This window comes from Gordonia sp. SL306, assembly GCF_026625785.1.
GTDB lineage: Bacteria > Actinomycetota > Actinomycetes > Mycobacteriales > Mycobacteriaceae > Gordonia.
Genome location: NZ_CP113063.1, coordinates 3,041,361 through 3,097,864 on the forward strand (window position 1 = coordinate 3,041,361; position 56,504 = coordinate 3,097,864).

Annotated in this window: 57 protein-coding genes and 1 pseudogene (2 of these 58 cut by a window edge); 28 read left to right on the forward strand and 30 right to left on the reverse strand. The window is 67.8% G+C overall.

Features of this window, described 5'->3' with window-relative positions; all coding sequences use genetic code 11:
* Window positions 1–111 carry the beginning of a Na(+)/H(+) antiporter subunit C gene (locus OVA31_RS13825; protein ID WP_267627212.1) on the reverse strand. The gene continues 492 nt to the left of window position 1, outside the view, so the window shows 111 of its 603 coding nt (coding positions 1–111); the start codon lies at window positions 109–111; the stop codon falls past the left edge of the window.
* Window positions 108–3,020 carry a Na+/H+ antiporter subunit A gene (locus OVA31_RS13830; protein WP_267627213.1) on the reverse strand — a complete coding sequence of 971 codons (2,913 nt, stop codon included), beginning with the start codon at window positions 3,018–3,020 and terminating at the stop codon, window positions 108–110. Before OVA31_RS13830 ends, OVA31_RS13825 begins: the two co-directional genes overlap by 4 nt.
* A 77-nt stretch (window positions 3,021–3,097) precedes the next feature.
* Here OVA31_RS13830 and OVA31_RS13835 point away from each other — a divergent pair, with 77 nt between their 5' ends.
* The 5 genes and pseudogenes from OVA31_RS13835 to OVA31_RS13855 all read left to right on the forward strand — a co-directional run bounded on the left by OVA31_RS13835 (window position 3,098) and on the right by OVA31_RS13855 (window position 5,559).
* Window positions 3,098–3,517 (forward strand): hypothetical protein, encoded by a 420-nt coding sequence (locus OVA31_RS13835; RefSeq protein ID WP_267627214.1) that lies wholly within the window; start codon window positions 3,098–3,100, stop codon window positions 3,515–3,517.
* Window positions 3,518–3,641: 124 nt separating this feature from the next.
* A complete protein-coding gene (locus tag OVA31_RS13840) occupies window positions 3,642–4,139 on the forward strand; it encodes a hypothetical protein (protein ID WP_267627215.1) in 498 nt (165 codons plus the stop codon).
* A gap of 128 nt (window positions 4,140–4,267) precedes the next feature.
* On the forward strand, window positions 4,268–4,651 hold the full coding sequence (locus OVA31_RS13845) for a DMT family transporter (protein WP_267627216.1): 384 nt from the start codon (window positions 4,268–4,270) through the stop codon (window positions 4,649–4,651).
* Window positions 4,651–4,968 carry a DMT family transporter gene (locus tag OVA31_RS13850; RefSeq protein ID WP_267627217.1) on the forward strand — a complete coding sequence of 106 codons (318 nt, stop codon included), beginning with the start codon at window positions 4,651–4,653 and terminating at the stop codon, window positions 4,966–4,968. Before OVA31_RS13845 ends, OVA31_RS13850 begins: the two co-directional genes overlap by 1 nt.
* A gap of 52 nt (window positions 4,969–5,020) precedes the next feature.
* Window positions 5,021–5,559, forward strand: a pseudogene (locus OVA31_RS13855) (DUF1990 family protein).
* 5 nt (window positions 5,560–5,564) lie between these two features.
* Here the strand turns inward: OVA31_RS13855 and OVA31_RS13860 are convergent.
* The 4 genes from OVA31_RS13860 to glp form a co-directional block, all read right to left on the reverse strand.
* Window positions 5,565–7,943 carry an AAA family ATPase gene (locus tag OVA31_RS13860; protein ID WP_267627218.1) on the reverse strand — a complete coding sequence of 793 codons (2,379 nt, stop codon included), beginning with the start codon at window positions 7,941–7,943 and terminating at the stop codon, window positions 5,565–5,567.
* Window positions 7,943–9,049: a CDP-alcohol phosphatidyltransferase family protein gene (locus tag OVA31_RS13865; protein WP_267627219.1), complete on the reverse strand. Its 1,107-nt coding sequence runs from the start codon at window positions 9,047–9,049 to the stop codon at window positions 7,943–7,945. The genes OVA31_RS13860 and OVA31_RS13865 overlap by 1 nt, the downstream gene beginning before the upstream one ends.
* A 3-nt stretch (window positions 9,050–9,052) precedes the next feature.
* Window positions 9,053–9,772, reverse strand: coding sequence for a phosphatidylserine decarboxylase (locus OVA31_RS13870; protein WP_267631528.1), 720 nt, complete (start codon window positions 9,770–9,772; stop codon window positions 9,053–9,055).
* A 151-nt stretch (window positions 9,773–9,923) separates the two neighbouring features.
* Window positions 9,924–11,138, reverse strand: a complete 1,215-nt coding sequence (gene glp, locus OVA31_RS13875) for a gephyrin-like molybdotransferase Glp (protein WP_267627220.1) — start codon at window positions 11,136–11,138, stop codon at window positions 9,924–9,926.
* Between the two features lie 67 nt (window positions 11,139–11,205).
* Here glp and OVA31_RS13880 point away from each other — a divergent pair, with 67 nt between their 5' ends.
* Window positions 11,206–12,006, forward strand: a complete 801-nt coding sequence (locus tag OVA31_RS13880; RefSeq protein ID WP_267627221.1) for an HAD-IIA family hydrolase — start codon at window positions 11,206–11,208, stop codon at window positions 12,004–12,006.
* Window positions 12,007–12,091: 85 nt separating this feature from the next.
* Here the strand turns inward: OVA31_RS13880 and OVA31_RS13885 are convergent, their stop codons facing one another.
* The 4 genes from OVA31_RS13885 to OVA31_RS13900 form a co-directional block, all read right to left on the reverse strand.
* Complete coding sequence (locus OVA31_RS13885) at window positions 12,092–12,565, reverse strand: SRPBCC family protein (RefSeq protein WP_267627222.1); 474 nt, start codon at window positions 12,563–12,565, stop codon at window positions 12,092–12,094.
* A 266-nt stretch (window positions 12,566–12,831) separates the two neighbouring features.
* Window positions 12,832–13,260: a DUF350 domain-containing protein gene (locus tag OVA31_RS13890; RefSeq protein ID WP_267627223.1), complete on the reverse strand. Its 429-nt coding sequence runs from the start codon at window positions 13,258–13,260 to the stop codon at window positions 12,832–12,834.
* A 62-nt stretch (window positions 13,261–13,322) separates the two neighbouring features.
* Window positions 13,323–14,687: an NtaA/DmoA family FMN-dependent monooxygenase gene (locus OVA31_RS13895; protein WP_267627224.1), complete on the reverse strand. Its 1,365-nt coding sequence runs from the start codon at window positions 14,685–14,687 to the stop codon at window positions 13,323–13,325.
* Entirely contained in the window at window positions 14,684–15,928 is a 1,245-nt protein-coding gene (locus OVA31_RS13900) for an LLM class flavin-dependent oxidoreductase (protein ID WP_267627225.1), read from the reverse strand. Before OVA31_RS13900 ends, OVA31_RS13895 begins: the two co-directional genes overlap by 4 nt.
* 163 nt (window positions 15,929–16,091) lie before the next feature.
* Between OVA31_RS13900 and OVA31_RS13905 the strand changes: the two genes are divergently transcribed.
* Window positions 16,092–16,247: a hypothetical protein gene (locus OVA31_RS13905; RefSeq protein ID WP_267627226.1), complete on the forward strand. Its 156-nt coding sequence runs from the start codon at window positions 16,092–16,094 to the stop codon at window positions 16,245–16,247.
* Window positions 16,244–17,389, forward strand: coding sequence for an LLM class flavin-dependent oxidoreductase (locus OVA31_RS13910; RefSeq protein ID WP_420714038.1), 1,146 nt, complete (start codon window positions 16,244–16,246; stop codon window positions 17,387–17,389). The genes OVA31_RS13905 and OVA31_RS13910 overlap by 4 nt, the downstream gene beginning before the upstream one ends.
* A gap of 90 nt (window positions 17,390–17,479) precedes the next feature.
* On the opposite strand, the gene OVA31_RS13915 is transcribed toward OVA31_RS13910, so the two are convergent.
* A complete protein-coding gene (locus OVA31_RS13915) occupies window positions 17,480–18,592 on the reverse strand; it encodes an acyl-CoA dehydrogenase family protein (RefSeq protein ID WP_267627227.1) in 1,113 nt (370 codons plus the stop codon).
* A 51-nt stretch (window positions 18,593–18,643) separates the two neighbouring features.
* Entirely contained in the window at window positions 18,644–19,840 is a 1,197-nt protein-coding gene (locus OVA31_RS13920; RefSeq protein WP_267627228.1) for an acyl-CoA dehydrogenase family protein, read from the reverse strand.
* 169 nt (window positions 19,841–20,009) lie between these two features.
* Between OVA31_RS13920 and OVA31_RS13925 the strand changes: the two genes are divergently transcribed.
* A complete protein-coding gene (locus OVA31_RS13925) occupies window positions 20,010–20,624 on the forward strand; it encodes a TetR/AcrR family transcriptional regulator (RefSeq protein ID WP_267627229.1) in 615 nt (204 codons plus the stop codon).
* A 31-nt stretch (window positions 20,625–20,655) separates the two neighbouring features.
* On the opposite strand, the gene OVA31_RS13930 is transcribed toward OVA31_RS13925, so the two are convergent.
* The gene (locus OVA31_RS13930) at window positions 20,656–21,927 is read right to left on the reverse strand and encodes an MFS transporter (RefSeq protein ID WP_267627230.1); all 1,272 of its coding nucleotides are present in this window, start codon (window positions 21,925–21,927) and stop codon (window positions 20,656–20,658) included.
* An 89-nt stretch (window positions 21,928–22,016) separates the two neighbouring features.
* Between OVA31_RS13930 and OVA31_RS13935 the strand changes: the two genes are divergently transcribed.
* Window positions 22,017–22,613 carry a TetR-like C-terminal domain-containing protein gene (locus tag OVA31_RS13935; protein ID WP_267627231.1) on the forward strand — a complete coding sequence of 199 codons (597 nt, stop codon included), beginning with the start codon at window positions 22,017–22,019 and terminating at the stop codon, window positions 22,611–22,613.
* Window positions 22,614–22,754: 141 nt separating this feature from the next.
* Window positions 22,755–24,164 carry an amidase gene (locus OVA31_RS13940; protein WP_267627232.1) on the forward strand — a complete coding sequence of 470 codons (1,410 nt, stop codon included), beginning with the start codon at window positions 22,755–22,757 and terminating at the stop codon, window positions 24,162–24,164.
* Window positions 24,165–24,237: 73 nt separating this feature from the next.
* On the opposite strand, the gene OVA31_RS13945 is transcribed toward OVA31_RS13940, so the two are convergent.
* Together OVA31_RS13945 and OVA31_RS13950 are read right to left on the reverse strand one after the other, a co-directional pair.
* Complete coding sequence (locus OVA31_RS13945) at window positions 24,238–25,878, reverse strand: cation acetate symporter (protein ID WP_267627233.1); 1,641 nt, start codon at window positions 25,876–25,878, stop codon at window positions 24,238–24,240.
* Window positions 25,875–26,234, reverse strand: coding sequence for a DUF485 domain-containing protein (locus tag OVA31_RS13950; RefSeq protein WP_267627234.1), 360 nt, complete (start codon window positions 26,232–26,234; stop codon window positions 25,875–25,877). Before OVA31_RS13950 ends, OVA31_RS13945 begins: the two co-directional genes overlap by 4 nt.
* A gap of 355 nt (window positions 26,235–26,589) precedes the next feature.
* Between OVA31_RS13950 and OVA31_RS13955 the strand changes: the two genes are divergently transcribed.
* Window positions 26,590–28,116, forward strand: a complete 1,527-nt coding sequence (locus tag OVA31_RS13955) for an HNH endonuclease signature motif containing protein (RefSeq protein ID WP_267627235.1) — start codon at window positions 26,590–26,592, stop codon at window positions 28,114–28,116.
* Between the two features lie 36 nt (window positions 28,117–28,152).
* Here the strand turns inward: OVA31_RS13955 and OVA31_RS13960 are convergent, their stop codons facing one another.
* The 11 genes from OVA31_RS13960 to OVA31_RS14010 form a co-directional block, all read right to left on the reverse strand.
* On the reverse strand, window positions 28,153–29,895 hold the full coding sequence (locus OVA31_RS13960; protein ID WP_267627236.1) for a cation acetate symporter: 1,743 nt from the start codon (window positions 29,893–29,895) through the stop codon (window positions 28,153–28,155).
* Complete coding sequence (locus OVA31_RS13965) at window positions 29,892–30,272, reverse strand: hypothetical protein (protein WP_267627237.1); 381 nt, start codon at window positions 30,270–30,272, stop codon at window positions 29,892–29,894. Before OVA31_RS13965 ends, OVA31_RS13960 begins: the two co-directional genes overlap by 4 nt.
* Window positions 30,269–31,066, reverse strand: a complete 798-nt coding sequence (locus tag OVA31_RS13970) for a LytR/AlgR family response regulator transcription factor (protein ID WP_267627238.1) — start codon at window positions 31,064–31,066, stop codon at window positions 30,269–30,271. The genes OVA31_RS13965 and OVA31_RS13970 overlap by 4 nt, the downstream gene beginning before the upstream one ends.
* 25 nt (window positions 31,067–31,091) lie before the next feature.
* Window positions 31,092–32,306: a sensor histidine kinase gene (locus OVA31_RS13975; RefSeq protein ID WP_267631530.1), complete on the reverse strand. Its 1,215-nt coding sequence runs from the start codon at window positions 32,304–32,306 to the stop codon at window positions 31,092–31,094.
* A 64-nt stretch (window positions 32,307–32,370) separates the two neighbouring features.
* The gene (locus OVA31_RS13980; protein WP_267627239.1) at window positions 32,371–33,984 is read right to left on the reverse strand and encodes a polyamine aminopropyltransferase; all 1,614 of its coding nucleotides are present in this window, start codon (window positions 33,982–33,984) and stop codon (window positions 32,371–32,373) included.
* Window positions 33,985–34,005: 21 nt separating this feature from the next.
* Window positions 34,006–34,431, reverse strand: a complete 426-nt coding sequence (locus tag OVA31_RS13985) for a DUF350 domain-containing protein (RefSeq protein ID WP_267627240.1) — start codon at window positions 34,429–34,431, stop codon at window positions 34,006–34,008.
* Between the two features lie 93 nt (window positions 34,432–34,524).
* Entirely contained in the window at window positions 34,525–35,115 is a 591-nt protein-coding gene (locus OVA31_RS13990; protein WP_267627241.1) for a DUF4247 domain-containing protein, read from the reverse strand.
* Window positions 35,112–35,636 (reverse strand): DUF2617 family protein, encoded by a 525-nt coding sequence (locus OVA31_RS13995; RefSeq protein ID WP_267627242.1) that lies wholly within the window; start codon window positions 35,634–35,636, stop codon window positions 35,112–35,114. The genes OVA31_RS13990 and OVA31_RS13995 overlap by 4 nt, the downstream gene beginning before the upstream one ends.
* On the reverse strand, window positions 35,633–36,265 hold the full coding sequence (locus OVA31_RS14000) for a DUF4178 domain-containing protein (RefSeq protein WP_267627243.1): 633 nt from the start codon (window positions 36,263–36,265) through the stop codon (window positions 35,633–35,635). Before OVA31_RS14000 ends, OVA31_RS13995 begins: the two co-directional genes overlap by 4 nt.
* 82 nt (window positions 36,266–36,347) lie before the next feature.
* The gene (locus OVA31_RS14005) at window positions 36,348–36,965 is read right to left on the reverse strand and encodes a response regulator (protein WP_267627244.1); all 618 of its coding nucleotides are present in this window, start codon (window positions 36,963–36,965) and stop codon (window positions 36,348–36,350) included.
* Entirely contained in the window at window positions 36,962–38,230 is a 1,269-nt protein-coding gene (locus tag OVA31_RS14010; RefSeq protein WP_267627245.1) for a sensor histidine kinase, read from the reverse strand. Before OVA31_RS14010 ends, OVA31_RS14005 begins: the two co-directional genes overlap by 4 nt.
* Window positions 38,231–38,386: 156 nt before the next feature.
* Here OVA31_RS14010 and OVA31_RS14015 point away from each other — a divergent pair, with 156 nt between their 5' ends.
* Complete coding sequence (locus OVA31_RS14015; RefSeq protein WP_267627246.1) at window positions 38,387–39,427, forward strand: ABC transporter permease; 1,041 nt, start codon at window positions 38,387–38,389, stop codon at window positions 39,425–39,427.
* Between the two features lie 69 nt (window positions 39,428–39,496).
* Window positions 39,497–40,207 (forward strand): ATP-binding cassette domain-containing protein, encoded by a 711-nt coding sequence (locus tag OVA31_RS14020; protein WP_267627247.1) that lies wholly within the window; start codon window positions 39,497–39,499, stop codon window positions 40,205–40,207.
* A 56-nt stretch (window positions 40,208–40,263) separates the two neighbouring features.
* Here the strand turns inward: OVA31_RS14020 and OVA31_RS14025 are convergent, their stop codons facing one another.
* Window positions 40,264–41,442: a nitrate ABC transporter substrate-binding protein gene (locus OVA31_RS14025; protein ID WP_267627248.1), complete on the reverse strand. Its 1,179-nt coding sequence runs from the start codon at window positions 41,440–41,442 to the stop codon at window positions 40,264–40,266.
* 295 nt (window positions 41,443–41,737) lie between these two features.
* Between OVA31_RS14025 and OVA31_RS14030 the strand changes: the two genes are divergently transcribed.
* The 5 genes from OVA31_RS14030 (at window position 41,738) to groL (ending at window position 46,980) form a co-directional block, all read left to right on the forward strand.
* Complete coding sequence (locus OVA31_RS14030; RefSeq protein WP_267627249.1) at window positions 41,738–42,517, forward strand: ABC transporter ATP-binding protein; 780 nt, start codon at window positions 41,738–41,740, stop codon at window positions 42,515–42,517.
* Window positions 42,514–43,380 carry an ABC transporter permease gene (locus OVA31_RS14035; protein WP_267627250.1) on the forward strand — a complete coding sequence of 289 codons (867 nt, stop codon included), beginning with the start codon at window positions 42,514–42,516 and terminating at the stop codon, window positions 43,378–43,380. Before OVA31_RS14030 ends, OVA31_RS14035 begins: the two co-directional genes overlap by 4 nt.
* Window positions 43,381–43,451: 71 nt before the next feature.
* The gene (locus tag OVA31_RS14040) at window positions 43,452–44,483 is read left to right on the forward strand and encodes an isopenicillin N synthase family dioxygenase (protein ID WP_267627251.1); all 1,032 of its coding nucleotides are present in this window, start codon (window positions 43,452–43,454) and stop codon (window positions 44,481–44,483) included.
* 43 nt (window positions 44,484–44,526) lie between these two features.
* On the forward strand, window positions 44,527–45,177 hold the full coding sequence (locus OVA31_RS14045; RefSeq protein WP_267627252.1) for a GntR family transcriptional regulator: 651 nt from the start codon (window positions 44,527–44,529) through the stop codon (window positions 45,175–45,177).
* Between the two features lie 177 nt (window positions 45,178–45,354).
* Entirely contained in the window at window positions 45,355–46,980 is a 1,626-nt protein-coding gene (gene groL, locus OVA31_RS14050) for a chaperonin GroEL (RefSeq protein WP_164307695.1), read from the forward strand.
* A 5-nt stretch (window positions 46,981–46,985) separates the two neighbouring features.
* Here groL and OVA31_RS14055 read toward each other — a convergent pair whose 3' ends face one another.
* Complete coding sequence (locus tag OVA31_RS14055; RefSeq protein WP_267627253.1) at window positions 46,986–47,144, reverse strand: hypothetical protein; 159 nt, start codon at window positions 47,142–47,144, stop codon at window positions 46,986–46,988.
* A gap of 9 nt (window positions 47,145–47,153) precedes the next feature.
* Here OVA31_RS14055 and OVA31_RS14060 point away from each other — a divergent pair, with 9 nt between their 5' ends.
* Entirely contained in the window at window positions 47,154–47,963 is an 810-nt protein-coding gene (locus OVA31_RS14060; RefSeq protein ID WP_267627254.1) for a tyrosine-protein phosphatase, read from the forward strand.
* Window positions 47,964–48,009: 46 nt separating this feature from the next.
* On the opposite strand, the gene OVA31_RS14065 is transcribed toward OVA31_RS14060, so the two are convergent.
* Entirely contained in the window at window positions 48,010–48,486 is a 477-nt protein-coding gene (locus OVA31_RS14065) for a PaaI family thioesterase (RefSeq protein ID WP_267627255.1), read from the reverse strand.
* Between the two features lie 38 nt (window positions 48,487–48,524).
* Here OVA31_RS14065 and OVA31_RS14070 point away from each other — a divergent pair, with 38 nt between their 5' ends.
* The 8 genes from OVA31_RS14070 (at window position 48,525) to OVA31_RS14105 (ending at window position 54,604) form a co-directional block, all read left to right on the forward strand.
* The gene (locus OVA31_RS14070; RefSeq protein WP_420714039.1) at window positions 48,525–49,151 is read left to right on the forward strand and encodes a TetR/AcrR family transcriptional regulator; all 627 of its coding nucleotides are present in this window, start codon (window positions 48,525–48,527) and stop codon (window positions 49,149–49,151) included.
* A 120-nt stretch (window positions 49,152–49,271) separates the two neighbouring features.
* On the forward strand, window positions 49,272–49,949 hold the full coding sequence (locus OVA31_RS14075; RefSeq protein WP_267627256.1) for a DUF4166 domain-containing protein: 678 nt from the start codon (window positions 49,272–49,274) through the stop codon (window positions 49,947–49,949).
* Between the two features lie 51 nt (window positions 49,950–50,000).
* Entirely contained in the window at window positions 50,001–50,441 is a 441-nt protein-coding gene (locus tag OVA31_RS14080) for an SRPBCC family protein (RefSeq protein ID WP_164307681.1), read from the forward strand.
* 140 nt (window positions 50,442–50,581) lie between these two features.
* On the forward strand, window positions 50,582–51,103 hold the full coding sequence (locus tag OVA31_RS14085) for a DUF6764 family protein (RefSeq protein ID WP_267627257.1): 522 nt from the start codon (window positions 50,582–50,584) through the stop codon (window positions 51,101–51,103).
* A 66-nt stretch (window positions 51,104–51,169) separates the two neighbouring features.
* On the forward strand, window positions 51,170–52,132 hold the full coding sequence (gene ppk2 / locus OVA31_RS14090; RefSeq protein ID WP_267627258.1) for a polyphosphate kinase 2: 963 nt from the start codon (window positions 51,170–51,172) through the stop codon (window positions 52,130–52,132).
* A gap of 42 nt (window positions 52,133–52,174) precedes the next feature.
* Window positions 52,175–53,002: a hypothetical protein gene (locus tag OVA31_RS14095; protein ID WP_267627259.1), complete on the forward strand. Its 828-nt coding sequence runs from the start codon at window positions 52,175–52,177 to the stop codon at window positions 53,000–53,002.
* On the forward strand, window positions 52,999–53,886 hold the full coding sequence (locus tag OVA31_RS14100) for an alpha/beta fold hydrolase (RefSeq protein ID WP_267627260.1): 888 nt from the start codon (window positions 52,999–53,001) through the stop codon (window positions 53,884–53,886). Before OVA31_RS14095 ends, OVA31_RS14100 begins: the two co-directional genes overlap by 4 nt.
* 28 nt (window positions 53,887–53,914) lie before the next feature.
* Window positions 53,915–54,604, forward strand: a complete 690-nt coding sequence (locus OVA31_RS14105; RefSeq protein WP_267627261.1) for a rhomboid-like protein — start codon at window positions 53,915–53,917, stop codon at window positions 54,602–54,604.
* On the opposite strand, the gene OVA31_RS14110 is transcribed toward OVA31_RS14105, so the two are convergent.
* Window positions 54,568–56,504: the 3' portion of a prolyl oligopeptidase family serine peptidase gene (locus OVA31_RS14110; RefSeq protein WP_267627262.1), read on the reverse strand. 118 nt of this gene lie beyond the right edge of the window; the window shows 1,937 of its 2,055 coding nt (coding positions 119–2,055); its start codon lies beyond the right edge, outside the window — the gene reads right to left on this strand; its stop codon occupies window positions 54,568–54,570. The genes OVA31_RS14105 and OVA31_RS14110 overlap by 37 nt on opposite strands.

Below are 56,504 nucleotides of genomic sequence, written 5' to 3' on the forward strand. Positions count from 1 at the left end.
GCACAACAGGAGACCGAACAGCATGCGGATCAGGCTGCGTTCCATCAACAGGTACGCGCCGCAGGCCGCCAGCACGCCGATCACGATCAGCAGTCCGAGGTTGATGCTCACTGGGGCACCTCCCCCACGGTCGAGCGCACCGGTGCGGGGGTGTTGTCGACGGCGGTGGACTCGACGTCGAGGCGGGCGCCGAGGCTGCGCAGGACGTCGAGGACGAGACCGACCACGATGAGGTAGATGCCGAGGTCGAAGAAGAGCGCGGTCACGAGCTTCACGTGGCCGAGGACGGGCAGTGTCATCTCGAAGACCGCCGACGACAGGGCGGGCGCGCCGAGCAGCAACGAGGCCACCGCGGTGCCCGCGGAGACCGCCAGCCCGGCGCCGAGGATGCGTCCCGGCTCGATGGGCAGCGCCTCGCCGAGCTCGTATCGTCCGCCGGCGAGATAACGCAGCACGAGCGCCAGGCCCATGGTGAGCCCCCCGGCGAAGCCGCCGCCGGGTGCGTTGTGACCCGCGTAGAAGAAGTAGACCGACAGCACGACCATGGTCGGGAAGATCAGTCGCGTGGTCGCCTCGAGCACCATCGAGCGGTGGCGCGGGTCGCGGAAATCGCTGCCCAGCAGCCATCGGGTCCGGTCCGGCGGGATCGGGTCGTCGACATCCTCACCGTTGATCCCGGCCTGCAGGCGAGCGGCATCGGCGACGCGAGGGGCCGCACCGAACCGTCGGTTGCGGAACACCATCGACGCCACGCCGGTCGCCGCGACGATGAGCACGGAGATCTCGCCGAGGGTGTCCCAGGCCCGGACGTCGACCAGCAGCACGTTGACCGCGTTGGCGCCGTGGCCGAACTCGTAGGCAGCTGCGGGGATGTCGACGTGCAGCGGCTGCTCGGACCGTGCGGCCGCCGCGAACAGGCCGATGATCACCAGCGACGCGCCGAACGCGATGCCGATGAGTGCACGCAGCGGTTTGAATCCGGTGGCGTGACGGGGTTCGGGTTCGGCAGGCAGTTTGCGCAGCACCAGCACGAAGATCACCAGGGTGAGCGTCTCCACCAGGAACTGGGTGAGCGCGAGGTCGGGTGCGCCGTAGAGGGCGAAGAGCATGCCGGAGCCGTAGCCGGTGAGCCCGACTACGAGGGTGGCGGCGAGTCGATTGCGCAGCAGGACCGCGGCCACCGCGGCGACCGCGATGATGGCGCCGATCACGAACTGCACCGCGGTGTCGAACCCGGCGATCTCCAGGCGGGTCCGCGACCCCCAGCCGAGCGCCGCGATGGGCACCACGATCGCCGTCGACAGGATCACGCCCTGCGTGATGGGCAGCGAGCCGCGCTGCGTGTTGCGGGTCAGCAGGAGGGAGAGGGTGTCGGCGGTGCGCAGGGTCGCGTCGTAGATGCGGTCGGCGTTGAGGATCGGACGGTATCGGAAGAGCTGTTCGCGCAGGCGCCGGGTCAGCAGGAAGAGCAACGCGCCGCCGACGATCACGATGATCGAGAACACGACCGGTAGTCCGAAGCCGTGCCACATCGCGAGGTGCTCGAGCTCGTGGCCGTAGCTCGGGAGGGTCTCCGCGTACGGCTCGAACAGGTCACCGACCTGCGGACTGAGGATGCCGGCCACCACGCCGCCGATCGCCAGCAGGATCGGGGCAGCGAGGAACATCGGCGTCGGCGGATGCATCTTGGCGACCGCCGGGCTCGGTGTGGAGCGAACCTTGCGGCCGAATGCACCCCAGAGGAACCGGCACGTGTAGGCGAAGGTGATGACCGAACCGACCAGCAGGACGATGTCGATCGTCTCGGACTGCCACGGCACATAGGCGCCGGAGTCCCATACCGACCCGAAGGCCGTCTCCTTACCGACGAAGCCGATGGTCAGCGGCAACCCGGCCATGCTGGCCCCGGCCACCGCCGCGGTCAGCGCGAGCACCGGCAGCCGGTGGCCGAGCCGGGCCAGCTTGCGGATGTCGCGGGTACCGGTCGAGTGGTCGATGATGCCCACGACCATGAAGAGCGCGGCCTTGAACAACGCGTGCGCGACGAGCATCGTGATGCCGGCCATGGCGACGTTCGCATCGCCGATGCCGACCAGCACCGCCAGGAAACCGAGCTGGGAGACCGTTCCGAACGCGAGCACGAGTTTGAGGTCGAGTTCGCGCAGGGAGCGCCATCCGCCGAGGACCATCGTCACCATGCCCAGCACGACGACGGCAATGTGCCAACTGGGCGTCGTCGAGAAGGCCGGGGCGAGGCGCGCGATCAGATAGATGCCTGCCTTGACCATGGCCGCCGCGTGCAGATAGGCGCTGACCGGGGTCGGCGCGGCCATGGCGCCGGGAAGCCAGAAGTGGAACGGCACGATCGCGGACTTGCTCAGCGCGCCGATGAGCAACAGGACCACCGCACAGTCGATGAAGGCGCTGCTCGCGGGCGGATCTGCCAAGATGTCCGACAGTAGGTAACTGCCGGCGCGTTCGCCCAGCATGATGATGCCGACGAGCATGGCAAGGCCACCTGCGGTGGTGACCAGCAGCGCCTGGGTCGCGGCGCGACGCGCGGTGGCGCGGATGCCGTAGAACCCGACCAGCATGAACGACAACACTGTCGTCAGTTCCCAGAACACATAAAGAACCAGCATGTTGTCGCTGATCACCAGGCCGAACATGGCCGCTGCGAAGGCGATCATCTCGCCGCCGAACACGGCGACACGTGGCCGGGCATCGTCGAAGTAGTGGGCGCAATAGCAGAGCACGAGCGCGCCGACACCGAGAATGAGGACCGACAGGATCGCGCTCAGGGTGTCGAACCTGGTGACGATGTCCATGTGCAGGACCGGCACCCATGTCACCGTCTCGACGACGGGCGGCTGCCCCTGCTGCGGCCAGTTGAGGATCACCCACACCAGTGCGCCCGCCGGAGCGAGTGCGAGCACGTAGAAACCGCGGGTACCCAGCCACTTGATCACCGGCGGCGCGAGCAGCGCGCAGAGCGCGAGCGCAGCCAACACGGAGATCAAGTGGGCACACCGTCTTTCGCAGATTCGGGCGGGGTGTCACGGGCAACGCCCGCCCGCTCTACCTTACCGTTGCTGGCATGATGCGCTTCGACAGGCTGTCAATGCTGCTCGCGGTCGTGTTCGCGGCCGCGTTGCTGATGACCGGTTGCGGGTCCGACAGCGACGACGCACCCGACGGTGCGGCATTGCCGAAAGACTTTCCCACCGAGCAGGTCCCGTTGGTGGACGGCACCGTGCTGACGGCCGACGGAACTCGCGCAGACGGATGGTCGGTGACCGTGCAGGGTGGCCGTGACTCGGGAAATGTCCTGGAGAACGCCGTGACCTCGCTCACCGATGCCGGCTTCACCGAATCCCAGCGCAGCTCCGACGGCGGGCAGAAAGTGGTGATCCTGTCGGCCGAGAAGGCGGGCGCCACCTATTGGGTGCAGGTGGGCACTGCCGCGGGGGCGGCCGGTGGCGGGGCGTCGGTGTTCTATCAGATCAGTGTGGACTGACAGGTTCGCTGTCCGATTGGTCCGATCTCACAGTGAACTGACAGGCGCGAGGCAGGGTGCGGTCAGTCGGCGACCGCAGGGTGGATGTCTCTTTTACATTTCGTAGAAAGTGAGACCAACACCGATGTCCACACCACAGGGGGCGACGATCGCCTCGACCGAGCAGCCGGCCGAGCACGCAACGACACCCGGACCCGACGCCACGCCGACCGACGTGTTCGGCCAGGCCGGACCGCAGGGGGACCGCCCTGCTCCGACCACCGTGGTCACCGACAAGCTGCGCAATGCGGTCGTCGCAGGCGGTATCGGGATCGCCGTCGTGTTCGCGCTGATCGGGTTCGGTGCCGGCTACTTCGCCGGCAACTCGTCGTCGTCGAACCAGGGGCCCGGCATGAACATGCCAGGCGGCAACATGCCGGGCGGCGGCATGGGACCCGGCGGACAGGGCGGCATGAGTCAGATGCCGGGCGGACAGGGCGGCATGGGTCAGATGCCGGGCGGACAGGGCGGCATGGGTGGCCAGGGTGGCATGGGTCAGCTGCCCGGTGGTCAGACCGGCCAGGGCCAGATGCCCGGCCAGACCGGCCAGACCGCGCCCACGCAGGGGTCGACCACGTCCTGACGTGCTCCCCGCTCAGGGCGGGAGCCGCGAGGTAGCGTGAGCCGCATGGCCTCCGACCTCGTGTGCAGCGGTGCCGACCGTCGTGCACCGCTGCACACGACCCGGCTCGTCGACGACGGCGCCGGGCTGTGAGAAACCAGACCGGCGCGGGCTGGCTGTTCCTGGTCGGCGCGATCCTGCTCGAAGTGACCGCGACGTTGTCGATGAAGGGTGCGCTGGAGCATCCGGCGCTGTACGCCGTGATGGTGATCGGCTATCTGGGTTCGTTCGTGTGCCTCACGCTCGTGCTCCGGGCCCGGATGCCGCTCGGCGTCGCCTACGGCATCTGGGGTGCCTCGGGCGTCGCGCTCACCGCGATCATGTCGAAGGTCATCTTCGACGAACCGCTCACCGCCGTGATGAGTGTGGGGATCCTGCTCGTCATCGGCGGGGTCCTGTGCGTGGAGATCGGTGCACAGTCCGCGCAGCAGAAGGACGCTCCGGAGGAGCTCGAGAAACAGGCGATGCGCTGATGGCCTGGCTGTTCCTGATCCGTGCGATCATCTCCGAGGTCGCGGGCACACTCTCGCTCTGGATGGCCTCGACCGGACAGAAGATCTGGTTCGTCGCGGTCGGTGTCGGATACGTGGCGGCCTTCGCGATGCTCGTGGTCAGTCTCGACCACGGCATGCCGGTCGGTGTCGCCTACGGGATCTGGGCGGCCGCAGGCGTCGCCCTCACCGCGACCCTCAGCAGGTTCCTGTTCGACGAACCGCTCACCTGGTTGATGGGATTCGGCATCGTCCTCATCGTCGGCGGTGTCCTCCTCATCGAGGTCGGGGCACACTGACGGGCGGCCGCACGGTGGGACGCGGGTTGAATGGGGTGATGGTGCAGCAATGATGGTGCAGCAATGGCGACCCCTGGACGCGGCGACCGCACGCCGACTCCGAGACGTGCCTTTCACCTATCCCGAGGTCGGGTCCACGGCAGGTGAGTTGCCCGCCGGATACCACCATCTCTCCCAGACCGTTCAGATCGGTTCCGGCTCCGCGACTTTCATGGCGGCCCGGGATGCCGTGCTGGGCTGGCAGGTCCAGCTCCGTTCGGCAGTGGCGATCACGGGTTCGGAGCCGGCAGTGATCGGCGGGGGTGTCGCGGTGCTCTCGCTCGGCATGGGACCCGCGCGGATTCACGCGCCGGTCCGCGTCGTGGACGTCGTCGACGAGGAACAGCGGGCAGGTTCGCGTATGGGACCCTGCCCGGCCACCCCGAATCCGGTGAGGAACTCTTCGTCGTGGAGATCCAGGACGACGGCAGCGTCATGTTCACGGTCACCGCGTTCTCGCGACCTCACAGCCGACTGGCGAGGGTGGGAGGCCCGCTGGGCAGGCTGGCCCAGACCGTCATGACGAAGCGCTATCTCCGCGCACTCGGGTGATCGCGCTACTCCACACGTCGCTCGGCGTACGCGCGTAGGTTCTCCACCTGCGCCGCGTCGAGAGACGGACGGACCCGTGAGCGTGCCTCCGCGACATCCTCCGGGCCAACGGTCGCGGCGTCGATGTCGCGCCGCATCGCCGACAGTGCGGCCTCCCGCAACAACGCCGAACAATCGGCGGCCGAGTAGCCGTCGAGGTCGTCGGCCAGCTCCTCGAGATCCACGCCGTCGGCCAGCGGCACATTGCGGCCCGAGGCGCGCAGGATCTCGGCGCGAGCGGCCGCATCGGGCGGCGGCACGAAGACCAGACGTTCGAGACGGCCCGGGCGCAACAGGGCCGGATCGATCAGGTCCGGCCGGTTGGTGGCCCCGAGTACCACCACATCCTGCAGCGGTTCCACACCGTCGAGCTCGGTCAGCAGGGCGGCTACCACACGATCGCCGACCCCTGAATCGGAGGACTGACCGCGCCGCGGTGCCAGGGCGTCGATCTCGTCGAGGAAGATCAGCGAGGGCGCCGACTCGCGCGCCCGGTCGAACAGGTCACGCACCGCCTTCTCCGACGACCCGACCCACTTGTCCATCAGCTCCGCGCCCTTGACCGTGTGCACCGACAACCGGCCCGATGCCGCGAGCGCCCGCACCACGAATGTCTTGCCGCAGCCCGGTGGACCGAACAGCAGGACACCACGCGGCGGTTCCACGCCGAGCCGGGTGAAGGTGTCCGGATGCTGCAGCGGCCACAGCACGGCCTCGGTCAGCGCCTGCTTGGTCTCCACCATGTCGCCGACCTCGTCCAGGGTGAGCGACCCCAGCGCCACCTCCGGTGAATCCATCCGCGAGACCGGGCGGATCACCTCGAGTGCCCCGACCAGGTCGTCGGTGCGCAACGCGATCCGCGGCTTGTGGTCGGCGGCGGCGGTATCACCCGGCCCGCTCCCGGCGCCGGTCTGATTCGGCCCGCTCGCTGCGCTCCCGGCGCCGGTCACCCGGGCGGCGGCGCGCAGCGCGGCCTCCCGCGCCAGCGCGGCCAGATCGCCGGCGACGAAACCCGGTGTGCGCGAGGCGATCACGTCGAGGTTGAGATGCCCTTCGCTGGGGACGTCGGTGAGGATGACGCCCAGCAGCCGGGCGCGCGTGGCCATGTCGGGCAGACCGATGATCAGCTCCCGATCGCACAACGACGGATCGCGCAGCCGACTGTCGAGGCGCACGGCCTCCGCCGTCGTCGCGATCAAGGCGATCGTGCCCCCGGGATCACCCGGAGCCGTGTCGCCGCGGTCGGCGATCGCGGCACGCAACTCGTCGAGGATCAGTGTGGAGACCGGTTCGGCAGGCGCGGGTTCCCTCGGCGCGGGCAACAGCGCGTCGACGTCGGTGATCAACAGGACACCGCCGCCGTCACGAAGGTCCGCGATCGCCGACCGGACGGCCTCGAGCCGGGCGCCGGCCTCCAGGGCACCCACGGTCGGCCCGTCGATCGTCGTCACCCGGCGATCCGCGCACACCGACCGGGCCATCGTGGCCTTGCCGCCGCCCGCGGGACCGGTGACCAGGACACCCAGACGAGGTGCGGCCCCCAGCGTCCTCAGCACCTCCGGCTCGTCGAGGGTGATCGTCAGCCACTCGGTGAGTCTGGTGACCTGGCCGTCGAGGCCGACCAGCGTGGAGACCGGGCGGACCGCAGTGGTCGACGACGATCCGTGCGAGGTGACACCGGGAGTGGCCGCCCTCCCGGAGGTCCGGCGTGCCGGCGCCGACGGCTGTGACGCCGCGAATCCCAGTGCCGTCGACGGGAGCGCCGACGGCGGCTCGCCGGCATCGTCCCCTGCCCACAGCACGGCGGTGTTGGTCTGCACGCTGACCGGCCCGGGCGGATCGGTGGCCGCGACCGTCAGCAGCTCGTTGGTCCAGGTGATGCCGACCGACACCGCGAGGGCCCGGGTGGCCGCACCGGCGGTGAACTCCGGACCGAGATCCCGCGGCAGCAACGACACGGCGTCGCCGACCGAGACCACCTTGCCGAGGAGCGCGCGTCGCAGCGTCGGTTCGTCGACCGACCGCGTGGCGAGAGCCGAACCGGAGACCGTGATGCGGGTGGCGCCGTGCACCTGCACCGGTGCCACCACCACCGAAGCGTTCTCCCGGACGCCGGCGTTGGAGAACGTGATGTCGTCGAGCAGCGCGGTCCCGGTCGGCGTCCCCGGACCGGCATCCGCGACGACCGCCGCGGTCACCCGGGCCCCGGTGATCGAGACCGCATCCCATTCGCGCAGGCCCAACGCGGTGAGCACCTCGGAGTGCACACGCACGATCCCGCGGCGCGCATCGGCGGCCGACGGATTCACCCGTGCGGTCAGGGTGAGCTGGACGTTGCCCGGCATCAGTGGTTCTCCTGGCTCGATGGGTCGTCCGGGGACTCGGGCGGCGACTCGGGTGGGGGCGCTACGTCGGTGGCGGGGTCGTCGGGCGCCGGGCCGTCGGGCGCCGCGACCACACCGGTCGGACGCCGGAGCCCGAGCCTGGCCTGCGACTTGCCGCCGGTGGTCAGCCGTCGCCTGCGCCCCGGCTGCGCGCGGGCGATGGCCCGACGTTGCGCTCGACGTTCGGCGGGGTGATCCTCCCAGTGCTCGGGACGCTCCGCGACCCAGCGCCGGTTGCGCCACGCGAACGGGATGTGCAGCAGGTAACCGACGATGGCGATGATCATCAGGACGTACGGGAACGTCAGCAACAGCGCCGCGCCGATGGCGACGACGATGAGTAGACCGGCCAGCGCACGCGGCGGCACCGACGCCGCCTTGAGAGATGCCGTCGGCACCCGGCTGACGGCCAGCAGCGCCACGAACACCAGCCATCCGCCCACCACGGGTACCGAGGTCCACCACCCGGAACCGAACTGCTGCGACAACCCGATCGGCAGCAGCGCGATGATCGCGGCCGCGGGTGCCGGCACGCCGATGAAGAAGTCGCGGGTGAAGCCGGGTGCCTCGTCGTCGTCGAGCAGGGTGTTGAACCGCGCCAGACGAAGCACGATCGCGCAGCAGTAGATCAGGGTGAACGCCCAGCCGATGTCCTCGTCGGGCATCAGGTGCAGGTACACGATCAGTGCCGGTACGACGCCGAAGTTGATGGCGTCGGCGAGCGAGTCGATCTCGGCGCCCATCCTGGTGGTCGCGCCCATCATCCGCGCGACCCGGCCGTCGAGGCCGTCGAGCAGGGCCGCGGCCACCACGAGGCCCATCGCCGCATTGATGTCGCCGGTGCCGGTCACCCGGATGGCCGTCAGACCGGCACAGATCGCGAGGATGGTGAGCGCCGACGGTACGAACATGCGGCCGACGGCGGCCTGTTTGGCGAAGCGGGCGCGCTCGGACTGCGCCCGGGCCGGTGGGTGTGGCGAGGTCGCGGTGCTGCGGGCGCGTCGCGTCGCGTGGGTGGTCGGGGTGCGATGCGACGTCGAGCGCTCAGGCCTGCGGGTGTTCGGCATGGCTCAGTCCAGGGCCGCGAAGACGGTTTCGGCACCGACCGCACGTTGTCCGACGCGCACCAGCGGCACCGACCCGACGGGTAGGTAGACGTCGACGCGCGACCCGAACCGGATCAGCCCGTACGTGTCCCCGACGGCGATGCGCTCTCCGACGACGGGATCGCAGACGATGCGTCGGGCGAGCAGCCCGGCGATCTGCACGACGGCGATGTCGCGGGTGGTCTGTGGCCCGACCGGGCAGCTCAGTGTCATCGTCGTGCGCTCGTTGACGCTGCTGGCCTCCGGGAGATCTGCCGACACGAACGATCCGGGCGTGTGCGTCACCGAGGTGACGGTGCCCGTGATCGGCACCCGCTGGACGTGCACGTCGAAGATGGACAGGAACGTCGAGACCCGCGGTAGCGGGTCGTCGCCCAGACCCGCCTCGGGTGGCGGTACGGCCTCGTCCACCAGGGCGATGGTGCCGTCGGCCGGCGCCACGACCGCACCGGTGGCGATCGGTGGCACGCGGGAGGGATGGCGGAAGAATGCGGCGCAGGCGGCGGCGGTGAGCGCGGCCGGCCGGGCGATCCACGGATGGCGGCGTCCGACGATCGCAATCGCGGCGGGTCCCGCGACAAAGGGCAGTCCGGCCCGGTGAACCGGGGGAATGGTCTCGCGCGCCAGGTCGATGAGATGACCTGCTCCGCTGCGCGTTCCGTCCGGACGCGGGCGCCTGGCCACCATCAACCTCCTGTTGCGACAAAACGGGTGTGCGTTCGGCACGTGCGGGCCCGCTCGTCTCAGCTTAGAGCGTGCCCGGCGGCGCTTCCGGTCTCGTCGCGCTTCGGCGACTTCCGTCACTGCACGGCGATGTCTCGGCGCCGACGACGTCTCACAGGACGATGACGTCGACCGCGGATCCAGCGGCCACCGACTCGGTCTCGGCGGGGACGTCGATCAATGCGTCTGCCCTGGCCAGGTAGCGCAGGTGATGCGAAGCCGGTGGGCCGATCGGGTCCACGACGGGAGTGCCGTCGTCGCCGTTGCCGAGGACCCCGCGCAGGAACTGCCGTTTTCCTCCGGGGGAGCGGATGTCGGTGGTGAGGTGCGCGGTGACCCGCGGGCGCTGCGACGGCAATCCCATCGCCGCGCGCAGCGGTGGGCGGATGAACACCTCGAACGACACGAGTGAACTCACCGGATTGCCCGGCAGCGTGACGATCGGAACCCGACGACCGCCGGGAGCGGAGTAATGACCGCATCCCTGTGGCATCCCGGGCTGCATCGCGACCTTGGTGAACTCGACGCCGGTGCCGGTCAGGGCATCTTTCACCACCTCGAAGGCGCCGGCACTCACCCCACCCGAGGTGATGATGACGTCGGCGTCATCGCTGATCTCGTCGAGTCGTGCGCGGAAGGCATCCACGTCGTCGGTGACATAGTGCAGGTGGGTGGCGTCGGCGCCCGCCTCGCGTGCCGACGCCGTCAGCATCGGACCGTTGGACTCGTAGATCTGTCCGTATCGCAGCGGTTCGCCGGGCGTCACCAGTTCGGAGCCGGTCGACAGCACGACGACCCGCAACCGTGGTCGCACCGACACCTCGGTGATGCCGAGCGCGGCGAGCAGGCCGATCTGCGGAGGACCGAGGCGGATGCCCGCGGGTATCGCCGCCTCGCCGGCCTCGATGTCGGAGCCGGCCCGGCGGATGTGTCTTCCCGGCGGCACCGACGCCCGGATCGCGACCCGGTCGACCGCGCCGTCGGTGGCCTCCACCGGGACCACGGCATCGGCACCCACCGGCATCGGCGCGCCGGTCATGATCCGATGAGCGGTCCCCGGGACCAACGTCAGCCGGTCGGTACGTCCCGCCGGGATATCCTGTTCCACCGGCAGTCGGACCGGGGATTCGTCTGTGGCCGAAGAGATCTCATCGGCGATCACGGCATACCCGTCCATCGCCGAGTTGTCGAATCCGGGCAGTCCCATCGGTGCGACGACCTCGGCCGCCGTCACGCACCCGAGGGCATCGACGACACGCGCAGTCGCGGGATCGGGGAGACCGAACAACGCGGCGACAATGGCCTGGTGATCCGACACCGATCGCATCCGCCCAGCATGCCATCCGGGCCCGTCGACCGTGCAGGGTGCCGCTGACGGGTCTAGATTTTTGAGCATGACTCTCGGGTTGCTGCTGGACATCGACGGGGTGTTGGTCACCTCGTGGAAAGCGCTGCCGGGAGCGGTGGAGGCGGCTGCCGAACTGGCTGAGCAGGGCTATCCGCGGATGTTCCTGACCAACACCACCTCGCGCTCCCGCGGCGAGATCGCCCAGGCGCTCAACGACTGCGGTTTCGACGTCGCCGCCGACGAGATCCTCACCGCGGCCAAACTGACCGCTGAATATCTCACCGCGAATCACCCGGGCAAGCGAGCGTGGGTGCTCAACGAGGGCCCCATCGCCGAGGACATGACCGGGGTCGAGCTGATCGACGAACCGGGCCGGGCGCAGGTGGTGGTCCTCGGCGGCGCGGGTCCGGTGTTCGATCACCGCGCCCTGTCGCAGGTCCTCGAGCTGATGGTCGCCGGGGTGCCGGTGGTCGCGATGCACCGGTCGATGACCTGGTCAACCGCGGACGGCCTCAGCATCGACACCGGCGTCTATCTCGAGGGCCTGGAGAAGGCGGCCGGACGGAAGATCAAGGCGATCGGCAAGCCGTCGCCGCTCGGGTTCCGTGCCGCGGTCGAGCTGATGCAACTCGAGCCCACGCAGGTCGTGATGGTGGGCGACGACATGCACAACGATGTGCTCGGTGCCCAGGCCGCCGCTCTCATCGGGGTGCTCGTGCGCACGGGGAAATTCCGCGACGACGCGCTACGGGCTTTGCAACGCGACGAATTCGGCCCGGTTCCGGATCACATCGTGGACTCGATCGCGGATCTGCCCGCCCTGATGCAGAAGCTCTCCGACCGGTAGTTTCCTGCCGGTCGACTAGCCGCGCTAACTCTGTCGGTCGAGTAGCCGCACGAGCGTAGCGAGCCGGCGTATCGAGCCCCCCGCGTCAGGCAGCCCGTGCCGCCGACGACTCCGCGGTCCGCTTGATCTTCTCGAGGGTCTCGGCCATGCCCAGCTTGAGCTCTGCCTCGAAGTTGGTGGTCCCGCCCATCATCTTGTCGACCAGGAACGACGACACCTTGGTGGTGCCGTTGCCGACCTCACGCTTCTCGGTCAGGCGAACGCCCGCACCGGAGGGCTCGATGGTGTAGCTCCACACCGTGCGGTTCTCGGCCACGCGGAACGCCAGTTCCTTGGCGGGGGAGAAGCGGACCACCTTCGCCGTCGTCGGCCACACCAGCGGGCCACGACGATTGATGTTCAGCGACCTCGTGCCCAATCCGATCGTTCCGCCCCGGATGATCATCTTCTTGCACTGCGGGCTCCACTCGCCCATGCGCTTGAGGTCGGAGATCACCGCCCAGACGTCCTCTGCGGAGGCGTTGATGTCGATGGATTCCTCGATCAGCGGCGCGGCCATGGTGTTCCCCTCGTGTCGTCGACCAGTCAGCGATGACCCTAAGAGCTTATTGAGCAACCGTCAATAGCCGGCAACGCTCGTCGATCGGGCACACAACCCCGCCGACTGTGCGCAGTTTCCCGCCGATCGGGCGCTCCAGCGCACGCTCGACGATGATCTGTGCACGCTCGACGAAGATCTGTGCACGCTCGACGAGGATGTGGGCACGATCGGCGGGGTGGGGAAACCGGGGGACGCGCAGTCTCGTCGCGCCCGGCATCAGCCCGTCAGAAACTCAGCGCCGCGCCGATCACTGCGCCGACCCCGACGAACACGGCACCGCAGATCCAGCCGGCCGGATGCTCGTCGTCGTCGAGCAGCAGGGTGCCCAGTTTGCCCGGCGTCAGCCAGTCGATCAGCACGAACGACCACATCATCACCGCGATGGCCAGCACCGTGTACGCGACCGTGTACAGGACGCCGCGCCACAGTTCGAGCGTCACCGAGTCGCGGACCCCCGCGACCATCACTATGGACAACCCGATCACCTGCGCGGTCGCCAGCATCACTGCGTTCCGGTTGTGGTCGAGCCAGATGAGGTTGCGCAATCGGCCGGGTGTGACGAGATCGAGAGCCGCGAACCCGAGGACGAGGACGGCGACTCCGACGATGCTGTATGCGGCGGCAGCTCCGAGGTTGTCGCGCAGTAGGTCCATCGTCGCTCCCGTCCCTGATCACCTGCCGCCAGGTGTCGTGTGCTGTAGGAGAACAGTAGCGATCAGCCGAGTCCGACCGGGGTGTTTGACCGACGGCGCGCGCCGAGCCCCAGATTCTCCCGCAGGGTGCGACCTTCGTACTCGGTGCGGTAGACGCCGAACTCCTGGAGATACGGCACCACCTCGTCGACGAAGCGGTCGAGGCCACCCGGGGTGATGTGCGGCACCAGGATGAAACCGTCACTCGCGTCTGACTGGACCAGATCATCGATCTCGCGCGCGACGGTCTCCGCCGATCCGACGAACGACTGCCTGCCGGTGACCTCGATGATGAGCTCGCGGGTCGTCAGATTCTCGGCGGCGGCGCGTTGTCGCCACTGAGCGGCCACGTCGCGGGGGTCGCGGTGGATGCGGACGCTGGCCCTGCCCTTGGCGACGGTGTTCTCGCCGGGAATCGGGTCGACCTCGGGAAGCGGCCCGTCCGGATCGTGGGCCGACAGGTCGCGGTTCCACAGCTGTTCGAGGAACTTGATCGCGGTCTGCCCGCTCACCTGTGCGAGGCGGACCTCATGGGCGAGGTCCGCAGCCTCGGCGTCGGTGTCGCCGAGGACAAAGGTGGCGGCCGGGAGGATCAGCAACTCGTCCCGACGACGGCCGTGAGATGGGAGGCGTCCTTTGACGTCGGCGTAGAACGCGCGACCGGCATCGCGGGTGGAGTGGCGCGAGAAGATGGCGTCGGCGCGGGCCGCCGCGAACTCGCGGCCCTCCTCGGAGTCGCCTGCCTGGAAGATCACCGGGCGTCCCTGCGGGCTCCGGGGCACCGCGAAGTGCCCGGAGATCGAAAACTGATCGTCGACGTGGTCGAACGCGCCTGCGTCGTCGCGACGCAGGAACCGGCCGGTCGCCTTGTCGGCCGGCACGTCGTCGTCGAGCCACGAGTCCCACAATTCGATGGCGGTCTCGAGGAATTGGCGGGCTCGCCGGTAGCGCTGGTCCTGGGGGAGGAATCCACCCCGACGGAAGTTCTGACCGGTGAACTCGTCCCACGACGTCACCACGTTCCACGCGGCGCGACCGTCCGAGAGGTGATCGAGTGTCGCGAATTGCCGTGCCACCTCCAACGGTTCGTTGAACGTGGAGTTGATGGTGCCTGCCAGACCGAGGTTCTCGGTGACGGCCGCCAGTGCGGCGAGGACGGTGAAGGTGTCCGGCCGCCCGACGACGTCGAGATCGTAGATCTCCCCGTGCTGTTCGCGTAGACGCAACCCTTCGGCGAGGAAGAGGAAATCGAAAAGCCCGCGCTCGGCGGTCTGGGCGAAGCGCGTGAACGAATCGAACTCGATGTGGCTACCGGAGTTCGGATCGCTCCACACCGTGGTGTTGTTGACGCCGGGGAAGTGCGCGGCGAGGTGGACCTGTTTCGTCATCGACGTCCCGCTCCTGTCGTGGTCGCTGTGGCCAGGGTGAACCGGTTGGCCGGGCGCGTGAGACCGAGCCGCTCGCGCAGACTCGGTGCGTCGGCGTCGTGGATCAGTCCGCGTCGCCGGAGTTCCGGCACGAGGTGTGTGGTGATCTGCAGCAGGTCGTGCGGAACCGTCGCCGGCCGGAGGCGGACGCCGGTGATCCCGGAGCCGGTGAGATCGGCGATGTGGTCGGCGAGGTCGGCAGTGGTCCCCGAGAAGACCGGCACCCCACCGGTGTACGGCGTGCCCAGCGCGTCGTCGAGCCGATCGCGGCGAACCTCGGCGGTCCGCTCGCGATCGTCGAGGTGGACGAGCAGGTCGGCGAACACGTGCACCCGCTCGTCCTCGCGCCCGGAGCGCACCTGCGCGTCCCGTACGGCGGCCACGGCACGGGTCGCGGCCGGCCGATCGTGGGCCGCGACGAACCCGATGTCGGCCGACGCGCCCACGAAGTCGACGGCGGCCGCGCCCGATGCGGTCGTTGCGGCGATGACGGGTTGCCCCTGCGGCGGCCGCGGGGTGATCGACGGTCCCCGGACCGAGAAGAAGCGTCCCTCGAAGTCGATGTAATGCAGCTTCGTCCGGTCGATGAACCGTCCGGTGGACATGTCCCGGATCTCGGCGCCATCTTCCCAGGAGTCCCACAGGCGTCGCAGAACCTCGACGTATTCAGTTGACTCGGAGAACAATTCGCGTTGTCGTTCGGCGGTCTCGGCCGGCAGCGTCCGCCTGCCGAACAGCCGCGCGTCCGGGTCGGTGTCGGCCACATCGACGATGACACCCGCACGTGCCCGACCGACGTAGTCGAGGGTGGCGATGGCCTTTGCGGCGTGGAACGGCTCGGTGTGTGTCGCGACCACGGTCGGTACCAGGCCGACGCGCGACGTGGTCGGTGCGACGCGTGCGGCCACCAGCACGGAATCGAGTCGTCCGGCGGCGAGTTCGGAGACCGGCCGGTCGAGGTCGTCGGTCGTCGGCGGTCGCAGGCGAAAGCTGTCGGCGATCGTCACCAGGTCGGCCCCGGCCCGATCCGCTTCGCCGACGAGGTCGGTCCAATAGCCCGCCGTGAGCAGGTCATCAGGGCGTGCGTCCGGTTCTCTCCAGGCGAGCGGATGCCAACCGGCACCGGCGAGGGCGATGGCCAGATGTGTTCCGAGAGTGGTCATGAGGGCACTTCCCGTATCGGTGGTACGTGGCGCGGTCATCGAGGACAACGTCGCGGCGGCGCCCGGACAACCGGATCCGGAGGGTCTCGATCAGTGTGAGTGCAAGTCTCGCCAAGACTCTCGTGGTGCGGCTTACTGGGTGATCGCCATCGATCTCACGCCGACGAACCCATCTCACGCCGACGAACCCAGGAGTGTGGCCATGTCGTGGCTGACCCGGGTGCTGGACACCCAGCACAACTATCTGCTCCGAGCTGTCTCAGGCCTCGCACCCGAGGCCGCGCATGCCACCGCGCTGTGTGCCGGACCGGACTGCTCGTGCGGTGCTGTCATCCCGGCGCACGGGGAGGCCTGGTGACCGGGCGTGCCTCGCGCGTTCCGCTGTCGGTCCTCGACCTCGCGCCGATCACCGAGGGCAGTTGCGCCGCCGACGCGATCCGGCGCAGCATCGAACTCGCCCGTCATGTCGAAGAGCTGGGCTACCGGCGGTACTGGTTGGCCGAACACCATTTCGTCTCCGTGGCCAGCTCATCCACGACGAGCCTCATCGCGCTGGTCGCGGCAGCGACCGATCACATCCGGGTCGGAAGTGCCGCAGTCCAGATCGGTCACCACACCGCGGCGTCGGTGGTGGAGGCGTTCGGCACGATCGATGCACTCCACCCGGGGCGGCTCGACCTCGGTCTGGGGCGATCGGGGCAGCGGCGCACCGAGGCCCTCTCGGCCGTCGCCGCCGGCCGACGCGTCACCGAACCACAGCCGGAACGATGGGTCGACGGACTCCTGATCCCGGAACCGTTTCCGATCGAGCAACTCCTGTCGTCGCCGCGGCTGGCGACGATGAGCAGCGCGCTTGCGTTCGAGGGTGCGCGGCAGCCGGATTTCGCCGACGCCGTCGACGACGTGCTCGCGTTGCTGGGCGGGCGCTTTCGCATCGACGACCTCGAGGTCCGTGCCGTCCCGGGCGAGAATGCCGACCTCCAGGTCTGGATCTTCGGCAGCAGCAAGGGGCAGAGCGCGGCGGTCGCGGGCGCGTCCGGATTGCCGTTCGTGGCCAACTATCACGTCAGTCCGGCCAGTGTGCTGGAGGCCGTGGAGGCCTACCGTGCCGCGTTCCGGCCATCGGCACGGCTCACCGAACCCTATGTCGTCGTGTCGGCGGATGTGGTGGTCGCCGACGACGACGAGACCGCGACGCATCTGGCCTCGACCTACGGTCACTGGGTGTACGACATCCGCAGCGGTCACGGGGCGACGGACTACCCCGATCCCGCGACGGCGCCACCGCTGACCGATCAGCAGCTCCGCGTCGTCGCGGATCGGACCCGTACCCAGTTCGTCGGCGCGCCGGAGACGGTCGTCGGTGGCCTCGAGACCCTGGCGCGAGCGACCGGCGCCGACGAGCTGGTGATCACCAGCGTCACACACGATTTCGAGGACCGTAAACGGTCGCACCAGCTCCTCGCCGAGGCCTGGGGGCAGCGCCGCGGCGAGGAGTGACGAGACTGCCCGGAAACGACAGGGCCCCCGCCCGTTTCGGGATGATTCCCGAAACCTCGGCAGGGGCCTGTGCGGTCAGTTCGAACCGACTCAGCCGATCATCACCATCTCGTGGTCGCCGACCGAGCGTGCCAGCACCGACACGTGATCGGCGGCGTCGCCGAGGGTGTGCGAGATCGCGGTCAGTCGGCTCAGGTAGTGGCCGACCGGGTACTCGGCGGTCATACCGATACCGCCGTGCATCTGCACCGCCTCCTGTCCGATGACCCGGCCCGAGCGGCAGATCTGCAGCTTCGCCCGCGACGCGATGGCGGGGTCGCAGATGCCGTCGGACAATGCGGTCGTCGCATACAGGCTCATGCTGCGTGCCAACTCCAGCTGGGCGTACATGTCCGCGGCGCGCTGGGTCAGTGTCTGGAACTGGGACAGCGTGACACCGAACTGCTTGCGGGTCTTCAGATATTCGACGGTGAGGTCGAGAGCGCGCTCCATGGCGCCAACGGCCTCGGCGCACAACGCAGTCTGGATGCCGACCTCGGCGTCCGCGATGACCTGGGTCGCGTCGCCGCTGCCCAGGCGAACCGCTGCGGCGTCGGTGAACTCGACCTGTGCGCCTCGACGCCGGTCGTGGGTGCGGTAGGGAGTCCGCGAGACGCCCTCGGCGTCCGCGTCGACGAGGAACAGGCCGACACCGTCGTCGGTGCGTGCCGACACGACCAGCTTGTCCGCGCAATCACCATGTCCGACCAGGGTTTTGGTGCCATTGAGTTTGCCGCCGTCGGCGGTGGTGGCGACCTTCGCGCCCGGCCAGCGGTCGCCGGGCTCGAGGTGTGCGAAGGCCATCAGCAGCTCACCCGACGCCAGCCCGCCGAGGATTTCGGCGCGAGTGTCGGCATCGGCGGTCGCGGCGACGAGCGACCCCGGGACGAGTACGGCGTCGAGGTACGGCTCGGGTGCCAGCGCGCGACCGAGCTCCGTCATGACGCTCGTGAACTCCACCGGGCCTGCGCCCATGCCGCCGTCGTCCTCGGGAAAGGTGAGGCCGAGGATGCCGATGTCGGCCAACGACTTCCAGACACCCTTGTCCCAGCCGAGTTCGGTGTCGGTGACCGCGCGGACCGTCTCGATGTCGTACTTGCGGGTCAACACCTCGCGAACGGTGTCGCGCAGCATCGTTTGTTCGTCGGATAGTGCGAAATCCATGAAAGGTTCCCAGGTTCTCGTGTGTAGTGAAAGGTTCTGTGCGGTGGCCTTTTACAGGCCCAGCACGGCCTTGTCGATGATCTGACGCTGAACTTCCGACGATCCGCCGTAGATACTGACCTTGCGATAGTTGAGGTAGGTCGGTACGGACAGCTGCGCCCACTCCGGTGACGCGATGTCGGCGGTGCCATTGGCGGCGGACGCATCCAGGCCGGCAACCGGCAGTGAGTCGGGGCCGGCGATGTCGGCGAGCAGCTCCATGGCCTCCTGCTGCAACTGGCTGCCACGAAGCTTCAGCAGCGACGACGCCGGGTTCGGCTTCCCGTCCGCCGACGACGCGGCCACGCGCAGCTGGGTCACCTCGAGGGCGAGGAGGTCGTTCTCCAGCTCGGCCAGGCGGGTTGCGAGCAGCGGATCCTCCAAGAGAGTGCCGCCGGACGCGGTCGTGATCTGGCGCGCGAGTTCTTTCGCCTTGGCGAGCTTGGTCTTGGTGTAGCCGATGCGGGCGATGCCGCTGCGCTCGTTGCCGAGCAGGAACTTGGCCTGGGTCCAGCCCTCGTTCTCCTTGCCGACGAGGTTCTCGACCGGCACGCGGACGTCGTTGAAGAAGACCTCGTTGACCTCGAAACCGCCGTCGATCAGCTGGATCGGGCGCAGTTCCACGCCGGGGGTGTCCATCGGGAACAGCAGCATGCTGATGCCGGCCTGCTTCTTGACGTCCGGATCGGTGCGCACGAGGCAGAAGATCCAATCGGCGAACTGGCCGAGCGTGGTCCACGTCTTCTGGCCGTTGACGATGTAGTGGTCACCGTCGCGGACCGCGCGGGTCTTGAGTGATGCGAGGTCCGAACCGGCCTCGGGCTCGGAGAAGCCCTGGCACCACCAGATGTCGAGGTTGGCGGTCTTGGCCAGGAAGCGTTCCTTCATCTCCGGCGAACCGAACTGCGCGATGACCGGACCGATCATGCCGACGTTGAACGGCAGCATGTCCGGGACGTGCATCAGGCTCATCTCCTCGCGGTAGATGTGGCTCTGGATGGGGGTCCAGTCGCGGCCACCCGACTCGACCGGCCAACCCGGCGTCGCGACGCCGTGCTCGTTCAGGATGCGGGTGGTGGTGACGAGGTCGTCCGGGTAATTCAGCTTGCCCGCCTCTGACCGACGCCGGAGGTCTTCGGGGACTTTCGCGAAGATCGCCCGCAACTCATCGCGGAACGCCTCTTCTTCGGGACTGAATTTCAGCTGCATGAGTTCTGTCTTACTCCTGGTCGGCGGGCGTGGGATGCAGACGTGAAAACGCGGTGGTGATGCTCGTACGCGTCTGCTGACTAAGCGCTTGCTTAGTGATACTGTGCACTATGCCGCGACCAGCGGCCCATGTCAATGTCAGCGGATCATCGAAACGGAGGCCGGCGACATGTCAGTCGTGGAACCGCCGCCCCGTGCCGTCAGTGCGCGCTCACGGTTGCTGCGAGCCGCGGTGGAGGCGTTCGCGGCACAGGGATTCGACGCGACGACCACCCGCGACATCGCGACCGGGGCGCAGATGAGTCCGGCGGCGGTGTACGTGCACTTCCGGTCCAAGGAAGAGGTGCTCTACGAGCTCTCCGACGCCGGGCACCGCTCGTTCCTGGAGTTGATCGATGCCGCCGACGATCCCGCGCACCCGCCTGCCGCGCGGCTGCGGGCCGTGATCGGCGCGCTGGCAGCTCACCACGCCCGTGATCATGTGTGGTCCAGGGTCGTCAACTACGAGTTGGACTCGCTCTCGGCGGAGCATCGTGACGCCATCGCGGTGATGCGCAAGGAGGTCGCGCGACGTGTCGGCGCGATCGTCGACGCGGGCATCGCCTGCGGAGCCTTTGACGTCGACGACCCGCAAGCGACCACGACGCTGCTGCTGTCGATGGGAGTCGATGTCGCGCGCTGGTATCGGGAGTCCGGCGCGATGACGCCGGAACAGATCGGTGAGTTCCAGGCGGAGATGGCTGCTCGGATCGTCGGCGCTCGGGTGGACAGCTCACCGACGTGACGCCTCGATGTGGGCGACGCGGGCGAGCGTGTCAGCGCCCCACTGAGATCGTGCGGTCGGAGATGGTGCGGTCGGACTCCGCCGCGACGCTCGTCGCCGAGTCGCCGCTCCTCGCCGACCGGCGGCGGATACCGGCGGTCACGAGTGCACCGACCACCGCCAGCAACAGCACGTAGGCCACGTAGCCGACGACGGTCTCCTGCAGGCCGATGTGGGAGACCACGAGTCCGGCCACCACCGCGGGCAGGCTGAAGGCGAGGTAGCTCGCCACGAATACCGACGAGAAGACCTGTCCGCGTTGCTGAGCGGGCGTCGCCGCGATGATGCTGTCCAGCGCGCCGAGGAAGGTCGCGGCGAAACCTGCGCCCGCCACGATCGAGCCGACGATGTAGAGCGGTAGGGCCTCCATGAGCACGCCCGACAGTGAGATGACCGCACCGCCGGCCAGGGCGGGATAGCCGAAAGCCAGCTTGGTGCCCGCCTCGCGTCCGGTGATCGTCAGCGAGGTGAGAGCCGCGGAGGCGAAGAAGACGAAGAGCAGCACTCCGGCTTCGGCGTGATTCTCGACGCCGAAGACGCGTGCCACGACCGACGAGCCGAGCGACAGGTAGAGCCCGCCGAGCGACCAGGTAGCGACCAGCGCGGGCACCGCGGCGAAGAACACCCGGCGGACCGGGGCGGGCAGATGCACTCTCGGAGCGAGCGTGGCGACGAGGTGTCGCCGGGAGGTGAAGCCGATTCGCTCGGAGGTCTCGGGCACGATGAGCAGAGCGATGAGCAATGCCGCGAACAACCCGAGGATCACCTCGTAGATCAGGAATCGCGGGGCAGGCGCGTACTCGACGAGGAGACCGGCGACCGCGACGCCGCCGGCGAGTCCGATGGTCGGTGCGGCCCCGGTGATCGCCGACCCGAGTCGGGGTGTCGGCTGCAGATCGACGACGGTCGCGGTCAGTGTCCCCATCGCGGCGCCGGTCGCGAGGCCCTGTAGTGCGCGGGCGGCCAACAGGACGCCGACGTTGTCGGCCGCGACGAACAAGATCATGCTCGCGATCAACAGGGCGAGCGCCACTGCGAGCACTGGTCGTCGGCCGATGTGGTCGGACAGCGAGCCCACGGTGAGCAGGCTTGCCAGCATCGTGGCCACATAGATCGCGAAGACCGCGGTCAGGGTGAACGCCGAGAACCCCCAGAGTTCCTGATAGACGGGATACAGCGGTGATGGCGCGGCAGAGGAGAACAGGACCATCACGAAAGTGGCCGTGACCACCCAGAACGCGCGATGCGGGTGCAGTCGAGTCATCTCATCTCCCTAAAGCAAAGAAATTTGCGTTAGATTCAAAGTAGCCACACCCACCCACTAAAGCAACTCGATTTGCAATAATGACAGACATGAGTGGTTCCAGTGCAGCGGCGAATGCCCATCCCGGCGGTTCCAGGCGCCCGGGTGGTCGGAGCGCGCGGGTGCAGTCGGCGGTATACGCGGCGGTCGGGCAGCTCGTCGGTGCAGGCCGGCGTGACACCATGACGATCCCCGAGGTGGCGGAGCTCGCCGAGGTGAACCCCACCAGCATCTACCGGCGATGGGGGTCGATCGAGACGCTGCTCGGTGAGGTGGCCGTCGCCGCACTCACCCAGGGCGAGCCGTTACCCGACACCGGTGTGCTCGACGTCGATCTCGCCGAGTGGTCGAAGATCATCGCCGCCGACATCGGGCGCCCGAAGCGGCGGGCGTATCTGCGTGCCATGGTGTTCGCCCGCAACGATGTGGTCGAGGAGTGTCCCTGCTGGGAGATCCGCCGCGAGCAGGCCGAGGAGATGGTCGGGCGGTCGGTCGCACGTGGCGAGACGACGCCGTCGGTACGCCAGATCCTCGACCACGTCATCGCGCCGCTCTATCACCACGCCGTCTTCGGTCTGGCCCTCGACGACACCTACGCGGAGGATCTGGCCGCCGATGTGATGGCCATGACCGGCAGCAGGCACTGAGGCTGCAACCCCCGCCACCCCTGTTGATCGAGTAGGCACCGAGCGCAGCGAGGCGCCGTATCGAGATCACCCACCCCGATCACCCACCCCGACATCACCAAGCCATGGCCGATCGACATCGCCGGCGGCTACGCTCCCCGCATGAAGAACGTCCACGCATTCGGCGACGACGCGCTCGGCGACCTCGACGGTGTGGGGGTTGCGGCCGCGATCCGATCGGGCGAGATCTCCGCCGCCGAAGCACTCGATGCCGCCCTCGCCCGGATCGACGCGGTCAACCCGCGGCTGAACGCGATCGCCGTCGACGATCGGGATCGGGCCCGGAAGCGGGCCGCGGAAGACGATTTCCCGGCCGGTTCGTTCGCTCGGGTGCCGTCGATCATCAAGAACAACACCCTGTTCGAGGGTCTGCCGGTGGGTAATGGTTCGGCTGCGATGCCCGACCTGCCGGCCAAGGGCAACGAACCGTTCACCGAGCAGTTCCTCTCGACGGGCGTCAACATCGTCGGGGCGTCCACGCTGCCGGCCTTCGGGCTCACCGCGACAACGGAATTCGTCGACCGCGATCCCACCCGCAACCCCTGGGACACCGACTACTCCTCCGGCGCGTCGTCGGGCGGGTCGGCCGCACTGGTGGCCGCCGGTGCGCTGCCCGTCGCCCACGGCAACGACGGCGGCGGTTCCATCCGGATTCCCGCCGCGGCCTGCGGGCTGGTGGGGCTCAAGCCGTCTCGCGGGCGGGTGGCGCCGTCGCCGACCGGCCAGATCCTCCCGGTGGACATCATCTCCAACGGCATCCTGAGCAGAACCGTCCGCGACACAGCGCATTTCATCGACGACGCCGAGAAGTTTCGGCCGCCGTCGGGGCTCCCGACGGTGGGTCTCGTGGAGGGTCCGGGCACGCGACGGCTGCGGATCGGGTTGATCAACGACACCGTGACCGGAACTCCGATTGACACCGACACGATGGCCGCGCTCTCGTCGGCCGTCGACCTGCTCACCTCGCTGGGGCACGATGTCGAGGTGACCCCCGTCCCGTTGGACGAGACATTCGTCCGGCAGTTCACCGACTACTGGTCGATGCTCGCATGCTCGATGCACCGTCTCGGAAGACTCCTGGTGGGCAAGGACTTCGACGCCGACGCGCTCGATCCGTTCACCGTCGGCCTGTCGCGGCGGTATCTGCGCGCGTTCTGGCGAACCCCGTCGACGATAGTGGGACTCAAACGTGCCACCGCGAGGTTTCGCACCGCGTTCGACGGGTTCGATCTCCTCGTGTCGCCGACCTTGTCGCACACCACGCCGAGGATCGGCTACCTCGATCCCGGTGGCGATTTCGACGAGATCTTCGAGCGGCTCGTGCACTACGTCGCCTTCACGCCGGCCAACAACACCACCGGCACCCCGGCCATCAGTCTTCCGATGAGTCGGAGTTCCGATGGGCTTCCCGTGGGCATCCACTTCTGCGCCGACATGGGCCGCGAACGCCTGCTGCTGGAGTTGGCCTTCGAGGTCGAGGCGGCCCGGCCGTTCGCGCGAATCCAGGACTGACACGAACAGAGGTTGCATTCTGGTCCGGTATCCGGACCAGAATGCAACCTCTGGGGTCGGTCGAGCGTGCGAGTCAGTGCGAAACAGCCTTTTCGGCACCGACTCCGGTGAGTGAACGCACCTCCATCTCGGCCTTGCGTTCCGGTGTGCCCACGTCGGACGGCGATGTGAACGTTCCGACGATGCCGAGGATGAAGCCGATCGGGATCGACACGATGCCCGGATTGGCCAGCGGGAACCACGCGAAGTCGGCGCCCGGGATCATCGCCGTCTCCGAGCCGGAGACGGCCGGGGAGAAGATGATCAGCACGATCGTCGAGATCAGGCCACCGTAGATGCTCCACAGTGCGCCGCGGGTGTTGAATCGCTTCCAGTACAACGAGTACAGGATGGTCGGCAGGTTTGCCGCCGCGGCGATCGCGAAGGCAAGGGCCACCAGGAAGGCGATGTTCTGCCCGTTGGCGAGGATGCCCAGGATGATGCCCATGATGCCGAGCACGACGACGGTGTAGCGGGACACCCGGACCTGATCTTCCTCACTTGCCGTGCCGCGCTTGATGACACTTCCGTAGATGTCGTGTGCGAACGAGGCCGATGCGGTGATGGCCAGCCCGGCGACGACGGCGAGGATGGTCGCGAACGCCACCGCGGAGATGATCCCGAGGAGTACCACGCCCCCGAGTTCGAACGCGAGCAGCGGAGCCGCCGAGTTCTGTTTGCCTGCCGCCGCCATGATCTTGTCGGGACCGACCAGGGCCGCCGCGCCGTACCCCAGGACCAGGGTGAACAGATAGAACGCGCCGATCAGTGCGATCGCCCAGACCACCGATTTCCGAGCCTCTTTCGCGGTCGGCACGGTGTAAAAGCGCATCAGCACATGCGGCAGTCCCGCGGTGCCGAGCACGAGGGCGATGGCCAGCGACACGAAGTTGATCTGCGACTCGAAGGAGCCGCCGTACTGCGCGCCGGGCGCGAGAACGTCACGGGCGGCGATCTTCTCGTCGGCCGATCCGGCGATAGCGTCCTGCGCCGAGCCGAGGATGCTCGACAGGTTCATGCCGAACTTGGCGAGCACGATGAACGTCATGATCGCGGCACCGGCGATCAGCAGGACCGCCTTGATGATCTGCACCCAGGTGGTGCCCTTCATGCCGCCGACGAGGACGTAGACGATCATCAGCGCACCGACAGCCGCGATCACGATCGACTGTCCGACGCGGCCTTCGATGTCGAGGAGCAGCGCGACCAGGCCGCCCGCGCCGGCCATCTGAGCGAGCAGGTAGAACAGCGAGACCGCCAGGGTCGAGATCGCGGCCGCCAGGCGCACCGGGCGTTGACGGAGTCGGAAGCTCAGTACGTCGGCCATGGTGAACTTGCCGGTGTTGCGCAGTAATTCGGCCACCAGGAGCAGCGCGACGAGCCACGCCACCAGGAACCCGATCGAGTAGAGGAAGCCGTCGTAGCCGTAGACGGCGATGGCTCCTGCGATGCCGAGGAAGCTCGCCGCGGACAGATAGTCGCCCGCGATGGCGACACCGTTCTGGGGTCCGGAGAAACCTCGTCCGCCGGTGAAGAAGTCGGCCGCCGACTTGTTGTTCTTGCTCGCCCGGATCACCACGTACATGGTGATCGCGACGAAGGCGAGGAAGATCGAGATGCTGGCCGCCGGGTTGCCGACCGCGGCCGCCACGACCTGGGTGTGTGAGGTGCTCATGAGTTGACCGGCCCTTCCATCTCGTCACGGATCGCTTCGGCGCGGGGATCGAGGTCGCGATTCGCGAAGCGCACATACAGCCCGGTGATGACGAAGGTGGTCACGAACTGCAGCAGGCCGAGGATCAGTCCGACGTTGATGTTGCCCCAGACCTCGGTCGCCATGAAGTCGTGGGCGAATGCTCCGAGCAGCACGTAGAGCGCGTACCAGAGCAGAAAGAACGCCGTCATCGGAAAGACGAATCGGCGCAGGCGACTGCGGAGATCCTGGAACTGCGGACTGGCCTGCACCTCCAGGAACTGTTCGCCGGTCGGCGGGTGCGGTACCGCGCCGGGTGGCTGTTCGATGGTGGACACGTCTGCCTCCTACGGGGACTGTGATGACACTCTGAACTGGGAGAGTATTGAGGGCCAGGTCACAAGAGAATGAGGTGGCGTGGGTCACACGCCGAAGCCCGATGACTCTGCGCCGGGCGGTCGATGTCCGGCGACGAACGGTCGGGCGGTGATGACGGCCCATCCCGTTGGTCGAGTAGCCCGCGAACGGAGTGAGCGTGCGTATCGAGACCACCCTCCACCGGCCCAGTGATTCCTGTCGGTGCCCCGCGATAGTCTGTGTCCAGTTGATCTCCACGAGGGCTTTGCGTATTCGATGACGGGCAGATGTTGTTGGTGTCCTGTCGATTTCGTCCAGTGAGGCCTGCTCGTGTTCGTGTTCACCGATCCTGTCGCCGACGATGCGGCGCTGTCCTGCGCCCCGTCGTCCGAGCTGGCGGGTACGGCGCGTGATGCATTGCGGTTGAGTCGGCAGGCCGAGGCCCGTTCGCTGCTCGCGGCCCATCGGCTTGGGCAGTCGGTGTACGACGAGATGTTGGCGTCGCTGGATCCCGAACGACAGATGATGGTGCGCAACCCCGCCGACAAGGCGGCTATCGGCGAGATATCGCTGCAGTTGGGCATCTCCCGGAAGAAGGCGGGCACCTGGTTCAATCTCGGCGAGGCGTTGCGGTGTCTGCCGAAGATCCGGATGGCATATCTGGCGGGTGATTTCAGTACGCATCGGATGTCGGTGATGGTCTATGCGGCACGGTCGGCGCCCGAGGTGCCGATCGGCGACAATGCGCCGGAATCGGAGCCCACTGTCGGTGCCGAGGATGCCGACCCGGCAGACGCCGACGTCACGTCTGACGACCCGGTCGAGAGTGATCCGGCCGAGGACGCCACCACCGCAGAACCCGATTTCGAGGACATCGCACTGGACTTTGCATCGCGCCCGTCCACCGACAAGGTGCTGCGTGACGAACTCGAAGAGGCGGTCATCAGTCTGGATCCGGAGGGTGCCGCCGAGGCGCGTGACGGATTTGCCGACGCGTGGCAGAACGTCACCATCACCGACGACTCATCCGGTCACGCCAACATCGACGCATGTGTGCCGGCCGAGGACGCGGTGTTCCTGCGTGAGCGGATCGGTGCGTTGATCGCCGAGCGGGTGTGTCGCCGCGATCCTCGCACGATCGGCCGCCGCCGCGTGCTCGCATTGGCGGAGCTGCTCGGGGTGCCTGGCAAGAAGCTGACGTGTGCATGTGGTCTGGACGAATGCCCGATGCGCGCGCCTGATGCCACGACGGACGAGCAGGCTTCGGCGATGCATGTCCCGACCGACGTCGCGGACGATCGTCACGGGAGTTCACGCGCACCCGCAGAACCGCCGCCGTGGACGCTCGTCGTCGATCCGACCGGTGTCGAGGTGCCCCGACTACGTGGCTTCGGGGCCATCGATCCGTCCTTGGCGGCCACCTTGTCTCCGCGAGCCTCGCTGATCACGCTGCCTTCGCACCTGATCCGCAGGCGCTCCGGACTCGTCGTCGTCGGCGAACGTGGACCGGCACCGCCGGTGGACCCGACCGGGCACGGCGGGTTCGAGCATCCACCGACCGGCGCGTTGACCCACACACCGTCGGAACGGTTGCGTCACGAGGTCCTGTTGTCGGACCTCATCTGTCGATACCCGTTCTGCGGCATGCCGTCTCACGATTGCGAACTCGACCACATCGTGAAGTTCGATCATGCCGACCCGCACGCCGGCGGGTGGACGGTGGCGTTCAACCTGGCTCCTTTGTGCCGGCCCGACCATCACCGCAAACACCTCGGCCGATGGCGACCCACCATGAACACCGACCGCACCATCACGTGGCGTGACGCCACCACGGGACAGGAGATCACCACCCACCCCCGCTGACCCACGCGCACAGACGTGGCCGACCACGCCGGACGACTACTCCTTCGGCAGCCGTTCGATGCCCATGCCGAGGCGTTCCGGCACATGCATCCGCGCGAAGGTCCGGGCGAGGTCGACGGGCAGGTGCGCTCGGGTGGCGAGACTGACCACGATCATGGTGGCGAATGCGAGGGGTACGGTCACCGCGGCCGGGTATCCGATGATCATGGCCGGCCAGCCGCCGAGTACCTCGTTGTCGACCACACCCGCGATCGCCAGGCTCGTCGCCGCCCCCGACGAGAACCCGCCGACCACCAGGCCGGCGACGGCGCCGGGAGCGGTGAGGCCCCGCCACCAGATGCCCAGCACCAGAAGGGGACACAATGTGGACGCAGCGACCGCGAATACCAGGCCAACGGTCCGCGACAGTTCGAGGGAGGTGGCGGCGAGCGACAGCCCGATCGGGATCAGTCCACCGATCACCGCCGCCAGCCGGAAGTCGCGGACGCGCCCGCGCAGTACGTCGGTGGCGAGCGCTCCGGCGACGCTGACCAGCAGGCCCGACGACGTCGCGAGAAAGGCGGCGATGGCGCCCGCGGCAACCAGAGCCGCGAGGAACTGTCCGGCCACCCCGCCGACCGCTGCGCTGGGCAACAGCAGGACCGCGGCGTCGGCGGTGCCGGTGATCAGCAGTTGCGGCACATACAGCCGGGCGAAGACTCCGAGCAGCGTGGGGAACAGATAGAACAGCGCCAGCAACGCGATCACCGCGAGCGCGGTCCGGCGTGCCGACCGGCCGTCGGGATTGGTGTAGAAGCGCACCAGCACATGTGGGAGTCCCATGGTGCCGAGGAACGTCGCGACGATGAGCGACAGCACCTCGAACAGTGGTTGGCGCCCGCCGAGTCCGCCACCCGAGGCGATCCAGTCGGCCCCGGTGGTCGGGGCGCCCTCGACCACCGGGGTGGCCGCGCCCGCATCGAGGTGGATCACGGTACCGGCGGCCAGATCGTGTGGCCCGGTGGCGGTGATCGGCGCGGCCTCGACATGCTCACCGTCGAGTGTTCCCGTCACGGTCAGGCCTGATGTCTCGGTGACCGTGACCGTGACGGCGGTGGTGATGTCGACCGTGGTGGCCTGCGCCACGCGTGGTGGTGCAGGCGCACCGAGTTCTGCACGGTCGGAGAAGAACACAGCGAGCAACGCCAGCGCGGGCACCGCGATCGCGGTGAGCTTGAGCCAGTACTGAAATGCCTGGACGAAGGTGATCGACCGCATGCCACCCCCGACGACGTTGACGATCACGATCGTGCCAACCGCCACCACACCGATCCACACGGGCGCACCCAGCAGGATGTTCAGGGTGAGTCCCGCACCCTGCAGCTGGGGGATCAGGTACAGCACACACACCACCACCACGACCATCATCGAGGCGAGCCGGGCGGTCGGGGAGCTCAGCCGGAACTCGGCGAAGTCGGGCACCGTGTACGCGCCGGACCGACGGAGTGGGGCCGCTACGAACAACAGCAACCCCAGATACCCGGCGGTGAATCCGACCGGGTACCACAGCGCGTCGGCGCCGTACTTGGCCACCAAGCCGGCGACACCCAGAAAAGATGCGGCCGAGAGATATTCGCCGGAGATCGCTGCGGCATTCCAGCGGGACCCGATGCTGCGCGAGGCGACGAGGAAGTCAGAGGTGGTCCGCGAGAGTCGGCCGCCGTACGCGCCGACGGCGACGGTCGCGACGGCCGCGAGCCCCAGTGCCACCGCGGTGAGCGCGTCGACGTCGGTGCTCACGGCTGGTCGCGTTCGTCGTCGACGAGCCCGACGAAGTCGCGTTCGGCCTGTTCGGCGAACCGCACGTAGATCCGCCCGGTGACGTACAGCAGGGGATAGAGCACCAGCGCCAGGATCAGCCAGTTGAGGCGGATCCCGAGCACGCTGACAGTGGTGAGCCACGGAAAGATGGTGCCCACCACCGGGATCGCGACGATGATGGCGACCACACTCACCGCCAGGCGCAGGGCGAGCCCCAACTGCGCTCGCATCAGCCCCCGCACCAGGGCGTCGCCGACCTCGGTCTGCTCCTGGACCTCGACGCGCGTGCGGACCATCCGCGCGCCGCGCCGGCGCGACAAGACCACCCGTTCCCGCTGCGGCTGCTGACCGGTCATCGCTGTGCCGGGTCGTCCGAACTCGACTTGAGCTCGCGCATCGGATCGCGGATCAGCAGATCCTTGAGCTCCCGGAGCTGACGGCGACTCACCGGCAGTTCGACCGCGGCCGAGGCCCCGTGAGCCCGAACGCACACGACTGTCGTGGAACCGCTCGTGCGTAGACCGGTCACCATCGGCAACGCCACCAGATAGGATCGGTGGACGCGCTGGAACCCGTGATCCTGCCAGCGGGATGCCAGGGTGGACAACGGGATTCGAACGAGATGAGCGCCCGACTCCGAATGCAGCCGAGCATAGTCGCCCACCGCCTCCACCCACGAGATGCTGTCGCGGCGGACCAGTGATGTGACGCCCGACAGCTCCACCGGGATCACCTCGTCGGTGCCGGTCACCCCCGGCGGAACCGGTTCGGCGTGGCCGGAGGTCTCGCGGACCGCCAGCACGCGGGAGATCGCTTGCGTGAGCCGTTCGTCGCGCAACGGCTTGAGGAGATAGTCGACGGCACCGACCTCGAAGGCGTCGACCGCCTTGTCGTCGTGGGCGGTCACGAACACGACGGCCGGCGGGTCGGCGTACTTGGTCAGCACACCGGCGAGCTCGAGCCCGGAGAGCCCGGGCATGTTGATGTCGAGGAAGATCGCGTCGACACGATGCTCGTTGAGCTGGCGCAGCGCGTGGGTGGCGTCGCCTGCACTGAGCACCTCGTCGACCTCGGGCCGGCGCTCGAGCAGGTAGATCAGTTCGTCGAGCGCTGGAGGCTCATCGTCGACGGCAAGGACCACCAACGACATTCGAGCACCTCCCTTCACGGACGCGCTAGGCACGGATACCGGCGCGGAACTTGGGGACCCGCATGCCGACTCGGGTGCCCGCATCGATCCCGGTGTCGACCACTAGACCGTAATCGTTGCCGAACGCGGCCCGCAGCCGATGATCGACATTCGTGAGCCCCACGTGGGCGCCGTCGGATTCACTGCGGGCGGCGTTCTCGGCGGGGGTCAGGGCATCGATGTCCCCGGACCGCAGGAGTTCGGGGTCCATGCCGGCGCCGTCGTCCTCCACGGTGATCACGCAGTCGGCGCCTTCGTCGCGGGCGATGATCGTGATGGTGCCCCCACCCTTCCCCGCCAGCCCGTGCCGAACGGCGTTCTCCACGAGCGGCTGCAACGCGAGGAACGGCACGACGACATTCAGCACCTCCGGCGCCACCTGGAGCTTCACGTTCAGGGCCGGTCCGAACCGGGCGCGTTCGAGCGTCAGATACCGGTCGATGTTGCGCAACTCGTCCGCCAGCACGGTGTATTCGCCTGCGGCTCGAAAGGAGTACCGGGTGAAATCCGCGAAGTCGAGGATGAGTTCACGCGCCCGGTCGGGGTCGGTCCGCACGAACGACGCGATGGTGTTGAGGGCGTTGTAGATGAAATGCGGACTGATCTGTGCGCGCAGCGCGAGGACCTCCGCGCGATCGAGGCGTGCCCTCGACGCCTCGAGGTCGGCCAATTCGATCTGGCTCGATACGTACCGCGCCACCTCACCGACCGCGCCGAGCATGCCGGGTCCGGGCCGCTGGGTGGCGACCACCACGAGCACCCCGACGCTGCGGCCGTCGGCGATCAGCGGTTCGGCGACGAGTGCGCGGACCGGCGATTCCGGTCCGCACGGATCGTTCACCAGTACTCGTCGCTGATCCGGCTCCGCCGTCCGCGCCGCCCCTGCGGCGGCAGCGGTCAGGGCGTCATCCCACAGCGGATCGCTCTCGGGCTCGTGGGCCAGCAACTCGCCGATGGGATCGTAGAGGGCCAATGCATCGGCCGCGGTGAGCGCTCGCAGGTGCGGAAGGGCATCGCGTGCCGAGGAGGCCGAGAGTCCCGTGCGTAGCGATCGCGCCGCCTGCGACGCGGTCTGGAGTGCGAAGTGGACGGCACGCTCGGTCGGGGTGGTGACCACACGACGGGTGCGGATGAGCACCACCGCCGCGATGACGACGAGCACGGCCACCACCGCGAGAGCGATCGCCAGCTGTCCGGACATGGTCTCCACGATCCCACCTCCCCGGCCCGGTGTTCACCTGGACCGGCAAACCGGGAGGCCGAGCTCAGTACACCGACCACTCGCCCTGCGCGTATCGCAGGATGCGCGGGTCCATCAGGGTGGAGGGCGGAACGTCGACCGGGGGGCGGTCGGCGGGGAAGACCGCCGCCGAGGCCAGCTCGGCCTGACTGAGGAATCGCAGTGGTTTCGGGGGGTCCACCCGCAGAGCGGGTTTCGACGTCCCGGCCAACAGGTAGCCCCAGTCCCCGAACGACGGCACGTCGACGTGGTAGGGCGTGGTGGCCAAACCGGCTGCGCGGAGCGTCGCATCGATACACCAGAACGACTGCGGTGCGAAGTAGGGCGAACCCGCCTGCACAACGGCACGGCCGCCGTCGGCCAGATGCGCCCGGACGAGTGAATAGAATTCGGTGGAATACAGCTTGGCGGTGGCGGACTCATCCGGATCCGGCATGTCGACGACGATGACGTCGAAGCGGTCCCGGTTGTCCCGCAACCACGAGAACGCATCCGCGCTGACGACGGTGCTGCGCGGATCGTCCATCGATCCACGGTTCAGATCGCGCAGTCGGTGGTCGGAACGGGCCAGCCGGATCATCTCCGGGTCGAGCTCGACCAGCGTCGCCGACTCGACGTCGGGGTAGGTCAGCACCTCGCGTAGTGCGAGGCCGTCGCCGCCGCCGAGGATCAGCACGTTGCGATGCGGACCGGACAGGGCCGGATGCACCAACGACTCGTGATATCGGTATTCGTCGATCGACGAGAACTGCAGATCCCCGTTGAGATAGAGACGCGTGTCGGGCCCGACCGGGGTGCGGCGCTGGGTGATCACGATGTCCTGATACGGAGTGCGTTCGGCTGCGACGATCGGGTCGCGGAAGAGGGCCTGGCGGGCGGTCACCTCGAATCGGTCGGCCCACACCAGTCCCGCGATCAACGTGGCCACGACGCCGACGCCCACGACGCCGAGCACCAGCCCCCGGGTGCGGCCCAGATCGTGCCGGAACACCACGAACACCAGGAAACATCCGGCCGCGGCATTGACCAGTCCGACGACGAGGGCGCCTCGCAATTGCCCGAACAAGGGGAGCAGCAGAAACGGGAAACAGAGGCCGCCGACGAGCGCGCCGATGTAGTCCACCGCGAACATGTCCGCGACCGCTGACCCCGCGTCCTGGCGTCGGATTCGCTGCAGCAACACCATCAGCAGCGGGATCTCGGCACCGATCAGCAGGCCGAGCACGAACGCCATCGCCACCAGAGCGGGCGTGTACAGCGATAGGTAGGAGAACGCCGCGTAGAGCGCCATCACCGACAGTCCGCCGATCAGGGCGAGCGCCAGCTCGATGGCCGCGAACGTGGTGACGGCATGCGATTGCAGCGGTTTGGCGGCCAGCGACCCGATGCCCATTGCGAAGACCATCACCGCGAGCACGATGGAGGCCTGGGTGGCGGTGTTGCCGATCAGGAACGAGCCGAGTGACACCAGCGCGAGTTCGTAGACCAGACCGCATGCGGCGCAGACGAACACGACCGCGAGGAGCGCGGTGCGGGACCATCGGGCGCGTGCTCTCCCGGCAGGCTGCGCCCGATCGGCAGGCTGCGCCGTCTCGTCGTCGGCGGATGCGCCCGTCGCGGATTCCTCGGTGGTGGTCATGATTCTGCGGGTGCCGCGAGGTCAGAGGATCGCGGCGGCCACGATCAGCGCGATGCCGACATGGGTGACACCGTGGACCCAGACCGCCGGGTGGCTTTCGGGATGGACGACGAGTTCACCGAGCTTGCCCGGGGTGAACAGGTCGATGATCAGGAAGGTCGCCGTCATGATCACGATGCCGATGATCGTGTAGACCACGGTGTAGGTGAGGCCCTCCAGCAGGCGGCCCTGGCTCGCGACGATCGCGGCGGTGACGATGATGGCGACCGCCGCCAGATTGGAGCCGACCAGGATGCCCGCGTTGCGGTTGCGATCCGCCCACAGCTGGTGACGGAGGTTGCCGGGGGTCAGCACGTCGACGACGGCGAATGCCAGCAGCATGAGGACCATGCCGGTCGCGCCGTAGGCCGCTGCCGCGTAGGCATTCTCGATGAGTCTGGTGAGCACGGTGTCCTCCGGTTCAGGTGATGCTGGACGGTCGGGTGGGCAGATGGGGACCGATCGGTCGGCTCGGTCGGCTCGGTGAGATGGTGGTGCCGGTCATTTGCCACCACCGCCGGATCCGCCGCCTCGGTAACCGCTGCCGGAGCCGCCGAAATTCGGTGTCGGCACCCAGAAGGCGCCGATGAACGGGAGGTAGTGGTTGTATCCCGATCGGTAGTCGCGGCTGAGCATCACGCGGGTCGTGTTGGCGGCCAAGGGGAACAGCCCGATCAGATAGTCCGGGTACTGCAGGAACTGGCTGCCCGCGACGTTGGACGGATTCGCCGTGTCGCCGCTGCGCTGATCGTTGGGGCGCTCCACATCGCTCAACTCCGCGGCCACGGTATCGGGCGTCCCGTCGGCCACGTAGGCGTCGACGTCGCCTTCATCGAGGCTGGTGTCGCGCTGGAAGTGCGACGTGATGTAGTTGCGCGCGTTGGCATCGTCGCCCGCGAGGCCTCGGAACGCCTTCACCGAGCAGGTTCCGACGATGGCGAGGACGGCGATCAACACGATCGCGGCAACGGCGAGGTTCCGGGTTCGGCGCAGGCCGCCGCGAGGGTCGTCGTCGCGGCCGGACCCGGGGTCGGGACCGAATCCGTCCGGCGGCGGGGGCGGCGGTGATGGAGGACGTGGCGGCTGGGTCATCCGCCGGTCTCCGGAGTCCGGCGCAGCTCACTCGAGGTCACCACGAGCTCGGAGCATTGCGGATAGGTGTGCCAGGTCTGCCAGGTGAGGGCGTCGGCGTGTGCCGTCGCGATCACCGCGGTGATCGCGAGCGGCAGCCCGGGAAAGTGGCCCATCACCGCGGCGCCGCCGGCGTCGAGTTGGCGATCGATGCGGTGGTCGAGGTCGGCGACGATCGACTGCATCCGGTCGGTGTCGCACGACTCGATGTGTGAGGTGAACGTATAACCGTCCTCGACGACGGCTTCCGGCAGTGGTGCGTCCATGCCGGGCAGGCAGGCCACCGTCTCGCACAGCCGGCCGATGCCGTCGTCGACCACCACCTGATGGCTCGCGCCGAGCAGGCGCAGCGACACCGCGCTGTCACCGATGCGCCGATCGCAGCGTGCCAACGGCTCCTGGAGTTCGGCGGTCAGCGAGAAGGCGAGCCGGCGGGCGCTCGTGTCGGCATAGCGGACCTGCAGTCGCGTCTGGCCGATCACGATTCAGGAGTGGGGTCGGACGGGTAGATGCGGTACTCGCTGCGCTCGATCACCTCGCCGCGGGCGCACTCCCACCCGGATCCGAAATCCTCGAACGACAGGCGTTCGTCGCCCGCCTCGTAGTCGTGATAGCGCATCGAGCCGCGGGCGGCGAGACCGGTGGTGCCGGTCGAGGTGAACTCCGCCGACCCGGATTCGTCGGAGTGGTAGCGCCGGCCGTCCAACTCCAGACTGTCCGGTCCGGGGGTGAGCGTCACGCCCGTCAGCTCGTGCCACAGCACCACCTCGAGGTCGGGGTCGTCCTCGACCGAGATCCACGCTTTGCGGCCGGTGCCGGTGTCCAGGAAGTTCTCGGTCCAGATGTAGCCGCTCTGCGACAACCGGAGGGTCCCGCGGACCGCGAAGGTCTCGCCACGGAGGTCGACGAGGTCGCTCGGCTTCAGCAGACGAGGGTCACCGCGGACCGCGTCGTCGTCGGCGGTCGAGAACGGGTCGCCGGGTCGGTACGCCCGCTGCCGAAGCGCGTCGGATTCGGCCTGTCGCAACTTGCGGTTGCCCAGGAAGTTGAACACGACCACGACCGCGATGATCAGCAGCAGTGCGACGATGACGATCAGCAGGATCTCCACGCGCCCGACCCTATCGGTAACCCGCCGAAACGGACATCCCGCCCGTACGCGCGAATGACGGAACCCGATGGGGTGATCGTCGTCAGAGCAGTCCGCGTCGGCGGGCCTCGGCGACCACCCGCGTCCGGCTGTCCACGCCGAGCTTGTCGAAGATGTGCACCAGGTGGGACTTGACGGTGGCCTCGGAGATGGTGAGTGCGCGTGCGATGTCACGGTTGGAATCCCCGTCCGACAGCCGGCCCACGATCTCGAGTTCGCGTTGTGTGAGGGCGGTGTCCGGCGACTGCATCCTCCCGAGGAGCCGCGCCGCCACCGGCGGCGCCAGAACGGTCTCTCCGGCGGCCGCCGATCCGATCGCGCGGACGAGATCGTCGGGGTCGGCGTCCTTCAACAGGTAGCCGGTGGCGCCGGCCCGGACCGCGCGCAGGATGTCGCCGTCGGTCTCGTATGTGGTGAGGATCAGTACCCGCGGTGGATTCGGAAGCGCCCGAATGGATTCGGTTGCGTGCACCCCGTCACCGCCGCTGCCGAGACGCAAGTCCATCAGCACCACGTCGATGTCCTCACGCTGCACCGCGTCGAGCGCATCCGCAGCGGTACCGGCCTCCGCGGTGACCTCGATACCGTCGACCGGTGCCAGCACGGCGCGAAGGCCGGCCCGCACCACCGGGTGGTCGTCCACGAGGAGCAGGCGGATCATGTGCCGGCCTCCTTCCCAGCGGTCTCCTCCACAGCGGTCTTCACAACAGTGGCCTCGGGGACCACCGGGATCGTCGCCCGGACGGCGGTTCCGGCGCCGGCCTCGGACTCGACTGTCACGTCTCCGCCCCGCTCTGCCAGCCGGCTGCGCATGGCCGTGAGGCCGTAGCCGGTCCCGTCGGCGCGCAGGCCCTCGTGGGCTGCCGGATCGAATCCGACGCCGTCGTCGACGACGTCGATGCTGACCTCGTCGTCCTGATAGGTCAGGGTCATCGTCGCCGATTCGGCCGCGGCGTGCCGGCGGGCGTTGGACAAGGCTTCCTGTGCCGCGCGGAGCAGCGCGACCTGGGCCCCGGTGGGCAGCATGCGTGGCGTCCCGTGCTGTTCGAAGTCGGTGCGCAACCCGAACGCGGAACTGTCGTCGGCGAGTGATCGGAGCGCCTGGGTGAAACCGTCTCTCTCGAGCGCCGCCGGGTTCAGCCCGAGGACGAACCGTCTGGTCTCGGCGAGCGCACCGGTCGCGGTGTCGAGCGCCGTGTGCAGCTGTTCCGAGCGATCTGTCGGGGTGGACGGTCGCAGCGCCGCACGTAGCAACATGATCACACTCGCCAGACTCTGTCCTACGGTGTCATGGATCTCCCGTGCGAGGCGCTCGCGTTCGGCGAGTCGACCGGCCTCGTGTTCGCGGATCGCCAGGGCTTCTTGGGTCCGCATGAGCTCCTCGAGGAGGCGCCGGCGTTCGTCGGACTGGGCTCGCAGCCGCTGATAGATCTCGGTCATCACCGCGGCGCAGGCCACCCCGATGACCGGGCCGAAGATCGCTCCCGCCACCCACCGGCCCTGATGTGCGGCGAACCCGATCGCCGCCGCGAGAGCGATCGTGACCTCGATGGGTATCGCCGCCCGGACGGGAAACAGATGCCAGACCAGCAACGCGAGCAGGAACGCCAGCCACACGAACTCACCGGACAGTACGACGAGGCCCAGCCAGATCAGGATCAACCCGGCCAACCACAGTCGGGCGATCCGCCCGCGTTTGCGTGAGACCCACACCGCGCCGACGCCGTACCAGCCGGCGGTCGCGAGCGCGGCCAGGACCGGGACCACCGGGGTGGACGACGCCATTGCGGCCCGCACCGCTCCGAGCGCGAGCAGCACGGCGAACAACACGTGTCCGGCCAGCAGCACGTGCCGATCGGCCTCGGGCGCCGCTCCATCACCCGGCGGGGTGCCGGGGGGATCGAACTGACGACGGGGCGGGGTCACACCCACAAGTATCCCCACCAGGCACCCGGCACCGCCTCCAACTTTTGATGGACTTCCGGCTCGGCCGAACGAGCCCCCGAAACCCATCGGTGCGTCGATGCATCGCAACCCGACGCCGCCGAGGCTGGAGATATCGGCAGCGACGAAGGGAGTGCGGTGTTCATCGGCATCCGCGACATCAGATTCGCCAAGGGGCGATTCATCTTGATCTGTGCCGTCATCGCGATGATGACGTTCATGGTGGTGGCGCTCTCGGCGCTGACCAATGGCTTGCAGAGCCAGTCGATTTCGGCGATCAGCAGGTTGCCGGGGCAGACCCTGGTGCTTCAGGACACCGCCGGGCCGGAGGGTCCGTCACTGTCGCAGAGTGAGCTCGACGACTCGACAGTCCGTCGCATCATCGACGAGAACGGCGGTGACGCATCCGAACTCGGCGTGACGACCACCCGGATCACGCATGGCGAGGTCACCTCGACGGCGGCCGTCTTCGGCGCCGCGAGCAGTCTGATGCCGACGCCCGACGTCGGCGGGTCACCGCGGTCGGGCGGCATCCTGCTCACCCCCGAGCAGGCAGACGCGTTGGGCGTCGGGATCGGTGACGCGGTCACCGTCGGCCCGACCCGCCTGCGGGTCGACGCCATCGGCCCGGCAGGCGACTACGCCCACACACCGGTCGCGTACACGCCGATGGCCACCTGGCGCGAGCTGTCGCACGGCCAGGACGCGACTGCGGTGGTGCTGTCCGGCGGCGCGGCCGATGTCCCCGGAACGGTGAGCGTGTCGATGTCGAAAGCCGTGGACACCGTTCCCGGTTACCGCTCGGAGCGCGGGTCGCTGCTGGCGATCCAGGCGATGCTGCTGGCGATCTCCGCACTGGTCGTCGGTGCGTTCTTCGCCGTGTGGACGGTGCAGCGCCTGCGCGATCTCGCCGTGGTGCGTGCACTGGGCGCCAACCGCTGGTACCTGCTGCGGGACGGTTTCGGGCAGGCCGTGCTCGTCTTGTTCGCCGGCGAGATGGTCGGTGCGCTTCTCGGGATCGGCCTGGCGGCGGCCGCATCGGCGGTGGTCCCGGTGGCCCTGACCGCAGACGGCATCGCCTTGCCCGTGGTCGCGATGACGGTGCTCGGGAGCGCAGGCGCGCTTCTGGCGGTACGCCGGGTCACCGTTGTCGATCCCGTCGTCGCGATGTCGCGGTGATCCGGTTCTCGCCACACCGCGACCTCGACCTCGAATATCCGTCCACCCGATCCGACCAGGAGCCTCATCATGAGTCTGTTGCTTTCCGACGTCACGCTCACCTTTGCCGACGGCCGCGGCCGGCTGACGGCCCTCGACGACGTCGGGCTCGACGTCCCGAACGGAGGTTTCGTGGCGGTGACCGGACCGTCCGGATCCGGCAAATCGAGTCTCCTGTCCGTCGCGGGCACGCTTTTGACCCCGGACTCGGGGACCGTCGAGATCGACGGCATACCGACGACGGGCCTCTCCGACGAAGAGCGGGCACGGATACGGCGAGACCGCATCGGGTTCGTGTTCCAGCAGGACAATCTGCTGCCATCGCTGACCGCCCTGGACCAACTGCTGCTGACCGTCGATCTGCGCGGACAGAAGCCGGCGCGGCATCGGGACGAGGCGATGGCGCTGCTCGACGACGTCGGTGTGGTCGCGGCGGCCGGCCGCCGGCCGCACGAGCTGTCCGGAGGGATGCGGCAGCGAGTGAACATCGCCCGGGCGCTGATGGGAACGCCGTCGTTGCTGCTCGTCGACGAGCCGACCTCGGCACTGGACACCGAGCGGGGCCGGGCGGTCATCGAGTTGATCGGCACCCTCGTCCGGGACCGGGATGTCGCCGCCGTGCTCGTGAGTCACGACGTGGATTCCATGTCGGTGGCGCCGGGGCGCGGCGTTGACCTCATGCTGCAGATGCGCGACGGTCGTCTCGACTCGCCTGCGCGGACTTCGCCTTCGCCCGCCTGACCGGATGGCACGACCGCCCGGAGCCGGGTGGCCACCGGGCGGTCGTCACCGTGCCGTCAGCGCACCTGGTCGCTGACGAACCGGGTCGTGTAGATCTGGTCGGCCGGGAGGTTCGCGGGCAGGTTCGCACCGCCTGCGTTCAGGATCGGGACGAGATCGTCGACCGTCGACTGCGCCTTGGCCATGTCGTAGCTCCCGTACACGCCGTCGGTGCCCGGTGCGATGACTGCCTCGTCCTTCAGGAGTTTCGCCGAGTAGGCCGCCTCGCCTGCGCTGTACGGGGTGAAGGCGACGTCCTTGGACACCCAGTCGACGATCGTCGCGTTGATCGCGTCGGGGGAGTTCACGTAGTCCTTGCCGGTCTGCTGGATCATCGGCACCAGCTTCTGCAGGCACGGCGACATCTGCTCGAGCTTGTCGGCCCGCACCGACACGTTCGACGCGTAGACGTCGTAGCCGGCGTCCTTGACCATCTCGTAGGCGACCGGCTTGTCCCACGACGGCGTCTCGTGCTCATAGGTGTACGGCTCGGAGTTGGCGAAGCCCTGCTGGGTGATGGTGGGGTCGCCGACGAATCGCGCCGGTGCACCGTCATAGCTGGTGTCGAGCTGACTCTCCTTCAGCAGGCCCTTGGCCACCAGCCATTGCGGGAAGATCTGGTCCTTGGAGACCACCACGCTGGCGTTCGTCTTGCCGATGTCGGCGATCGTCTTCTGGTCCGGGTGCGATGCCGGGTCCCACATGATGATCGACGGGTTGTACTGCAGCAGCGGGGTGACGCCGACGACGCGCTGGTCTTTGGCGGCAGAGATCAGCTGATCGCCGTGCACCAGCCCGAGGTCGATCGAGTCGTCGGCGTACATCGCCGAGGCGACCGACTGGAAACCGATCGCTGGGCCGCCGGCACGCAGCGTGATGTCGACGCCGGTGTCCTTGCCGTCGAACGCCAGCGGGCCGGTCACCGACTTCTTCTCGGTGTCCACCGTGTAGCCGGGCCCGAGGAGGCCGATCACTCCGGCCATGTCCGACTGCGGCTGCCACTGAAGTTGCACCACAACGTCTTTCGGGCACACATTGGCGAGGCTTTGCGCGGCGGGGGCGGGTTCGAGGCTGACCGCGGCGGTGCTGTCGGTGCCGGAGTCGGTACAGCCGGCGAGTGCCGCCGCGCAGACGGCCGCCATTGCGACGGCGGCCACGCGCGATCGGCGTGCGGTGATGAGGGAGCGAGCTGTCATGAGAACTCCTGCTGAGCCGGTGAATGTCGCGGGCAATTCGCGATCTACATGTAAATCTAAAGGCTGTGCGTCTGCGTCGCCAACCGGCCTCAGGTGCGTCGGAGATCCGTGAGCGAGACGGAGGTATGTCGATAAATGCAGGTAAAAGCAACTTGGTGATGCTCAACCACGCGGCTCGAGGCGACTTTCGTCATGCACTGTTTACACGTCGACACGAAAACGAAATGCATGTACAGAAAGATATGTCGCACCGAACGATCGACCATCTACATGTACTTCAAACCTGGGAGAGTTCATGGGCCTCGTCGACACGATGAACGACGTGGATGCGCGTCACCTCACGAAGGGCGTTGTCGTCTCGGCGTCTGGTGTGACCAAACAGTTCGACTCGGGGACCATGGCGCTGGCCGGCATCGACCTCGACATCGCCGAGGGTGACTTCGCCGCGATGGTCGGCCCGTCGGGCTGCGGCAAGTCCACCCTGCTGCGGATGGCCGCAGGCCTCGAACGTCCGACAGAGGGCACGGTCGCGCTCGCCACCGAGTCGGTCGGGTTCATCTTCCAGGAGCCGACGCTCTTGCCGTGGCGGTCGGTGCGCGCCAACGTCGAGCTGTGTGCCGAGCTCGCGCGATTGCCCAAGGCGCAGAGGCGGTCTCGCGCGCAGTCCGCCATCGACGCGGTTGGCCTGACCGGGTTCGAGTCGCAGCTGCCACGCATGCTCTCCGGCGGCATGAAGATGCGGTGCTCGTTGGCGCGGACGCTGACCTCCGAACCCGAGGTGATGCTGCTCGACGAACCCTTCGGCGCCCTCGACGAGATGACCCGTCTCGACATGCAGACCGAGTTGCAGCGGCTCTATGACCAACGGCGATTCACCGCCATGTTCATCACCCACTCGGTGTCGGAGGCGGTATTCCTGGCCAATCGAGTGATCGTGATGTCGGCCAGGCCCGGTCGGATCACCGCCGACATCCGGATCGATTTCCCCTATCCACGCGACCCCGATCTCCGGTTCGACGCCCGGTTCACCGAGTACGTCGCCGAGATCTCCGAGACCCTGCGAGGCCAACGATGACCACCGCGATGATCCCGCCATTGACCACTGACGCCACGGCCCCGCCGGCCCCATCGGGCCGGACGGCCACCGCCTCGGCGCGCCGCACGTCGGTGCCGGTGTCGATCCTGCGCTATGGCCTGCCGCCGCTGATCTCCCTTGCCGTCGCGATCGCGATCTGGTATTTCGTCAGCTATGTGGTCCTCAGTCCCGCAAGGCAATTCCTGCTGCCGCCCCCGCAGGAGGTACTGACCCACTCGCTGCTCGACCGCGCCCACGTGGAGCCGATGCTCGAGGCGCTGATGGTGACCGCGAAGGTGAGCCTCGTCGGCTTCCTGTTCGCGGCGCTCGTCGGCGTGTCGATCGGGGTGGTGATGAGCCGAGGCTCCTTCCTCGAACGCGCGATCTACCCGTGGGCGGTTGTGCTGCAGGTGATCCCGGTCCTGGCCATCGTGCCGCTCATCGGTCTGTGGTTCGGCTACGGCATGGTCGCGCGCACCATCGTGTGTGTGATCATCGCGATCTTCCCGATCATCGCCAACACACATTTCGGGCTGGTGTCGGTGGACAAGGGCGCGCACGAGTTGTTCACGCTGTCCCGCGCATCCGGCGTCCAGCGGCTGATCAAACTCGAGTTCCCGTCGGCGATGCCGTCGATGATGACCGGCTTCCGCACTGCCTCGGGGCTCGTGGTGGTCGGCGCCATCATCGGCGACATGTTCTTCGCCAAGGGCCAGCCGGGGATCGGCACGCTGCTCGACATCTATCGCGCACGACTACAGTCCGACGACCTCATCGCCGCGATCGTGCTCGCGTCGCTGTTCGGCATCGTCGTCTTCGGCATCTTCAGCGTCCTCAACGCGATGGTCAACCGTCGTCGCTGAAGCCCGATCCCTGAGGAGCCCGCGACGTACAAGCGTCGTCACGAAGGGTCCACTTCCGTAGAGAGGCAACAATGTTCACTGTCCCCATCGTCGACATCTCCAGCTACGTCGATCCGAGCGGTGCCGCCGCCGAGCGCGCTCGAGTGGCACGTGAACTCGATACCGCTTGCAGCGAGGTCGGATTCGTCCAGATCGTCGGGCACGGCATCGAGCGGGAGACGATCGACGGACTCGCGGCCGCACTCGACGAGTTCTTCGCCCTGCCGCTCGAGGCCAAGAAGCGCTACACCCGCCCGGGCGAGAACCGCGGCTACAGCCCGCCGAAGAGCGAATCGCTCAGCATGAGCCTCGGGGTGGCGGCGGCCAACCAGATGAACGACTTCTACGAGGCGTTCACCGTCGGCTCGGAACAGGCCTGGTTCGACGGGGTCGAACTGCCGGCCACGAGCTATCCCGCCAACACCTGGCCGGCCGCGGCGCCGGGATTCCGTCCGGCCGTCGAGGCGTGGTTCGACGCCGCACGGTCGGTGTCGCGGGTGCTGTTGACCGCCTGCACCGATGCGCTTGGGCTCGATCCCGGCCACTTCGACGCCATGGTCGACCATTCGATCGACGCGTTGAAGATGAACAACTACACACTCCCGGAAGGCGACATCGACCTCGCCGGCGAGCTCACCGGGATGGGTGCCCACACCGATTTCGGGATCCTCACCGTGTTGTGGGCAGACCAGGTGCCGGGTCTCCAGGTCCTCGACCACGTCGGGACCTGGCACGACGTCCAGCCCGCCGACGGAGCGTTGCTGGTCAACCTCGGGGACGCGATGGCGCGCTGGACCAACGACCGTTGGCGCTCGACCGTGCACCGGGTCGACCCGCCCGTCGTCGACGGCCGGATCATCCGGCGGAGGTCGGCGGCCTTCTTCTTCGACGGCAACCACGACGCCGTGATCGAGACGCTGCCCGGGTGCGCGATCCCGGGCCGTCCCGATTACCCGCCGATCACCATCGCCGAGCACATCAACGCCAAGCTCGCCGGCATGAAGTCGGGCGTGGTGCCCGACGGCGCCGACCGTGAGGCGAAGCGCGTGATGGCAGCCAGATGAGATTCCGGACGGCTGCCGGGAGAGAACTTAGGCTTGAGCAACGATGAGCATCCCCACGACCGACGGCGCCCTGCTGACGCAGGCCGTCCTGCGGCAGCTGCGCGACGAGATCTTCTCCGGGAAGCTGAGCCCGGGCACGTCGCTCTCGGTGCCAGGGCTGGCCTCCCGACTCGAGGTCTCGCGCAGTCCCGTCCGCGAGGCGGTGCAGCAGCTCGTCGTCGACGGTCTGGCCGTCTACACCCCGCGGGCGGGCGCCAAGGTCGCGGATTTCGACGAGGACATGTTGCGGCACGTGTTCGAGGTCCGGGAGGTGCTCGACGGCCTCGCCGCGCGGCAGGCGACCGCCCTGGTCACCCTGGCCGAGCTCGAGGACCTGTGGGTCCGCGTCCGGGAACAGGAGACGCTGCTCGACGCTGCTCCCGACCACCGGCGTGATGCCGACCTCGACCTCGACTTCCACACCGAGGTCCGCGCGGTGTCGGCGAACAAGCCGCTGTGCGACGCGCTGCTCCGACTGGACACCCAGACCCACCTGTACCGCTCGGATATGTGGTCGCACGACGTGAACCGGCGGCTGGCCGTCGCCGAACACCGGCGGATCGTCGCCGCGCTGGAGGCCGGTGACGCCGACGAGGCCGAACGCGCCGCCAAGGCCCATGCGTCCGGGGTGCTGGTGCGGCTGCTGCGGAAGTGACCACCACCTTGCACTCGCCCCGGTCGAGTGCTAAAAACGAGTTTGGCACTCGCAAGCTGTGAGTGCCAGGTCGGGACGGTGAGACCGGTACCGAATGACACACCGGTCGTCCGTCGCGGGCACCGAGTTCCGGCCATAGATACCTGGTGTCACCCCCTATCGGAGGATCACTTACCCATGGCCAAGCAAATCGCGTTCGACGAAGAGGCCCGTCGCGGCCTCGAGCGGGGCCTGAACAGCCTCGCCGACGCAGTGAAGGTGACGTTGGGACCCAAGGGTCGCAACGTCGTCCTGGAGAAGAAGTGGGGCGCCCCCACGATCACCAACGATGGTGTGTCCATCGCCAAGGAGATCGAGCTGGAGGACCCGTACGAGAAGATCGGTGCCGAGCTCGTCAAGGAGGTCGCCAAGAAGACCGACGACGTCGCAGGCGACGGCACCACCACCGCCACCGTCCTGGCACAGGCTCTCGTTCGTGAGGGTCTGCGCAACGTCGCTGCCGGCGCCAACCCGCTGGGTCTGAAGCGCGGCATCGAGAAGGCCGTCGAGGCCGTCACCGAGTCCCTCCTGAAGAGCGCCAAGGAGGTCGAGACCAAGGAGCAGATCGCTGCCACCGCAGGTATCTCGGCGGGCGACTCCTCGATCGGCGAGCTCATCGCCGAGGCGATGGACAAGGTCGGCAAGGAAGGCGTCATCACCGTCGAGGAGGCTCAGACCTTCGGGCTGCAGCTGGAGCTCACCGAGGGCATGCGCTTCGACAAGGGCTACGTCTCGGGCTACTTCGTGACCGACGCCGATCGTCAGGAAGCCGTCCTCGAGGATCCGTACATCCTGCTCGTCTCGGGCAAGGTGTCGACCGTCAAGGACCTGCTGCCGCTGCTGGAGAAGGTCATCCAGGCCGGCAAGCCGCTGCTGATCATCGCCGAGGACGTCGAGGGCGAAGCCCTCTCGACCCTGGTCGTCAACAAGATCCGCGGCACCTTCAAGTCCGTCGCCGTCAAGGCTCCGGGCTTCGGTGACCGTCGCAAGGCCATGCTGGCCGACATCGCCATCCTCACCGGTGGCGAGGTCATCAGCGAAGAGGTCGGCCTCTCGCTCGAGGGTGCAGGCGTCGAGCTGCTCGGTACCGCCCGCAAGGTCGTCGTGACCAAGGACGAGACCACCATCGTCGACGGCGCAGGCGATGCCGACGCGATCGCCGGTCGCGTGGCGCAGATCCGCAGCGAGATCGAGAACAGCGACTCCGACTACGACCGTGAGAAGCTGCAGGAGCGTCTGGCCAAGCTGGCCGGCGGTGTTGCGGTCATCAAGGCCGGCGCGGCCACCGAGGTCGAGCTCAAGGAGCGCAAGCACCGCATCGAGGACGCTGTCCGCAATGCGAAGGCTGCCGTCGAAGAGGGCATCGTCGCCGGTGGTGGCGTGGCCCTGCTGCAGTCCGAGGCTGCGATCTCCGGTCTGTCGCTGACCGGTGACGAGGCCACCGGCGCCAACATCGTGCGCGTCGCGCTCGAGGCTCCGGCCAAGCAGATCGCCATCAACGCCGGGCTCGAGCCGGGCGTCGTGGCCGACAAGGTTCGCAACTCCCCGCTGGGCACCGGCCTCAACGCCGCGACCGGCGAGTACGAGGACCTGCTGGCCCGTGGCATCAACGACCCGGTGAAGGTCACCCGCTCGGCGCTGCAGAACGCTGCGTCGATCGCGGCTCTGTTCCTCACCACCGAGGCCGTCGTCGCCGACAAGCCGGAGAAGAATCCGGCCCCGGCAATGCCGGGTGGCGACGAGATGGGCGGCATGGGCTTCTGATCTGATCAGAACCCGAGCGCACAGCTCAGCTTCACGACCGAAGGCCGGTCACCCCACGTGGGTGGCCGGCCTTCGGCTTTCTCGCCGATCGTGCGCAGTTTCTCGCCGATCGGGCACAGTTTCTCGCCGAGTGTGCGCTCACCGGCCATCCGCCGGTCTGCCACGATGGAGCCATGACAGATCCGACCGTCGAGCACCTCCAACTCACCACTGTCGCCAACCTCCGGGATGTCGGGGGATGGGAGGCGACCGATGGTCGTCGCGTCGTCACGGGGCGACTGTTCCGCTCGGCGGCGCTCGACAAAGCGTCCGACGCCGACCGTGCGTATCTGGCGGGGCTCGGTATCCGCACCGTCTACGACCTCCGCTCGGAGGCCGAGGCGGAAGCCCAACCGGATCCGGTGATCGACGGTGTGCGAGGTGTCCACCTCGACGTGCTCGCCGACGCGATGTCGGTGAGTGCGCCGGCCAACCTCGACAAGGTGCTCGCCGACCCGGTGACCGTCGCGGCGGCCAACGACAAGCTCGCCGACGGCAGCGGGATCGAGCGGATGATCGAGGCCTACCGCGAACTCGTGAACCTACCGAGCGCGCTGAACTCGTATCAGGCGTTCTTCCGCGGTCTGCTCGACGGCTCGCCCGCACTGTTCCACTGCACCGCCGGCAAGGACCGGACCGGCTGGGCCGCAGCCGCTTTCCTCACGCTGATGGGCGTCGACCGGGACGGCGTCTACGGCGACTACCTGCTCACCAACGATCTGTTCCTCCCGGCCATTGCGCCGGTCTTCGACGGTTTTGAGGCGGCCGGTGGGAATCCCGACCTCCTCCGACCGCTGCTCGGGGTGCAGGAGGCTTATCTCGACGCGGCGTTCGCCGAACTCGATCAACGATTCGGGACCATCGAGGACTACTTCGCCGAGGGACTCGGCATCGATGCCGCAGCACAGGACGAGTTGCGCGATCGGTTCCTCGACGCCGGGTGACCGATCAGGGTATCCGGATCACCGTCTTTCACGTCGGCGGTGGGAGTCAGCGGAACACGATGCATGTCGTGGTCCCGTGCGCGACGAGCTTGCCGTCGTCGGCGAACACCTTGCCCTCGGCGGTCGCCGTGCGTCCGCCGACGTGGATGACCGTGCCGACCGCGGTGAGTTCGCCTGCGTCGACGGCCACCGATCGGATGTAGTTGATCTTGAGTTCCAGCGTGGTGTAGCCGACCCCGGCCGGCAGCGTCGTGTGGACGGCGCAGCCCATCACCGAATCCAGCAGCGTCGCGCAGATGCCGCCGTGCACGGTGCCCAACGGGTTCGCGAAGTCGGCCTGCGGGGTGACAGTGAACGACACCCGCCCTTCGTCGATCTCCTTGGCGCTCATGCCGAGGAGTCGCCAGATGCCCGGACGGTCGGGGTCGGGGTTGCTCATCGCGGTCCGCAGCAGTTGCAGCCCGGTCATGGCGGACGGGTCCAGAATCTCGGTGTCAGGGCTCATGACTATGTAGGATGGCATAGAACACGCCGATTATGAAGATCTGCATAGGGAGTGTGATGAGTTCGGTAGACGGGCATCCTGCGGAGACGAGGTCTCCGGAGGGGTTGCGGCCGCGTGCGGCCGAGCGCGGTCCGCGCGAGCGCATGGTCGTCCATGCGGCCGATCTGATCGGCCGTGACGGGGTGGCGGCGACATCGATCGGCGACGTGATCGCCGCTAGTTCGGCTCCCCGCGGGTCCATCTACCACCACTTCCCGGGCGGCAAGACCCAGCTGATGACCGAGGCCGTGCGGCACGCAGGCGACTACATGGCCGGTCGGATCAGCAGCGAGAGCTCGGCAACCCCCGCCGAGGCCGTCGCCGAGATCGGTGACGTCTGGCGCCGGATGCTGGTGACCACCGATTTCGAGTTCGGATGTCCCGTTCTGGCTGGTGGCCTCGCCCGCCGGTCCGAGCCGGAGGTGGCCGACGAGGCCGAGCAGATCTTCGGCCGTTGGACGCGGCTGATCTCCACGCGTCTGGTCCACGAGGGTGTGGAGGCGCAACGGGCAGATTCGTTGGCCCATCTGATCATCGCGGCGATCGAGGGTGCCGTCGGGCTGTGCCAGACCCAGCGAACCGTCGAACCGCTCGACCGGGTGATCGGCGAATTGGCAGGTCTGTGTGAGGCTGCGGCCGCCTGATCACACTCCCCGGCGTCAAGTTGCCTGGTCGTGTCGCGTAGGTTCTACTCCCAGGACACGCGTGCGTCCACGTGGTATACATCACGTCGGCGCCCGAGTGAGATGGGGAGGGTAGACGTCATGACGCCGGTGTACCGGCAGATCCTCGGTTCGGATTTCGACCGTCTCCACCCCAACGTGGCGTGGCGCTACAGCATCGATTCGACGTCGGGTGTCGCCCAGGTGGCCACCGGGATCTACGAGTCCGTCTACATCTCCTCTGCTCTGCCGCCCCCGTTCTGGTGGCACTATGCCAAGCGGAACGCGTTGCCTGCCAAGTCGAGCCGGATGGTCCCGTTCACGCAGGGCCACTATTGCTATGCCGACGAGATCGGCCGCGAGTGTCTCGCCGTCCTGCGCGCCTTCAAGTACACGACCGGGACCCGCAATCTCAATTCCCTGCTGGTGTCCGGTCGTGGCGGGCTCGTGGACTATTTCGGCGACGGACCGGAACTCTTGTATCCGATCGAGCCGTCGGTGACCAGGGCGGGTGAACTCCTGCTCGAGAGCGGACCGATGCGGTGGCTCGGGCGCGGGCCGAAGGTCGGCATGAAGGGATTGTTCTCCGCGCAGCTGAAGTACATCGAGGGCTGGGATGACCAGCGGCAGCGATTCCGGTGCGACGCGACCGTCCGCAATCCGGTCGTCGGGGAGATCCTCCACTTTCGCGGCTGGTTCACCGCCGTCGATCAGGCCTGCACGCTGCGCGACATCCCGGACGAGGCGTGGCCGCTCAACCTCGTCGACCGCGAGGCCTGATCCCGGTGGTTCACCGAGTCGGCACTTGCGCCGCACGGTAGGTTCTCTGCCATGGCTGTCTCCGCGAAGATCGAATTCGAAGTCGCCGCTCCGCCCTCCGTCGTGATGGAGGTGTTGATGGACGTGGAATCCCTCCCGGATTGGTCGGGGCCCCACAAAGAGGCGGAGATCCTCAGCGAGAACGAGGACGGCACTCCCGACAAGGTTCGGGTGGTGGTGACCGCCGCGGGTATCTCCGACGAGCAGACGCTGACCTATACCTGGACCGACAATTCCTGCACCTGGGATCTGATCGAGGCGAACCAGCTGAGCGAACAGCACGGCGTCTACGTCGTGACCCCCGACGGCGACGGTTCCCATGTGGAGTTCACCCTCGACGTCGAGCTGAAGATCAAGCTGCCGGGCATGATCGTCAAGCGAGCACAGAAGATGGCGGTCGACACGGCCCGCAAGGGACTGACGGCCGAGGTCCAACGCCGCGCGGCGGGCTGACCGACGTCATCGCAAAGCGACCCCGGCGTCTGCCGGGGTCGCTTTGCCAACCCGGGCCCCACGTTTCGGCGGTCACTGGGTACGCTTGCTGCAGTGCTGTCGCACTCTGCGATCCGTGGCGAATGAGGAGGCCAATCTCTATGCGTATCAACAAGTTCGGTGCTCGAGCCGCGGCGCTGGTGATCGGTGGTACCTCGTTGGCGTGGATGATCGGTCTGGCGGGCGGTGCCACCGCAGGCGCCGCGACGACATGTGCCGCCTCCGACGGACATCAGATCCAGCGGATCATCGGCAATGGCGGGTGCGGCGCGAAGGCCGGACCGGGCAGCAGCGCCCAGTCCGAGGACACCAGCAATCAGGGCACCGCGATCGCGGTCGCCGACAAGGGCGGAAACGCGAACGCGCGCAACCTGCAACCCGGATCGTCGGCACTCGCGGGCGCCACCACCCGGGGCAACTCCTACTCGGTGACGACCGGACCGAAGGCGTTCTCGCTCGCCCAGGCGCGCCAGGGTGGCACCACCATCGCGATCGGTGGATGGGGCGGACAGGCCATCGCCGGTGCCGCGGGCACGGTGTGCCAGGGCGGATTCGCCACCGCATACGACAGCACCACGGGCAAGGCGTGCCTCCACTCGGGATCGATCGACTTCCGTAACTGAGCCGGATCACGCGCCGGTTCACCTTTTGGCAACGCGCTGTTTCGTCGATGCGCATATCGTTGAACGGTGACCGAGCTACACGATCCTGCCGTGGGGACCTCCATCGAGATCGGCCCTGATTTCAGCGTGCTCAACGGCCGGGAGGCCCTCCAGCAACTCGTCGACCTGCACAACACGACCGCATTTGCCGTCAACGACGACGATGACGACGACCCGGTACTGCTGACTCTGCCCGAACGCAATGTGGTCGACACATGGCGACAGGACTATCCCTACGACGAGCGGATGAGTCGGCGCGAATACGAGGTGACCAAACGTCACCTCCAGATCGAGCTGCTGAAGTTGCAGAAGTGGTCCAAGCAGACCGGCCAACGTCACCTGCTGGTATTCGAGGGACGCGATGCCGCCGGGAAAGGCGGCACCATCAAGCGTTTCAACGAACATCTCAATCCGCGCGGTGCGCGGACGATCGCCCTGGAGAAGCCCAGCGAGCGCGAATCGACCGAGTGGTACTTCCAGCGCTATGTCCAGCACTTGCCTGCCGGCGGGGAGATGGTCTTCTTCGACCGCTCCTGGTACAACCGTGCGGGCGTGGAGAGGGTCATGGGCTTTTGCACGTCCGAGCAGTACGGCCAGTTCGTCGAGCAGGTGCCTGCCTTCGAGAAGATGCTCGTCGACGACGGCATCAACCTGGTGAAGTTCTGGTTCTCGGTGACCCCACTGGAACAGCGCACGCGGTTCGCGATCCGCCAGATCGACCCCGTCCGGCAGTGGAAGCTGTCGCCGATGGATCTCGCGTCGCTGGACAAGTGGGATGCCTACACCGAGGCCAAGGAAGCCATGTTCGCGGCCACCGACACCGAGTACGCGCCGTGGACCGTGGTGAAGAGCAACGACAAGAAGCGCGCCCGTATCAACGCGATGCGCCACGTCCTGAATCTCTTCGACTACAAGGGCAAGAATGCCGATTTCGTCGGTGAACCCGACCCGCTGATCGTCGGACGCGCGCGCGATCTGGTCGGGGAGTAGCCACCCCGCCGCGGCATCGAGGGCCTCGGTAGCCTCGTGGCTGTGCGCACATTCCTCAGCGGGCTCCTGACACTGGTGGCGATGGCGGCGATCGTGTTGGCCTTCCCATCGCTCTGGGTGAAGGAACGTCTGGTCGACCCCGAGGGCTTCGTCACCACGGTGACACCGATGGCCCAGGACGCGAAGGTCCAGGACTATCTGGCGAGCCAGATCTCGTCGTCGGTCACCGAGCAGGTGAACATCCCCGCGGCGTCGGCCGTGGTGGAACCGGCGGCGCGTGCGTACACGCACAGTGACGCGTTCGAGGCCGACTTCGTGGACGTCCTGTCCCAGCAGCACGCCTGGCTGTTCGATCCGCCGCCGGCGACCGGCGACGCCACTGTCATGCAGCTCGACATCACGGACATGGTGAACCGCGTGATCGCGCAGACGAACATCGGTGCCCGTGTGACGGGTCCGATCCTCGTGCCCCTCGACCGTGACGGGTCGGGCCTGGAGGCCGGGCGCTATCACGACGTCGGCCAGCAGATCACCGAGATGGCCTATTGGTCCCTCGTGGTCGCGGTGGCGGCGAGCGTGCTGGCCTTGCTCATCGCGCGGCGTCGCGGAACCGTACTCGCGTGGCTCGGTGTCGGATTGATCGCTTCCGCGGCATTCGCATGGGCCGTCGGTATCTTCTTCGCCGAACGTGCCAAACAGGAGGTCGACGGCACCGAGGACGCCGGCCGCGAGGTGGCCGGGGTGATCATCGACGGTACGGTCGCCGACCTGCATCATCTGGCCCTGATCGTCGGGGCGGTCGGCGCCGGTGTGGTGGTGGTCGGATTCGTCGCACGCCTCGCCTTCGGCCGGTCGCCCGCGCGCAGATGACGGACCCCGGGCCGCGGGCCGAACCCGTCGTCGAGGAGATCCGGCTCCCGGACGGCACCGTGACGCCCCTGCGGGTATTCGTCACCGCGCCCGATCGTCCGACCATCGTGCTGTGGCCCGGACTCGGTGTGCCCGCGGCATATTTCGACCTGTTCGCGGACCGGTGTGGGCACGCGGGGGTGAACGTCGTGGTCGGCGAGTTGCGCGGGCAGGGCCGCTCCAGACCGCGGCCGTCGCGGGTGAGTCGTTTCGGTCAGCAGGCGCTGACCGCCGAGGACATCCCGGCCGCCGTTGCCGTCGCGCGCAAGTATGCTCCGACGGCCCCGCTGTTCGTCGCCGGCCACTCGATGGGCGGGCACATCGCGTCGATGTTCGCTGCTCGCAATGCCATCCGGGGTGATTCGGAGATCGCCGGCCTGATCCTCGTTGCGTCGGGTGTGCCGTACTGGAAGCTATATCGCGGCGGTCAGGGCGTGCTGGCGACGGTCGGGCCGCCCGCGATGCACCGGGTGTCGAAGACGCTCGGATACTGGCCCGGCTCGGTCATCGAGGGGTACGGGCGGCAATCACGGGTCCTGATCCGCGACTGGACGTACCTCAACAGGAACGGGACGTTCGCGCCACGTGACGCCGATGTCGACTACGAGGCCGCGATGCGGCAGCTGCGGCTCCCGGTCTGCGCCATCACGGTCGGCGCGGACACCGACGCCCCGCCACGGGTGATGCGCGCCCTGACCGCCAAGCTGGCCGAGTGCGTCGTCGACACGCATCATGTCGCGGCGCCGCTCGGTCACAATCGGTGGGCGCGGGATGCACGCGTAGCGGCGATCGTCGCGGACTGGGTGGGCGGCGTCGCCGCGGACGTCGGCACAAACTGCACCTGAGCGCGACGCCGCGACGATAATCGACGAGGTGTCCCGCTCACGTGTGATCTGTGTACGACTGTGGCGCATCGTTCGCGGTGCGCCACTCACGTTTGCGTGGTTGGTGGTGCTGCTGATCACCACGATCATCCAGCACTCGATGACCCCGGACGAACTGAACCGGCTCCTCGGCGAACGGTCGACCAACCTGCACCATCTGTCGAGCGATCCGGTCCAGGTCCTGGTCACCAGCCTGTTCTGGATCGACGGGTCGTTCTGGCTCCCGTACCTGATCTTGTTCGGTGTCTTCCACGTGCCTGCCGAGCGGTGGCTGGGATCGCTGCGCTGGCTGGTGGTCGGTCTCAGTGCCCACGTGATCGCCACCTACGTCAGCGAGGGCATCCTCGGTCTGGCGATCAGAAACGGGATGGCCAGCTCGTCACTGGTCGACGTGACCGACGTCGGTGTGAGCTACTTCCTGGCCGCCGTGGTCGGAGTGCTCACCCACCGGATCGCCTACCCGTGGCGCTGGGTCTACCTGGCCGGAATCCTCGCGGTGTACGGCCTGCCCGTGGTGATCGACGTGACGTTCACCGGGATCGGGCATTTCTCGTCGCTGCTGATCGGGCTGGCCTGGTACCCACTGGCGCAGGCGCGCCACGCGCCACCGTGGAATCCTGTGGACACACTGCGCCGGTTCGGTCACTCCCCGGCCAGTGTCCTCCACAGGAATTCGTAGGCCAGCGCGGACTTGAACGCGGCCTGCTTGTTGTCGGCCGCGCCGCCATGGCCACCCTCGATGTTCTCGTAGTAGGCCACATCGTGGCCGAGTTCCTCCAGGCGCGCAACGAGTTTGCGTGCATGGCCGGGATGGACACGGTCGTCGCGGGTGGAGGTGGTCACCAGGATCTGCGGATAGTCGGCGCCCGACCGGAGGTTCTGATACGGCGAGAACGGTTGCATGAACGACCACTGGTCCGGGTCATCCGGATCGCCGTACTCCGCCATCCACGACGCACCTGCCAGGAGCAGGTGATAACGGCGCATGTCGATCAGCGGAACCTGACAGACCAAGGCGCCGAACAGTTCCGGGTACCGTGTCAACATCACGCCCATCAGGAGGCCGCCGTTGGATCCGCCCTGGGCGCCCAACTGGCCGGGTGTGGTGAGTCCCTCGGTGACCAATGCCCTTGCGACAGCGGCGAAGTCCTCGTAGACGAGGTGACGCCCGGCCTTCTGGGCCTGCGTGTGCCACGACGGCCCGTATTCGCCCCCGCCGCGGATGTTCGCGATGACATAGATGCCGCCCCGGGCGATCCAGCTCCGTCCGCTGACGGCCAGATATCCGGGTGTCAGCGAATTCTCGAAGCCTCCGTATCCGTAGAGCAGCGTGGGGCCCGCGGTGACACCGCTGCGTCGCACGACGAAGTAGGGGACCCGGGTGCCGTCGTCGGAGGTAGCGAAGTGCTGCTCGGCGACCACATCGTCGGCATCGAAGAACGACGGCGACTGTTTGATCACCTCGGGACCCGCCCCGGACTCTCCGTAGAGGAGGCTGGGCGGAGTGGTGAACGAGCTTGCCGACCAGAAGATCTCGTCGCTCTCGTCGGCGTCGGTGTCGAGTACGGAGATCGTGGCCAGTGAGGGCAGGCCCGACATCTCGACGGGCGCCCAGGTGCCCAGTTCGCGCACCGAGACCTCGGTGTGGACGTCGTGCAGCGTCACCAGGACGAGGTGCGAGCGCGTGAAGGTGTAGTCGCTGAGACTGGTGTGGGAGTCCGGGGCGAACAGCACCGTCGCGTCCCGGCCGCCGGCGAGATAGTCGTCGTAGTCGAACACCAGCAGCGTCCCGGCCGCGTGGGTGGCACCGCCGACCGCCCAGTCCGACCGCGGCATCACGAACAGCCAGTCGTGTCGCACCCCGGAGTGCGCGTCGGTCGGGACATCGACGAGAATCTGTTCGTCGCCACGGATCTCGTACCGCAGCGCATTGAAGAAGTCGGTGGCACGGCTGGCGAAATGCCGCTCGTACCCGGGCGTGCTGTCGAAGGTGACCCCGACCGAGACATCGTCGAGCTCACCCGCGAACACGGTCACCGCGTCGTCGAGGGCGGTACCCCGTTCCCACCGTTTGACCACCCGCGGGTAGCCCGACGTGGTGAGCGATCCTCGACCATCCGGCTGCTCGCCGAAATCCGTTCCGACATACACGGTGTCACGGTCGATCCAGCCGATGCTGGACTTGTTCTCCGGGAGGACGAAACCGTCGACCACCCACTCGCGTGTCTCGAGGTCGAACTCGCGCACCACGCTCGCGTCCGCGCCACCCCGCGACAACGACACCAGCGCGTGCCGGTACTCGGGCCGGAGCACCGTGGCGCCCGCCCACACCCAGTTCTCGTCCTCGGCCGACGCCAGCGCATCGACGTCGATCAGAACATCCCACTCGGGGGAATCGGTTCGATACGACTCCAGCGTGGTCCGCCGCCAGAGTCCCTTCGGGTTCGCCGCGTCGCGCCAGAAGTTGTACAGGTGGCTGCCGCGACGCCGCACATACGGGATCCGCTCGTCGGTGTCGAGGATCTCCAGGGCCTCGGACTCGAGCACCGAGAACCGCTCGTCCGACGTCAGATCGTCGA

Bases quoted from the DNA above. Each gene is read 5' to 3' on its own strand.
- OVA31_RS14085 (WP_267627257.1), top strand. From the start codon at position 50,582: ATGCGTATCAACAAGTTCGGTGCTCGAGCCGCGGCGCTGGTGATCGGT.
- OVA31_RS13940 (WP_267627232.1), top strand. From the start codon at position 22,755: ATGAAGAACGTCCACGCATTCGGCGACGACGCGCTCGGCGACCTCGAC.
- OVA31_RS13930 (WP_267627230.1), bottom strand. From the start codon at position 21,927: ATGACTCGACTGCACCCGCATCGCGCGTTCTGGGTGGTCACGGCCACT.
- OVA31_RS14040 (WP_267627251.1), top strand. From the start codon at position 43,452: ATGTTCACTGTCCCCATCGTCGACATCTCCAGCTACGTCGATCCGAGC.
- OVA31_RS14045 (WP_267627252.1), top strand. From the start codon at position 44,527: ATGAGCATCCCCACGACCGACGGCGCCCTGCTGACGCAGGCCGTCCTG.
- OVA31_RS13990 (WP_267627241.1), bottom strand. From the start codon at position 35,115: ATGACCCAGCCGCCACGTCCTCCATCACCGCCGCCCCCGCCGCCGGAC.
- OVA31_RS14080 (WP_164307681.1), top strand. From the start codon at position 50,001: ATGGCTGTCTCCGCGAAGATCGAATTCGAAGTCGCCGCTCCGCCCTCC.
- OVA31_RS13880 (WP_267627221.1), top strand. From the start codon at position 11,206: ATGACTCTCGGGTTGCTGCTGGACATCGACGGGGTGTTGGTCACCTCG.
- OVA31_RS14025 (WP_267627248.1), bottom strand. From the start codon at position 41,442: ATGACAGCTCGCTCCCTCATCACCGCACGCCGATCGCGCGTGGCCGCC.
- OVA31_RS14035 (WP_267627250.1), top strand. From the start codon at position 42,514: ATGACCACCGCGATGATCCCGCCATTGACCACTGACGCCACGGCCCCG.
- OVA31_RS13920 (WP_267627228.1), bottom strand. From the start codon at position 19,840: ATGCAGCTGAAATTCAGTCCCGAAGAAGAGGCGTTCCGCGATGAGTTG.
- groL (WP_164307695.1), top strand. From the start codon at position 45,355: ATGGCCAAGCAAATCGCGTTCGACGAAGAGGCCCGTCGCGGCCTCGAG.
- OVA31_RS13925 (WP_267627229.1), top strand. From the start codon at position 20,010: ATGTCAGTCGTGGAACCGCCGCCCCGTGCCGTCAGTGCGCGCTCACGG.
- OVA31_RS13980 (WP_267627239.1), bottom strand. From the start codon at position 33,984: ATGACCACCACCGAGGAATCCGCGACGGGCGCATCCGCCGACGACGAG.
- OVA31_RS13890 (WP_267627223.1), bottom strand. From the start codon at position 13,260: ATGGACCTACTGCGCGACAACCTCGGAGCTGCCGCCGCATACAGCATC.
- OVA31_RS13900 (WP_267627225.1), bottom strand. From the start codon at position 15,928: ATGACCGCGCCACGTACCACCGATACGGGAAGTGCCCTCATGACCACT.
- OVA31_RS14075 (WP_267627256.1), top strand. From the start codon at position 49,272: ATGACGCCGGTGTACCGGCAGATCCTCGGTTCGGATTTCGACCGTCTC.
- OVA31_RS13905 (WP_267627226.1), top strand. From the start codon at position 16,092: ATGTCGTGGCTGACCCGGGTGCTGGACACCCAGCACAACTATCTGCTC.
- OVA31_RS13895 (WP_267627224.1), bottom strand. From the start codon at position 14,687: ATGACGAAACAGGTCCACCTCGCCGCGCACTTCCCCGGCGTCAACAAC.
- OVA31_RS13945 (WP_267627233.1), bottom strand. From the start codon at position 25,878: ATGAGCACCTCACACACCCAGGTCGTGGCGGCCGCGGTCGGCAACCCG.
- OVA31_RS14100 (WP_267627260.1), top strand. From the start codon at position 52,999: ATGACGGACCCCGGGCCGCGGGCCGAACCCGTCGTCGAGGAGATCCGG.
- OVA31_RS13975 (WP_267631530.1), bottom strand. From the start codon at position 32,306: ATGTCCGGACAGCTGGCGATCGCTCTCGCGGTGGTGGCCGTGCTCGTC.
- OVA31_RS13915 (WP_267627227.1), bottom strand. From the start codon at position 18,592: ATGGATTTCGCACTATCCGACGAACAAACGATGCTGCGCGACACCGTT.
- OVA31_RS13860 (WP_267627218.1), bottom strand. From the start codon at position 7,943: ATGCCGGGCAACGTCCAGCTCACCCTGACCGCACGGGTGAATCCGTCG.
- OVA31_RS13970 (WP_267627238.1), bottom strand. From the start codon at position 31,066: ATGTCGTTGGTGGTCCTTGCCGTCGACGATGAGCCTCCAGCGCTCGAC.
- OVA31_RS14005 (WP_267627244.1), bottom strand. From the start codon at position 36,965: ATGATCCGCCTGCTCCTCGTGGACGACCACCCGGTGGTGCGGGCCGGC.
- OVA31_RS14060 (WP_267627254.1), top strand. From the start codon at position 47,154: ATGACAGATCCGACCGTCGAGCACCTCCAACTCACCACTGTCGCCAAC.
- OVA31_RS14030 (WP_267627249.1), top strand. From the start codon at position 41,738: ATGGGCCTCGTCGACACGATGAACGACGTGGATGCGCGTCACCTCACG.
- OVA31_RS13840 (WP_267627215.1), top strand. From the start codon at position 3,642: ATGTCCACACCACAGGGGGCGACGATCGCCTCGACCGAGCAGCCGGCC.
- glp (WP_267627220.1), bottom strand. From the start codon at position 11,138: ATGCGATCGGTGTCGGATCACCAGGCCATTGTCGCCGCGTTGTTCGGT.
- OVA31_RS14065 (WP_267627255.1), bottom strand. From the start codon at position 48,486: ATGCCATCCTACATAGTCATGAGCCCTGACACCGAGATTCTGGACCCG.
- OVA31_RS13935 (WP_267627231.1), top strand. From the start codon at position 22,017: ATGAGTGGTTCCAGTGCAGCGGCGAATGCCCATCCCGGCGGTTCCAGG.
- OVA31_RS13835 (WP_267627214.1), top strand. From the start codon at position 3,098: ATGATGCGCTTCGACAGGCTGTCAATGCTGCTCGCGGTCGTGTTCGCG.
- OVA31_RS13865 (WP_267627219.1), bottom strand. From the start codon at position 9,049: ATGCCGAACACCCGCAGGCCTGAGCGCTCGACGTCGCATCGCACCCCG.
- OVA31_RS13850 (WP_267627217.1), top strand. From the start codon at position 4,651: ATGGCCTGGCTGTTCCTGATCCGTGCGATCATCTCCGAGGTCGCGGGC.
- OVA31_RS13965 (WP_267627237.1), bottom strand. From the start codon at position 30,272: ATGACCGGTCAGCAGCCGCAGCGGGAACGGGTGGTCTTGTCGCGCCGG.
- OVA31_RS13885 (WP_267627222.1), bottom strand. From the start codon at position 12,565: ATGGCCGCGCCGCTGATCGAGGAATCCATCGACATCAACGCCTCCGCA.
- OVA31_RS14070 (WP_420714039.1), top strand. From the start codon at position 48,525: ATGAGTTCGGTAGACGGGCATCCTGCGGAGACGAGGTCTCCGGAGGGG.
- OVA31_RS14020 (WP_267627247.1), top strand. From the start codon at position 39,497: ATGAGTCTGTTGCTTTCCGACGTCACGCTCACCTTTGCCGACGGCCGC.